Below are 57671 nucleotides of genomic sequence, written 5' to 3'. Positions count from 1 at the left end.
GCGCAGGGCCAGCGCCGCCTTGATCGTCCCCGCGACTCCGGCGGCGGTGGCGAGATGCCCGATGTTGGTTTTCACCGAGCCCAGGGCGCAATAGCCCTCGCGCGTGGTGAAGCGGCCGAACGCGGCGCGCAACGCCTCCACTTCGATCGGATCGCCCAGCTTGGTGCCGGTGCCGTGGGCTTCGATCAGCCCGATGTCCTCCGGATCGATGCCGAAACGTTCGTAGACGCGGGCTTCCAGGCGCGCCTGGGAATCCTGGTTCGGCGCGGTGATCCCGTTGGTCCGGCCGTCCTGGTTGACGCCCCAGCCCCGGATCACCGCGTAGATGTCGTCGCGGTCCCGCTCGGCCTCGTCCAGCCGCTTCAGCAGCAGCACGCCGACGCCCTCGCCGGGCACGAATCCATTGGCCCGCTGGTCGAAGGTGTAGCAGCGGCCGTCCGGCGACAGCATGCCGGCCTTGCTCATCTTCACGTGCATCTCGGGCCCGTTGAGCACATAGACGCCGCCGGCCAGCGCCAGATCGCTGTTGCCCAGCGCAAGGCTGTCGCACGCGTTGGCGATGGCCACCAGGGACGCCGAGCAGGCGGTGTCGATGGCGAGACACGGCCCCTGGAGGTTCAGGAAATAGGCGATGCGCGCCGGCAGGATCGCCACCGACTCACCGATCAGCCCATGCGCGGTGGGAGGCTGGCCCACCAGCAATTGGCCGTAATCGCTGGCCGCGCAGCCGACGAACACGCCGCACAGGCTGCCCGACAGGGTGGCGGGATCATAGCCGGCGTCTTCGATGCAGCGCCAACTGTTCTGCAGGAACAGGCGCTGCTGCGGGTCCATCAACTCGGCCTCGGACGGCGAGATGTTGAAGAACAGCGGGTCGAACAGGTCAAGGTCGTCGAGCGCCCCCATCCGCCGGCACACCGTCTTGCCGGGCGCGTCGCGGTCGGCGGCGTAGAAGGCGTCGATCGGCCAGCGCGCGGCCGGAATCTCCGTCACGCAGTCCCGGCCGCCCAGGATGTTGCGCCAGAAGGTTCCGACGTCCGGGGCCTTGGGGAACTGGCCGGCCATGCCGATGATCGCGATCGCCGGCCGCACCGGTGCCGCGACCGGCGCGGGAGCGGCGATGGCGGGAGCGGCGGGTGCCGGTGCGGTCTCCGCCAGACGGACCCGGTGCACATCCTTCGGAACGGTGGGCGCCGCTTCGGCGGACGGCGCCGTCCGCACGGGTTCCGCCGCGAGCGGGACCGCGACGGCCGACGCCGGCAGAAGGTCGAGGAGATGGCGATGGAACGCCGCCAGGGTCGGGTGCGCGTAGACCGTGGTGGCGCCGACCGACAGGCCGAAACGCTTGTTGAGCGCCCGGATCCAGGTCACCGCGGTGATGGAATCCAGCCCCAGGTCGATGAACGTGGCGTCCTCGTCCAGCTCTTCCGGCGCGATCAGCAGCTCGCGCGCCAGACTGTCGCGCAGCCAGTCCCGCACCGCGACGCCGTCCTTGTCGGAAGCATCGGGGTCGGAAGCATCGGCGTCGGAAGCATCGGCGGGGGCCGCGGCCACCTTCTCACCGGCCGGGGCACAGGGCGCCCCCATCCGCGACAGGACGAAGGCGGCGAACCGAGACAGTGTGGGGCTGTCGTAGACCTGGGTGGCTCCCAGCGCCAGGCCGTACTGCCGGTTGACCTTCCGCACCCAGGTGACCGCGCTGATCGAGTCCATGCCCAGGTCGATGAAGGCCACGTCGTCGTCCAACTCGTCCGGTTGCTGGCTCAATTCCTCGGCCAGACTGCCGCGGAGCCAGCCCAGCATCGCGTCCGGCGCCGGTCCCGCAGGCGCCGCGGGGGACGGCGACGACGGTGGTGGCGGCGCGACGGCATCAGCCACCGCGTTGAAATATCGGGAAATTCTCTCGGTGACGTCGGCGTTGCCGACAAACGTCGTGTCATGCATCGCCAGTTCCTGGGCGAACACCTCCGGCAGGCGTCGCCGCAGGACCGCGGTGCGCGCCGCCTTTTCCCGCACCAGACGGTCGCGGGGCTGGCGGGCCAGATGGCCGGCGATCGCCAGCGCCCGGCGGAACACGTCGGCGCGCGGCAGAACCTCGTCGACGAGGCCGCGCGCCCTCAGGTCGCGCCCGCGATGCTCGCGCGCGGTCAACAGCACCTCCCGCCCCAGGGCGGGGCCGAGGCGGGCCGGAAAGATCAGCGTCGATCCGGCCCCCGGCGTGAAGCCGTACAGCATGTAAGGGCTCTGGTAGACGCTTTCCTCGGCATAGACCGCCCGGTCGCAGTACAGGCCCATGGCCCAGCCGGCGCCGATGCCGTGCCCCTGCATCGCCGCGATCACCGGGATGTCGCAAAGCAGCGGCAGGCTGTAGCTCTGCTCGTCGGTGAAGCGGGCGGTGCCGCCCTGGATCGCCAGCAGCCCCTTGCGGGTGCCGCCGCAGGCGAAATAGCCGTCATAGCCGGTCAGCACCACCGCCTTGTATTCCGGCGTCCCGGCGATGTGCGCGAACGCCTCGGTGACCCCCTCCACGAAGGCGGGGGAGGAGGTGTTCCTGCTGTCCCGGTCGTGCAGCGCCACCACCGCAACGCCGTTGTCGTGCACCGTCAGGCTGACCACGCGCGACCGCAGGGCGACGGGACGCGGCGCCCCCGCCGGCACTGGGGCGTCCGCGGGCACCGGCGCCATGCCGGCCCCCGAGCCGCGAACGGCGTGCTTCTGTTCCGCGCAATAGGCGGCGGTGACGCGCAGTTGCCGTTTCAACGCGCCCAACGCCACGGCGGAGGCTCGGGCGATCTCGTGCGCCTGCTCGAACGCATCGGCCTCACCGATGGCCACGTCGCAGGCGGTCGCCACGCGCACGGCATCGCCCCCGCCGGAGCCCCCGCGCTCGCCGGGCATCACCGCGACCACCGGCACCGCGCAATCCGCGATGGCCGCTTCCGCCCGCTCGACGCCCTCGGGCGGTGCGCCCGCCCCCAGCATCCGGTCGATGCCATGGACGAGCAGGACCTTCGCGGGATCGCCGGCCGACGCCGCCAGCGCGTTCACCCGCTCCAGACAATCCACCAGGGCGGCGCCGGCCCCCGGTGCGGCTCCACCGCGGCCGTCCAGCCGCAACGACAGCACCCCGCCGCCATGATCCTCCAAAACCAGTTCTATGGGGACCGGATCGACGGCGGGCTCCCCGGTCCGCACCGGGTTCTCCCGGCGGGCCGGCGTTTCCGGCATCCGCAGAGGCGCCAGCGCCACCACCGGCTTGGCCGGCACCGCCCATGCTCGAACCGCCAAGCCCGCCGGATCGCAAAGCGCGATGCCGGTGGGTTTGGCGAGCGTCCGCTCCGGCAAAGCCGCCGGAACGGCAGGGACATCCGGCATGGCGGGCTCCTGCGGCTGCGTGGGGATGGGCTTTGTGAGGATGGGCGGTGCGACGGGACTCGCCTTGACCTCCGGCAGCCAAAAGCGCGTGGTGGCGAACGGATAGGTCGGCAGGCCGACGCGCCGGGGCATCGCGTCGGCGGGCGTCCGGCCGCGGTGCAGCCGCTCCCAGTCGATCTTCAGCCCCTTGGTCCACAGCGCCAGCAGCTCGTCGAAGCGCTCTTGCCCGAACAGCTCCGCGACGCGGTCCGGCCAGGCCGGGTCGGCGGTGATGGCGGCGACCTCCGCCTTGTGCTGGCGGATGTTGGCGGCGTGCAGCGCCGCCCCGCGGGTCCCGGCGGTCGGGTAAGCCGCCAACGCCTCCCGAACCTCGGTCAGCGAGCGCGCCACGAAGGCCAGCCGTTCGGGCATCGCCTCGCGACCGACCTGCAAGGTGTAGGCGATGTCGGCCAGGGTCGGCGCGTCGCCCGCCTCGTCCCGCTCCATGATGAAGCCGTCCAGTCTGGCGGCGTAGGCCTTCAGCCGGTCGGCGTTGGCCGCCGACAGCAGGAACAGGCCGGCGGCGCCGGCGGCCGGCGGCGCGCGGTCGGCGGGGCGATGCTCCTCCAGCACCACATGGACGTTGGTGCCGCCGGCTCCGAAGGAGGACACGCCGGCGATGCGGGGCTGCTCCCGCGCGTCCCCGTTGACGTCCGGCAGGACCGGGCGCGTCCAGTCCGCCAAAACCCGCTGAAGGTGGAAGGGCGTGGCGGCGAAGTCGATGTTCGGGTTCGGCTCCTCGGCGTGCAGGCTGGGGGCGATCCGGCCGTGCCGCATCTGAAGAACGACCTTGATCAGCCCGGCGATGCCCGCCGAGGCTTCCAGATGGCCGATGTTGGATTTGGCCGAGCCCAGCGCGCAGAAGCCGGTGTCCGCCGTGAAATGCCGGAACGCCTCGGTCAGGCCGGCGATCTCGATCGGGTCGCCCAGTTCGGTGCCGGTGCCGTGCGCCTCGATGTAGCTGACCGCGCGGGCGTCCACCCCGCCCCTGCGCAGGGCATCGCGGATCACCTCCGCCTGGGCCGCCGGGTTCGGCACGGTGTAGCCGTTGGTCCGGCCGCCGTGGTTGATCTTCGTCGCCCGGATCACCGCGTGGATGTGGTCGTTGTCGGCCACGGCCCGGGACAGCGGCTTCAGCAGCAGCGCGGCCACACCCTCGCCCGGAACGAACCCGTCGCCGCCCTTGCCGAAGCTGCGGCAGGCGCCGCCCTTCGACAGCATCCGCGCGGCGCTGAGGCCGACATAGCCCGACGGGTGCAGGTAGACGTTGACGCCGCCCGCGATGGCGACCCGGCATTCCCCGGCCCGCAGGCTCTCGCAGGCCTGATGCACCGCCGCCAGCGACGACGAGCACATGGTGTCCACCGGCATGCTGGGACCGCGGGCGTTCAGGAAGAAGGACACACGGTTGGCGATGGAGCTGAAGGAGGTGTGCGGATAGACCGTTTCCCCCTGGTTCCACAGCGGCGGGCCGAACAGGTCGAACCCTGTGCGGGTCACCCCGACGAAGACGCCCAGGCGCTGGTCGAAATCCTTCGCCAGCCTTTCGCGGGTGTAGCCCGCATCCTCCAGCGCCTGCCAGGCGGTTTGCAGGAACAGACGCTCCTGGGGGTCGATCGCCGCCGCCTCCTTGGGCGGGATGCTGAAGAACAGGGGGTCGAATTCCGTCACGCCGTCCAGGAACCCGCCCCACTTGCCGTAGCTCTTGAACTGCCGGATCGCCTCCTCCGGGTCGGGGTGGTGGAACCCCTCCAGCGGCCAGCGGTCGGCCGGCACCTCGCGGATGCAGTCGCCCCCCTCCGCCAGAACCCGCCAGAAGGCGTCCGGCGAGTCCGCCTGGGGGAAGCGGCAGCTCAGCCCGATGATGGCGATGCGGTCGTCCACCGCCGGCGCGCCGACCGCGCACTCCGCCATGGTGGTCGGCTGGGTGATGGGCGGTTCGCCGTCCTCGGTCCGGCCGGTGGCGCGCACCACCGCGTCGCGATCCGTGCGGATCAGATGGTCGGCCACCGCCTCGATGGTCTGGGCTTCGAACAGCAGGGTTCCGGCGACCCGGGGGAAACGGTCGCGCAACGCCTCCGTGATCTGCACCACCAGGATGGAATCCAGGCCGTAGGCGCCCAGCCGCTCCTGCGCGTCGATGTCCTCCGGGCTCATGCGCAGCACCTTCGCGACCACCCCCGTCAGGAAGCCCGCGCAGGCCGATCGGAGATCCCCGTCCGCCTGGGCGCGAGGGGCGGCAGGGGCGGGGCGAAGGGCGGCGGCCGGTTCGCGGATCGCGGGCTGGCACACCGCGCCATCGCTTTCCGCCACGATGATCTGCTGCCCCAGCCCATGGGCCTCGGGCGCCGGAAAGGCCACGGTCGGGAATCCCGCCTGCCGCAGCACCGCCCGCCAGTTCTCCGGCGTCAGGCCGGGGGAATCGGGCAGGCGCAGGCCGGCGTCCTCCGGCAGCCACCAGCCCTCCAGCAGGCCGAAGGTGACGTGGGCGAACAGCGAGCGCGTGCTGATCTCGTTCAGCAGCAGCAGCCCGTTGCCGCGCAGCACGGCCTTGGCGTTGTCCAGCGTGTCGCGAATGTTGCGCGTGGCGTGCAGGACGTTCGTGGCGATGACCAGATCATAGGCCTGCGTGTCGATCCCTTGGGCGGCCGGCGGCTTCTCGACATCGAACAGCATGGGCCGGACGAACGGATGCGCCCCGACGAACCGGCTTTCGGCGTGGAACAGGAAGGCCTTGGACAGGTCGGTGTAGGCGTATTCGGCGATGCGGTCCCGATGAACGTCCAGATAGGGCAGCACCATGGAGGTGGTGCCGCCGGTGCCGGCGCCGATCTCCAGGATGCGCAGGCGCGCATCCGGGTCCAGCTCCAGGCGACGCGCCACCGCCCCGGCCACGGCTTCCGCCAGGATGTGGTTGAAGTGGTCGGCGACGGCGTTGTCGCGGTACACGGCTTCCACCCGGCGCATCGACGCACCGGGGAACAGGATGTCGGTGGAACGGACCGCCCCCGACAGAACGTCCGGCAGGGCGCGCAGGCAGGCCTCGGCCAGTTCCACCGCGCCTTGCAGGTCGGGGTCGGCCAGATCCGCCCGCCGGGCGGCGTCCCAGCGCCGCCAGCAGTCCTCAAGACCACCGACCGGCGCACCGGCGGAGGAATGTTCGGCCAGTAGCACCCGGCCGGCCTCCAGCCAGCGCCGGTAGAAGGCCGGGCCGGCCGGCACCGCCGCCGGATCGTCCAGCCCCGCCGAGCGCAACAGCCCGGCGAACAGCGGCCGCAGATGGGCTTCCAGGATCGGGTTGTTGAACAGGCTGACCGGACCGAGCGTGCCGGAGGCCGCGCGCAGCGCGTCCGGCAGGGCGGGCAGCCGGTCGATGCAGCGCGGAGCCGGCCGTGCGTCCAGGCTCAGCCGCCGCCCGGCCTCGACCATCGGCAGGGCGTCGGGCCGGCTGGTCCTGACCACGGCCACCTGCGGGATCGGTCCGCCCAGCGTGGCCTGAAGCAGCGCCCACGCCGCGTCCGCCTGCACCGGCAAATGCCCGCCCTTCCGGCGGCGGACCCTGGTCGCTTCGGCGATGGTGGCGCCGGTGCCGATGTCCCAATGCGCCCAGTTGACCACCCGGACGCAGCGCCCCTCCCGGCGGGCGAGCCGCAGCGCGAAGGCGTCCGCGAAGGCGCCGCCGGCCGCATAGCCGCTGAGGCCTCCGTTCTTTTCCAGCGCGACGATCGACGAGAAGAACAGCAGGAAATCCAGCGGATCGTCCTTCACGATCTCGGCCAGATGCACGCCGGCGTCGATCTTGACCGACAGGATGTCCTGGAACCGGTCCTCGTCCATGTCGGCGATGCCGCGGTCGAAGGCGCCGACCGCCGACAGGATGACGCCATGGATCGCCGGATGGCCTTGCCGGATCGCGGCGAAGGCCGACCGCAACGCATCCGGGTCGGTCGCGTCGGCGCTGACATAGGCCGGGGCCGGCCCGACCGCCGCGATGGCCCGGATCCGCTCCCGGATGGCGTCGTCCAGGGCGCGCCGGCCGATCCAGACCACCGAGGCCCCGTACCGCTCCGCCACATGGCGCGTCCAGGCGGCGCCCAGGCCGCCGGCCCCGCCGATCACCACATAGACGCCGCCCTGGCGGTAGGCCGGCGTGGCCTCCGGCAGTTCCACGGGGACGAACACGCGCCGCAGCCATTGCCCGGCGCGGCGGGCCAGCGGATCGCCTTCCGGATCGGCCGGCGGCAGCGCCAGCAGGGCGACGGCCACATCGCCATCGTCCTCCAGATCGAGCGACCGCACCGTCCAGCGCGGGAACTCCTTCGCCAGCGCCCCGGTCAGCCCATGGACGCCGGCGTGCGCCGGCTCGGCCGGGTCGTCGCCGCACACCGCCTGGGTCCGCACCGTGATGGCCGTCAGCCCGAGCGCCCGCCAGCCCTGCCCCGACGCCAGCAGGGCCTTGACCAGCTTGAACAGATGGCGCAGCCCCGAGCGCTGCGCGTCGATGAGCGGCCCGCCGCCGGGGGGCGCCACCCAGACGACATGGTCCAGGGACCCGGCGTCGGCCAGCCGCCGGGTCAAGGCCTCGACCGTGTCGGCGGGGTCGATCTCCAGCGCGTGCACGGCGCCGCCGCCCGCGCGGAGGACCTCCAGGCACGCCGCATCGGCACCGACGACCAGCAGGCGACCGGACGGGGGGCGACCGGCCGCCACCGCGTCATCGGCCGCGACCGGGCGCCAGTGCGGAGCCAGAGGCATCGTCCGAAGCTCGGCCGCCGCCGGCTCCACCATCACCACCGGTTGGGCTGCCGCCGCTTGGCTCGCCGTGGCGTTCGGCAGCCAGTAGCGATGCTTGGCAAAAGGATAGGTCGGCGCCGCGACGCGCCGCAACGGCCGGTCGGCGCCGCTCAGCAGGGTCCAGTCCACCGTCACGCCGAGACGCCACAGCGCCGCGATGCGTTCCAGATCCCCCTGCTCCGCCAGCGAGCGCAGAAACAGACGGCCCGGCTCGCCGTCCGTCAGCGCCGCCACGTCGGGCGTCACCGCCTTGGCGCCGGCCGGGGCTGCCGCCGCGGCGCCCCGGGCCTCGTCCCGCCAGCGCGCCAACCCGTCGGTCAGCTCCCGCCGGCTCGAGACGACCAGGGCGAGTCGCTCCTCCATGGCCGGGCGGCCCATCCGCATCTGCCGCGCGAGGTCGGCCAGCGGCACCGACCGGCCCTCGGCGGTGTCCAGCCACGCCACGAACCGGTCGGCGTAGTCGGCAAGCTGCGGCCGGGTCCGGGCGGAGAGCACGAACAGCACCGGCCCCGGCTCCTCCTCCGCCGGCTCCTCTGCCGCCGGCTCCGGCCTGTCCGCCGGACCGCCGGCGACCACCGCGTGGGCGTTGGCCCCGCCGGATCCGAAGCTGCTGACACCGGCCAGAAGCGGCCCGCCCTCCTCCGCCGGCTGCCAGGTCTGGAGCCGGTCGACCACATACAGCCCCGTGTCGTCGAGCCGGATCTGCGGATTCAGGCGCCGGAAATGCAGCGACGCCGGCAACCGGCGGTGCCGCAGGCACAGCACCACCTTCAGCAGGCCCGTGATGCCCGCCGCCGCCTCCAGATGGCCGAGGTTCGTCTTGACGGAGCCCAGCCCGCAACGACGGAACCGGCCGGCCCCCTCCCCCGGCAGCGCCCCGGCGATGGCCAGCGACATGCCGCGGACCTCGATCGGGTCACCCAGCGGGGTGCCGGTGCCGTGCGCTTCCAGATAGCTCAGCGCCGACGGGTCGATCCCGGCGTCGGTCCAGGCCATGCGCAGCAGGCGCGCCTGCTGCTCCGGGTTCGGAACGGTCAGGCCGCCCGCCTGCCCGCCATGGTTGCTGGACGTGCCCTTGATCACCCCATGGACCCGGTCGCCCGCCGCCAGCGCGGCGGCCAGCGGCTTCAGCAGCAGGACCACCGCCCCCTCGCTGCGGACATAACCGTTGGCGTCCGCGTCGAAGCTTCGGCACAGGCCGTCCTTCGACAGCATCCCCGCCTTGTGGAAGGCGATGCTGGTCGCCGGGTGCAGCATCAGATTGATGCCGCCGACCAGCGCCTGGGCGGATTCCCCGCTGCGGATCGACCGCACGGCCTCGTGCACCGCCACCAGCGAGCTGGAACAGGCGGTGTCCACCAGCAGGCTCGGCCCCTGCAAGTCGAAGAGATAGGAAATCCGGTTGGCCAGAACGGCCATGGACCCGCCGACGCCGCAATGCGCCTCCACCGGGCTGCCGACCTGCTCCATCAGGCGGACATAGTCCGATCCGCTGGCCCCGACGAACACGCCGGTCTGGCTGCCGGCCAGTTCCGCCGGCGCATAGCCCGCGTACTCGATCGCCTGCCAGGACAGTTCAAGCAGCATCCGCTGCTGCGGATCCATGGTTTCCGCTTCCGCCGGGCTGATCCGGAAGAAGGGCGCGTCGAAGCCGGCCACGTCGTCCAGGAAACCGCCGCGGGCGATGCCCCGGTGACGCCCGTCCGGGTCGATGGCGTCCGGCCACCGCCAGCGGGCCGCCGGCAGGTCGCCGATGACGCAGGCTCCCGTTTCCAGGCTGCGCCACAGCGCCTCCGGCGTGTCGATGCCGCCCGGAAGACGGCAGGCCATGCCCACGATGGCGATGTCGCCTGGGGCACTATCGCCCGGTGCGCCATCGCCTGAGGGGATGTCGCTTCTTCCCGCACGGCTTCCTCCCACACTCGGACCGGCCGGCTCGACCCGTCGCGGCGGGGAGGATGTCCGGGCGGGGCCGGAGGGGGTCGGAATCAGGCGGTCGGCCAGATCGGCGACGATCTTCGCGGCCGTGTTGCGTTCGAAGAAGAAGGTCGGCGCCAAGGGCAGGCGCCAACGCTGCGACAGGCTTTCGCTCAACCCCAGCAGATCGGCCGAATCCAGCCCCATGTCCATCAGCGGCCGGTCGACGGCGAACGCCGTTTCCCCCCGCGGCCCCAGGCAGGCCAGGATGGCACGGCGGATCTCCGCGGCCAGCGCGTCCCGACCGACCGGGGGCGCCGCGGCTCCGGCCGGTGCGGACTCCGCCGTCAGGTCGGTTCGCCGACGGTTGCGGATGTCGTAGGTGACCAGCACGCCGCAGCCGTCGTTGTCGGCGTCCGCCGGCCGGTAACCCGGCACGACCCGCTCGATGGTCGCCCCATGCAACTCGTGGAAGCGCAGGACCGGGTCCGCGAGCACCCCGTGCCCGTTGCGCGCCCGGATATGATTGGCGAGGGGCACGCCGTCCGCCGGCCTGAAGCTCTTGCACCGCGTGACCGCGACCACGCCGCGCACATGGTCCTGGAGGCTGCGGAAGATCAGCATGAACTCCAGGAGCTGGTCGCCCAGGTGCGAATGCTGCCTTTCCGGCAGCACATTGATCGCCAGCAGTTGCACGGTGCCCGCATCGGCCCGGTGCAACGCGTCCACCGTGGCCGCCGTCGCCCCGTCCAGCGCCTCCGCCCCGTCGATGAGTTGCGAATAGATGACGCCGACGAGGTCCTGATCCTGGCGGACCACCAGTTGGCCTTCGGGATAGCGCAGGATCCGCCGGGCCAGCACCGCCTCGCCGGTTCGGAGTTCCGGCGCCCAACAGCGCGTTTCCAGCGTCACCAGGGCCGGAAGATCCTCGCTCCGCGCGATGCCGATGCTGTAGGGACGACGCACGAGGTGCCGGACCAGGAAGGCGGTCCGCGCTGCCTCGTCCGTCAGGTCGGACGGCGGCTGGCGATCGGGCGTCAGGCCATGGGCGGCGGCGGCGAGCAGCGCATCCGCCGCCGGAATGCCGCCCTGGCGTGCGAGCCGTTCCAGCTCGCCAAGGCAGGCGGCATCGCCTCCGGCGGGTCGCGGGTCCAGCCCATCCGCCGCCCCGGCGGCGTCGGGGTTCACCTCTTGCGCGCAAAAACTCCCAAGCAACGTCTCGAAAGCCTGCATCATTGGCGCCACAGACACGTATTGGGTTAGTTATACGACAGGATAACACCTTTTTTCCCAGACCACGGTGCCAAGATCAAGCTTGATGACGCGATCGGCCACATGCCAGAATCGTTCGTCGTGCGAAACGACCAGCACCGTCTTGCCGCGCGCCTTCAGGCCGGGCAGCACCGTCAGGTAAAAGAAGTCCCGGAACCGGACGTCCTGCTCCGCCGACCACTCGTCGAACACATAGATCGGCCGGTCCTCCAGCAGCGCCGCGATCAGCGCCAGCCGCTTGCGCTGCCCGGTGGACAGGCGCAGGTCCGTGAACGTCCCGTCCCGGTAATCGACCTTGGCGGCCAGCCCCATCTCGTCGATCAGCGCCCGCACCCGCTCCGGATCGACCGATTCCAGCCCGTACAGCTCGTCGAACAGATGGAACTTCGCGAAGATGGCGCAGAACTGCTCGCGCAGGCCGGGCAGCTCCGACTCCGGGACGCGCCGGCCGTCCACCTCGATCCAGCCGCCGCCGGGCCGGTAGAGCCCGGTGATCAGGCGCATGGTGGTGGACTTGCCGCTGCCGTTGCCGCCGACGATGAAAACCAGTTCCCCCCGCGACAGCCGCAGGTTCAGCGGCCCGACGGTGAAGCCGGGGGCGCCGCCATCGTCGGGATAGGTGAAGGTCACCCCGGCGTAGGTGATGGCGCGGAAGTCCCTGAACCGGGCCGCCAGGGCCCGCGCCCGCGCCGGTTCGACCGGATCGGGAACCTTGAGCTGGTCCTTGATTGTCATGATCAGCGTCAGGCTGACGCCCGCCTGAATGAACATCGGCAACTGCCCGCCGATCTTCAGCAGCGTGTTCATGCAGAACAGCAGGATCGGCACGAGCTGGAAGACGACCGCGCCGAACCCGTTGATGAACTGCGGAAAGACGAACACGATGATGCCCAGCGTGTCGTAAACCACCAGGCTGCCCAGCACGATCATCGACGCGGCCAGATCGCCCGACTTGGTCAGATGCGCCTTGGACGATTCGGAAATGTCCCGGAACGCCGCGAACACGGACGCGCTGCGCGCGCTGTTCAGCCGCATCTCCTTGCCGCCGCGGATGATGTGCCCGATGAAGTCCAGCATCTCCGCGTGGTGGACGGCCGCCTGCTCCAGCGCGGCGCGGTAGCTGCGGTTGATCTTCCGGTAGCCCAGCAGCGCCGCCGCCACGGCGACCACGAACAGAAGCAGGGCGGGCGGCGACAGGACGCTGAGATAGAGCAGCGTCACCATCAGCAGCACGACCTGCTGGAAGCATTCCACCAGCAGCGGGCAGGTCACCGAGAGATGGTTCGTCTCCTGCGAGATCACGGTGTACAGGCGGCCCTGCCCGACCTTTTCGACGGCGAGCAGCTCCGATCGGCGCAACCGCTCGATGACCTCCAGCCGCAAGTCCTTCAGCAGCTGCTCGATGACGCTGTTGGCGCGCAGGATCGCCGCGCGGTTGCACAGGAAATACAGCGCGAAGGCCCCGACGAAGGTCGCCGCCACCCACAGCGACGGGCGCTGGCCCTGGGCGACCATGCCGGAGACGCGGATGATGAGCATCAGCAGCAGCGCGTTGGCCAGCCCGGCGGCGGCGGTCATGGCCGCGATGAAGCCCAGGTCGCGGCGCCTCGCGCGCTTGATGAAGTCCAGGATCGCCATCAGGTCACAGCCGCCCCGGCGTCGCCACGATCGCGCCGAACTCCAGCGTGATGACGCGGTCCGCCAAATCCCAGTAAAGGTCGTCGTGGGTGACGACGATGACGGATTTGCCCTGGCGCCGCAGGTCCGGAAGGATTTCGGTGTAGAAGCGCTCCCGGAAATGGGCGTCCTGGTCCGCCGCCCACTCGTCGAAGATGTGGACGGGCCGGTCCTCCAGCAGGGCGACGATCATCGCCAGCCGCTTGCGCTGGCCGGTCGACAGATCCTGCGTCGTGAACCGCCCGCCGGCAAAGCCCACCTTCGCCGTCAGTTGCATCCGCTCGATCAGCGCCCGCACCCGCTCCGGATCGGCCGTCTCCAGCCCGTGCAGGCGGTCGAACAGATGGAAGTCCGCGAAGATCGCGGAGAAGATCTCGCGGTAGCGCTGCAGGTTTCCGTCATCCACCGCCACGCCGTCGACCCGGATCACCCCCGCGCTCGGACGGTACAGCCCGCAGAGCAGCTTGAGGGTGGTGGACTTGCCGACGCCGTTGCCGCCCCGCAGCATGAGCAGTTCGCCGCGCCGGATCGTCAGATCCCACGGCCCGGTGCGGAACGACACCGCTCCCTGGGCGTCCTCGTACTGGAATTCGACGCCGTCCAGGGCGATCTCGCGGAAATCGGCGAACGCCCCCGGTTCGACGGCGGACGCCCCCATGTCGGTGGCGCCCTTCGCCAAACGCTCCTGCAGCCAGTAGACATGGCCGAGGCCGATCTCGGCGCGGGAGTGGATGTGGGCCACCGCGAACACGCCGAGCACCGGTCCGATGCAGAAGATCGCCGCCGCGGTGATCTTGTAGATGGTGTCGGAATAGCCATCCAGGAACGCGGGCAGCACGAACACCACGATGCCCAGCATCGCGTACAGGAACGCGTTGCTGAACAGGATCAGGACCACCCAGTCCTTGCCGATCCGGACGACCTCCGTTTCCAGATCGCCCACGATCCGGGCGAACCGGCGAAACAGGGCGTCGTTCCTGTCGGCGTTCAGCCGGAGCTCCGGAAAGCCTTCGGAAAAATGCGACAGGGACTGGAGCATGGCCGCCTCCCTCTCGTGGACGGAGGCGAGATCCCGGGTCAGCCGGAGGCGGCGGATCCAGAAGAACAGCACGCCCACGGCGGAGAAGAAACTGATTATGACGAAGGAGTCCTGGGACAGGATGGCGATGTAGACCAGGCAGAACACCACCAGGAAAAGACCCTGGGCCGCGGCGACCAGCAGCGGAAAGACCTGCGACAGGTAATTGGTTTCCTGGGCCAGGATCGTGTAGATTTCGCCGCGGCCCATCTCCTCCAGCGTGCGCAGCGGCGACCGGCGTATCCCGTCGGCGATTTCCAGCTTCAGGTCCGCCAGCCGTTGTTGCAGCAGCGCGTTGGCGCCGCTGAGCGACGCCCGGTTGGTGAGGAAATAGATGCCCACCGCGACCAGGAACATCAGCACCGGCCGCACGCCCACAGGCTGGCCGGCGGCGGCGAGGCCGGATGCCATGTTGATCAGGCTGAGCAGCACGACGTTGGCCAGACCGGCCAGACCGGTGACGCCGAGGACCTCCCGGATCGCCCCCCGATCGCTTGCGGAAAACAAACGGAAAATGTTCACCGACCGTCCCTGCCATCCGGCGGCTGCCCGCCCCGCTTTACACCCAGGTCCCCGCGTCGGACGGGGTCGGAACGGTCCCTGACGACGACGACCGAACCGGTGTGGTCGCAATGGGATACACCGGCGACACATTCCAGTCGAGAAAAGATAAAATCAATCACGCATGAGATGCATGAAAGGCGTAATGTTATCTCTTTAGGACATAACCACAACACACAACCGTCTTCAGGGACACGCGGCTGCGCGGGCTCCCACAATGTTCCGCGAGGGCGCGCAAGGCTGAACAATTCGGGAGCATACATTGATGCTCTCCACCACCGGCGTTACTCCCGGTGGAATTTCATGATGATCTGTGCAACGGTCAAGCCATGCCCGCCACTGCCGATCGACAGGATGATGAGAACCGCCGGGATCGAAGCCATCAACGTCTACGGGGGGTGCGCCTATGTGGACGTCATGGAACTGGCCAACTGGCGCAGCCGCGACACCGCCCGCTTTGAAAATCTGCTGATCAGGCAGAAGTCCGTCGCGCTGCCCTATGAAGACCCGGTCAGCTACGCCATCAACGCCGCCAAGCCCATCATCGACGCCCTGTCGGCCGATGAGAGGGAACGGATCGAGTTGGTGATCACCTGTTCCGAATCGGGCATCGACTTCGGCAAGTCGATGAGCACCTACATCCACCAGTATCTCGGCCTCAACCGCAACTGCCGCCTGTTCGAGCTGAAACAGGCCTGCTATTCGGGGACGGCCGGCTTGCAGATGGCGGTGAACTTCATCCTGTCCGGGGTCTCTCCCGGCGCCAAGGCGCTGGTCGTCGCCACCGATCTGGCGCGCTTCATGGTGACCGAGGACGACTCGTCGCTGACCATGGACTGGGCCTTCTTCGAACCCAGCGGCGGCGCCGGCGCCGTCGCCCTGCTGGTCAGCGACCGGCCGGAGGTCTTCGCGCTCGATATCGGGGCCAACGGCTGTTACAGCTTCGAGGTGATGGACACCTGCCGTCCCATTCCCGACAGCGAAGCGGGCAACGCCGATCTGTCGCTGCTGTCCTATCTCGACTGCTGCGACCAGAGTTTCGTCGAATACCGCAAGCGCGTGCCGGAGGCGGATTACGCCACCACCTTCCGCTATCTGTGCTTCCACACGCCGTTCGGCGGCATGGTCAAGGGCGCTCACCGCAACATGATGCGCAAACACACCAAGCTGCGCCGGGACGACATCGAGCGCGACTTCGAAAGCCGCGTCCAGCCGGGGCTCACCTATTGCCAGCGGGTGGGCAACATCATGGGCGGCACCGTACTCCTGTCCCTGGCCGGCGCCATCGACAGCGGCACCTTCGAAACGCCCCAGCGCATCGGCTGCTTCTCCTACGGCTCGGGCTGCTCGTCGGAAACCTACAGCGGCGTGGCGACGGAACCGGGGCAGCGCAAGGTGCGCGCCATGGGCATCGGCGCCGGTCTCGACTCCCGGCACCGGCTGACCATGGACGAGTACGAGGCGCTGCTGTCCGCGCAGGCCGTCGTTCGATTCGGCACGCGCAACGTCGTGTCCGACACCGCCCAATTCCCCGGAATCTGGAAATCCATCGGGGAGGCCGTCGCCGCGTCCGGCCGGCCCAGGATTTTCCTGAAGGAGATCAAGGACTTTCACCGCAGCTATGACTGGGTGGAGTGACGCCGGGCCGCCGGAGGGCGGCGCCACGGCGGATCGGGCCGCGCGGTGGGCCGGGTCACAGCTTCGAGGCTGGTTTCCCGACCCGGCCTTCGTCGGCGCGGCACCGATCGCCGACCATCCCCTTCATCCCGACGAGGCCGCCGCCGTCGCCCGCGCCGTTCCACGCCGCCGCATGGAGTTCGCCACGGGCCGCTGGCTGTCGCGCCGCGGGTTGCGCGAGCTGGGGCTGCCGGACACCGCCATCGCCGTGGGGCCGCTGCACAATCCCGTCTGGCCCGCCGCGGTGACGGGAACCATCACCCACGATGGGGAGGTCTGCGCCGTCGCGCTCGCCCGGCGCCCGGCGACGGCCATCGCCGGCATCGGGATCGATCTGGTGCATCTGCCGCGATGCGAGCGGCAGATGCGGGACCTGCTGCCCGTCTTCTCCACCGGACCGGGGGAACTGGAAGCGGCGGCGGCCTTCGGCCTGCCCGTCACCCCGGAGGTCGTCCTGTTCAGCCTGAAGGAGTCGGTCATCAAGGCCATCTCGGCGCGAATCGGCGACTTCATCGACCCGCGCGCCATCGACATCCGCTGGCGGCAGGGAATCGTCTGCCGTCACGCCGGCGGCCGGCTGAATGTCCGGATGCACGCCGCCGCGGGTCTCGGCTATGCGGTGACGGCCGCCCTGATCGCCTGAGATGTCTTAAGAGGTTCGCCCGATCGGGTCAGAGCGCCGGAGCGGCCCCGCCCGTCATGGCGGACGAAGCCTTCTGCACGCCCTTGCCGAACTCGGCCTGGAAACACTCGCGGACCTTTTCGGGGTCGAAATCGCGCAGGGTGCCGCCCTGTTCGAAATGCGTGGTGAATATCCTGCCAACGGCGTAGGTGATTCCCGCCGCGAACAGCGAAATCGACCCCGCGGCGATCGGAACCCCGATCACCGGGATGGCGCGGGCCACGCCGTAGCCGGCGATCTTGCCGAGCGCGACGCTTCCCAAGCCGCCGATCAGAGACGCCACAATGGGCTTTGCCAGACCATCTCGGAACGGCACGCCATAGAGATCGGCCAGTTCCCGGATCAGCTTCAATTGGATCGCCGTGATCGCGGCCGTTTCGACGAGCGGCAGCGGCAGCAGCCCGACGCCGGCCGACCACCACATGTTGCGCCGGACGATGGCCTGGGCCAGAACCGGCTTCGCCTCCGCCCGCCCGTCTCCGTCCTGCCGGCACCGCCGTGCATCGGCGCTTTCCGTGGCCATGCCGCCAATCCCCCCCGGATGCGGAAATCGCAATCTTGCAGCGATCACTGTATCCGCATCGACAATCGCCGGCAAGAAACCTCCCGGCATTGCCTGCCGATTCTTCTCTGCTTGGACAATCCAACACAGCCCGTTCAGGGAATTGTCACAAAAACAGGCGATTTTTCCGCAATCTTATGAATCCTCATACAACCATATGTGAATGATTTGCGCTCGCAAGCCCTCATGAATTGAGTTATCCATCAAAAAGACTGCTCCAACGTGTAGGTAAGCGCGATGTCCGAGAACGTTGCCACGCTGTACAACTCGCCGGAAGGCCAACTGGGTCCGTCGCTTTTCGGCGACCATCTGCACTGGGGATATTGGGACGCCGAAACCGCCGACGCCGATTTCGCCGCCGCCTCCGACCGGCTGGCCCAGATCATGATCGGCAAGACGGTCATCGGTCCCGACCAGCGTTTCATCGACATCGGCTGCGGAATCGGCCAGCCCGCCATCATGCTGGCGAAGGCCAAGGGCTGCCGGGTGGACGGCATCACCATCAGTTCCTACCAGCAGCAGACCGCCACCGCGAAGGCCAAGGCCGCGGGGCTGGAAGACCGGCTGCACTTCATTCTCGGCGACGCGCTGGACATCCCCCGCGAGGACCAGACCTACGACGGCGGGTGGTTCTTCGAGTCGATCTTCCACATGGGCCACGCCGCGGCGCTGCGCGAGGCCAGCCGGGTCCTGAAGCCCGGCGCCACGCTGGTGATCGCCGACCTGCAGAGCCGGCCGACCATCACCACCGAGTTTCGCGAATTCGTGAACAAGCACATCCACTCGACCTTTGTCGCCATGGAAGATTATCCGCAGCTGATGGCCGATGCCGGGTTCGAACTGATCGGCATCGACGACATCACTGACAACGTCATGCCCTATCTGGTGCCGAAACTCAAGGAAACCCTGACAAAATACGACATGGTCATCAAGGATACGATCAAGGAAGACAGCGACAAGATGCTGGATAATTGGATCTATATGTTCGAGTACATGAGGGACAACCTGGGATACATGCTGGCGACCGCCCGAAAAATCTGATTTGCGCGTGCAGGGGAACACCGCCGGGAGAACCGTCGGCCGGAAACGTCGGGCGGTCCGACGCCGTCCTCTTCCCCAATGGTCCAAGGTTCGTCGGGTGCCGCCATGGATACCGAGAAGAAACTCAGGGAAATCGAAGACGCGTTCCGGCGGGCGCAGGCTGCCCGGCCACCGCTGCCGCCGCCGGCTCCGAACGGTGGAGCGGGGGCGGCGGCACCGGCGGACCATGGGTTGGAGCCGGTGGCGATCGTCGGCCTGTCGGGCTTCCTGCCCCGGAGCGCGTCGATCGACGCGTTCTGGGCGCATCTGGACAACGACACGCCGCTGATCGAGGCCATTCCCGCCTCCCGGTTCAGCCTGCATGGCATCGACGGGCTGGCCGGCACCGCCGGGCCGTTCGCCGCCTGGGGCGGGCTGATCCCGGACATCGCGGCTTTCGATCCGGAGTTTTTCAGGATTCCACCGGGCGACGCCGCGGCTATGGACCCGCGGCTCCGCCTTCTGCTGATGTCGGCCCACCAGACCCTGGCCGACGCGGGTTACGCGCCGCAGGCGCTGAAGCGCAGCCGGACCGGCGTCTTCATCGCGGCCCAGGACAACGAACACCTCACGATCCTGCGGGAGGCCGGCTTCGACACCGCCGATGCGTACGCGCAGGCCTGCATGCTGGCCAACCGCATCTCCTACGCCTTCGATTTCCGGGGCGCCAGCGAGGTGGTGGACGCCCAGTGCCCGGGGGCGGCCGTCGCCATCCACCGCGCCGTCTCCGCCCTGCGCGCGGGCGAGATCGACCTGGCGCTGGTGGGGGCCGCCAGCCTGCTGCTCCGCCCGGAACCCTTCGCGCTGCTGTCGGAGTCCGGCCAGTTGAGCCGGACCGGCTCGGTCGCGTCGTTCGGCCCGGACGCCGCCGGACACCTGCGCGCCGAAGGTGTCGCCAGCCTTCTGCTCAAGCCCCTGCGCCGGGCGCTGGCCGACCGCGACATCGTCCACGCGCTGATTCGCAACAGCGCGGTCAACTACAACGGCCAGGGCGGGGCATCCATCGCGGCCCCCAACCTGGAAAGCCACATCGACCTGATCAAGACCTGCTACCGGCGCGCCGGCGTCGACCCGCGACGGATCGGCTATATCGAAGCCCAGGGCATGGGCAACGTGCTGGCCGACCTGACCGAGTGGCAGGCCTTCAACCGCGCGCTGTCCGATCTGGCGCGGGAACGGGGGATCGCGCTGCCGCCGGGCGTCTGCCGGGTCAGCACGGTCAAGCCCTTCATGGGGCACATGGAGTCGGCCTCGGCGCTGGGCGCGCTGTTCAAGGTCGTGCGCAGCCTGCAAACCGGCCTGATCCACAAGGTCGTCGGCTTCACCGAACCTCACCCGGACATGGACCGGGACGGCCCCTGCGCCGTCGCCGCCGAAACGGCGCCCTGGCCGCGCGGCGACGGCCCGCGGCTGGCCGGCGTGCACTGCTACGCCATGGGCGGCACCAACGCCCATCTGCTGATCGAGGAATTCGACGCCCCGGACGCCGCCACGGCCCATTCCGAGCCCAGTGCCGAGCCCAGTGCCGAGCCCAGTGCCGGCCCGGAACTGATCGTCCTGTCCGCCCGCACCGAAGCCAGCCTGCGCACCATGGCGCACCAGCTTCATGAGCGGCTCGACCCCGCCCGCGGCCCCGCGGCCCTGGCGGACATCGCCTGCACGCTCCAGATCGGCCGGGACGAGTTCGAACACCGTCTGGCCTGCGTGGCGTCCACGGTCGCAGAACTGCGCGCGGCGCTCGCCGAGCATATCGGCCTGCCGGCCGCCGGGCCGGGTACGGCGGCCCTCCCCCCCATCCTCACCGGCCGGGCGGAGCCATCGGCCGGACAGCCGGTGACGATGGCGGACGGCGGCCCCGACGCCCTCGCGGCGCACTGGGTGCGGGGCGGCGCCGTCGACTGGGCGGCGGTCCGGACCGGCCGGCCTGGGCGCCGGGTCCGGCTGCCGGCCTACCCCTTCGACACCCGCCCCTACTGGGTCACCCGAACCGGCGGAGACAGGCCGGCTCCATCCCCGGCCGCAGCGGCCACCGATGCCGGCGAACTGACGATCCGCGCCGCCCTCGCCGACCGGATCGCCGCGGCGCTGGACCGGCCGGCCGACCAGATCGACCTCGACCAGCCGCTGTATGATTTCGGCGTCGATTCGGTGCTGGGCCTGCGCCTGCTGCGCACCCTCGCCCGCCGGTTCAACCTCGCCGTCCAGGCGCGGGACGTCATCGCGCACCCCACCATCCGCGCCCTGGCGCGCCATCTCGCCGGCAAGCGGATCGACGCGCCGGCGCCGGCGGCTCCCGTCACCGTGCTTCCGGCCAGCCGGCGATTCCCGCTGTCCGAAGGCCAGCAAGGGCTATGGGCGCTCCACTCCCTAGCGCCGGACATGCATGCCTACAACCTTCCCCTGTGCTTCCGCATCGCCGATGCGGTGGACACCGGGGCGTTGCAGGCGGCGTTCGCGCACCTGCTGGCCAGCCACCCGCTGCTCGGCAGCCGGTTCGTGGTGATCGACGGCACGGTCCAGCGCGAAACCGGCGCCGTGGCCACCCCGGCCCTGGAGCGGCGCGACACCGCCGGCCTGACGCCGGACGGCGTCCTGGCGGAGATCCGCGAAGCCGCCCGGCGCCCCTTCGATCTGGAGAACGGGCCGCTGGTCCGCCTGACCCTGTTCAGCAACGGGCCGCGCGACCACCATCTGCTGTTCACGGTCCACCACATCCTGTTCGACGGCGGCTCCTTCCTGCCGGCCTTCAGCACCCTGTTCCGCGCCTACCGGTCCATCCGCCAGGGGGCCGCCCCGGATCCGACCCGGCCGGACGACGCCTACGCCGCCTTCGTGGCCTGGGAACGGCGCATGCTGGACGGCGACGCGGGGGCCGCGCACCGGGCCTATTGGGCGGCGCAACTGTCGGGCCCCCTCCCCGTGCTCGGGCTGCACAGCGACCTGCCGACGTCCGGGATCGTCCGCTTCGAAGGCCGGTCGCACCGGCTGACGCTCGACACCGCCCTCTCCGCGCGGGTCAGGGCCTTCGCCCAACGCGAGCGGATGAACCTGTCCACGGTGTTCCTCGCCCTCTACATGGTGCTGCTGCACCGGTACACCGGGCAGGACGACATCATCGTGGGAATGCCGGAGAAGGGTCGGTCGGAGGACGCCTTCGAAACGGCGGTCGGCTATTTCATCAACATGCTGCCGATCCGCAGCCGCGCCCTGTCCGCTCGCCCCTTCGCCGAGCTGGTGCGCGAGCTGCAACTGACCCTGGCCGACGCGCTCGACCACGCCGCCTACCCGTTCCCGGCGATGGTCCGCGACCTCCGGATCGCGCCGTCGGACGAGCGCGCGCCGGTGTTCCAGGCTGCGTTCGAATACCAGCACGTCTTCTCGAGCACCGACCTGCAAGCCTTCAACCGGGAATTCGGCGAGGCGCTGTCCATCCGCTTCGTCGACGAGATCGGGCAGGAGGGCGAATACGAGCTGGTGCTGGAGGTGCGGGAGCGCGACGACGATTTCCTGTTGGTCCTGAAGTTCAATCCCACCGTCTTCCGGCCCGCCGCCATCGCCCGGCTGGGCGAGCATCTGTTGCGGCTGGCCGATCAGGCGACCGGCGCCCCCGACCGCCGGCCCGCCGACCTCGACCTGCTGACGGAGGCGGAAAGCCGGGCGCTCGCCGGGATCCTGAATGACACCGCCACCGACTTCGGCACGCGGGACTGCGTGCACCACCTGTTCATCCGGCAGGCGCGGGCGACCCCGGAGGCCGTCGCCGTGGAATGCGGGGACACCCGCCTGACCTACGCCGACCTCGACCATCGCAGCCGCCGGCTGGCCAAGCGCCTGCAAGGGTTGGGCGTGCGGCCCGACCAGCCCGTCGGCGTCTGCCTGGAGCGGTCGGCCGATCTCGTCGTCGCCCTGCTCGGCGTCGCGAGGTCCGGCGCGGCGTGGTTGCCGCTCGACCCACGCTTCCCCGGCGACCGGCTGGCCCATCTGCTCCAGGACAGCGCGACCGCCCTGGTGCTCACACAGGCGGATCTGGAATCGCGGATGCGCGCCATCGCCGGGCAGGCGGGGCGCGGCGACGTGACCTTCCTGGCGCTCGACACCGGTTGGCCCGCGATCGAACGCGCGGCGGGGGATGGGGCGCCGGCGGAGGCGGGCGGGCCGGACGCCCTCGCCTACGTCATCTACACCTCGGGCAGCACCGGCCGGCCCAAGGGCGTGATGGTCGAACACCGGGCGCTGACGAACTTCCTGCTCTCCATGGCGCGCCGTCCGGGCATGTCGGCGGAGGACCGGCTGCTGGCGGTCACCACCCCGTCCTTCGACATCGCGGCGCTGGAGCTGCTCCTACCGCTGGTCTGCGGCGGACGCTGCATCGTCTGCCCGGCGGACGCCGTCGGCGACGCCACCCTGCTGCGCCGGGAAATCGCCCGCGTCCGCCCGACGGTGATGCAGGCCACGCCATCCACCTGGACGATGCTGTTCCACGACGGCTGGCGCAACGAGGAGGGGCTGCGCATCCTGTGCGGCGGCGAAGGGCTGCCGGAGGAGCTGCGGCAGCGCATCGCGGCGACCGGCGCGCCGGCCTGGAACCTGTACGGCCCGACCGAGACGACGATCTGGTCCACCCTGGCGCCCATCGGCGCGGAGGCGACCATCGGCACCCCGATCGCCAACACGCAGGTGCACATCCTCGACGCCTGCGGCCGTCAGGCGCCCATCGGGCTGCCCGGCGAACTGTGCATCGGCGGGGCCGGTCTGGCGCGCGGCTACTGGAACCGGCCGGACCTCACCGCCGAGCGCTTCATCGACAACCCGTTCCGGCCGGGCGAGCGGCTGTACCGAACCGGTGACCTCGCGCGCTGGCGCGACGACGGCGTGCTGGAGCATCTCGGCCGGCTCGACCATCAGGTCAAGATCCGCGGGCACCGCATCGAACCGGGCGAGATCGAAAGCCGGCTGGACCAGCATCCGGCCATCCGGCAGAGCGTCGTCGTCGCCCGCGAACAGAGCGGCGGCGCGCAGCTGGTCGCCTATTGCGTCCTGAAGGAGCCCGGCCGTTCCCCGGCGCCGACCCACGCGGAGCTTGCCCGCCATCTGGCGGACTGGCTGCCGGACTACATGGTGCCGGCGCTGTCCGAGGTGCTCGACGCGTTGCCGCTGACCGCCAACGGCAAGATCGACCGCAAGACGCTCAGCCAGCGCGTCCCGAACGTCCGGCGCGAGGAACGGCGCGCACCGGCGACCGACATCGAGCGCACCGTGCAGGGGCTGTGGCGGGAGCTGCTGAGGCTCGACACGGTCGGCACCACCGACGGCTTCTTCGAGGTCGGCGGCGATTCCGTGTCCGCCGTGATGCTCGCCCGGCGCATCGCCGGAACGTTCGGCGTGGACTTCCGCGCCGCCGATCTGTTCCGGCACGCGACCATCCGCGGCATCGGCCGGTTCCTGGCTGAAAAGGGTCTGGCTGAAAAGGGTTTGGCCGAAAGCGCGCCGCCGACGCAAGCTCCCATCCCGGCGGCGTCCACCGCGGCGGCAAGGCCCGCCCCCCAGCGTGGCGATGCCGACGACAGCCTCGCCATCGTCGGCATCGCCTGCGGCCTGCCGGGGGCGAAAACGCCCGCGGAGTTCTGGCGCAATCTGCGGGCCGGCCGGAACTGCGCGACGCGGTTGTCGCGCGAGGCGCTGCGCGAGGCCGGCGTCCCCGACCACGTCGTCGATGATCCGAACTTCGTCCCGGTGCAGTATTGCATGGAGGGGCGCGACCGCTTCGACGCCGGCTTCTTCAACATCTCCGCCAAGAACGCCCTGTTCATGGATCCGCAGTTCCGGGTCCTGCTGCAGCACGCGTGGCAGGCCATCGAGGACGCCGGATACGTTCCGGAGGACATCCCGGACACCGCGGTGTTCATGTCCGCCAGCAACGGCTTCTACAAGACGCTGCTGCACAGTTCGGGCGCGGTCGAGCCCGGCGACGCCTACGCGTCCTGGATCGCCGGTCAGGGCGGCACGATTCCGACCATGGTGTCCTACCAGCTGGGCCTGACCGGGCCGAGTCTGGCCGTCCACACCAACTGTTCCTCGTCACTCGTCGGTCTTTATCTGGCGGCCCAGGCGCTGAAGTCCGGGGAGGCGCGGTGCGCCCTGGTCGGGGCGGCGACACTGTTCCCGATTCCGGGCGCGGGGCACCTGCACCTGCCCGGCATGAACCTGTCCAGCGACGGCCTCTGCCGGGCCTTCGACGCCGACGCGGACGGGCTTGCCGGCGGCGAGGGCGCGGCGGTGGTGATGGTCAAGCGCGCGCGCGACGCCATCGCCGACGGCGACCACATCTACGCCCTGGTGCGCAGCGTCGCCGTCAACAACGACGGGGCGGACAAGGCGGGCTTCTACGCCCCCAGCGTCCGCGGTCAGGCCGAGGTCATCCAGAAGGCGCTGGACGCCGCCGGCGTGGATCCCGCGACCATCGGCTATGTGGAGGCCCACGGCACCGGCACCCGTCTGGGCGACCCGGTCGAGGTCATGGCGCTGGCCGAGGTCTACCGCCGCCACACCGACCGCCGTCAGTTCTGCGGCATCGGCTCGGTCAAGCCCAACATCGGCCACCTCGATTCCGCGGCGGGGCTGGCCGGGCTGGTCAAGGTCGCGCTCTGCCTGAAGCACGGCGAGATTCCGCCGTCCATCAACTTCACCCGGCCCAACCCGGAGATCGCGTTCGAGACGTCCGCCTTCCGCGTCGTCGACCGGCTGACCCCCTGGCCGGCGGCGGACGGCCCCCGACGCGCCGGCCTCAGCTCCTTCGGCATCGGCGGCACCAACGCGCACGCGATCCTGGAGGAGCACCGGCCGGCCGCTCCACCGACCCCGCCGACCGCGCAGGGTCCGGCCGACCAGCTCATTGTCCTCTCGGCCCGGACGGCGGACCGGTTGAAGGCCGGCGCCGCCCGCCTGCTGGCCTTCCTGGCGACCGAGCCCGAGGCCGCCGCCATCGATCTGCGCGATCTGGCCTTCACGCTCCAGCGCGGGCGCCGGGCCTTTGCCCACCGGCTTGCGCTGCGCGCCGCCTCCGTCGCGGAACTGGCGAGCAAGCTGGAACGCTACGCCGCCGGGGCGACCACCTTCGACGGCTGCTGGGAGGGTGTCGCCGGCACCGGCGGCCTCGGCGCGCTGATCGCCGACGAACGGGAGGACGCCGACGCGCTGGTGGGACAATGGCTGGCGCGCGGCCGGCTGGACCGGGTGGCGCGCGCCTGGGTCGACGGCATGGCGGTCGATTGGGCGCGGCTGCACGCCGGAACCAGCCCGCGCCGCGTCAGCCTGCCGACCTATCCGTTCGCCGAGGAGCGGCACTGGATCGACGGAATGCCGGGCGCCGCCGCGGCGCCGGCCGTCATGACCGGCGGCGCGCCCGCGCCGGCGGACGCGGTCTGGCTCGCCCACCCGGTGTGGCGGCCGCAGCCGGCCGATCGGACCGCCCCGGCCCCCGCCTACGACCGGCGCGTGGTCGTGCTGTGCGGGCTGCCGTCCGGCGTGGGCGACGGTCTGGCCGGGCGCCTGCCCGGCTGCGCCGTGACCCTGCTGCAGCCGCCCGGCGCCGAGGTGCCCGACCGCTTCCTGGCCGCCTGCGTGGGGCTGCTGGACATCGTCCGCCCGCTGGTCGCCGACACCGGGCGGCGCACGCTGCTCCAGCTCGTCCATGTCGACCAGTGCATGCACAGGCTCTACGCCGGCCTGTCCGGCTGGCTGAAGTCGGCGCAACGGGAAAACCCGCGGCTGACCGCGCAGCTCATCGCCGTCGGCCCGGACGAAACCACCCTGTCCCTGGCGGAGAAGATCGAGGAGAACCGCGGCGCCGCCGGCCTTCTCGACATAAACTACCGCACCGGGAGCCGGACGGTCGCCGACTGGGCGCCCCTGCCCCCGCAGGCGGGCCTTGCGGCGCCGCCCTGGAAGGAGCGTGGCGTCTATCTGATCACCGGCGGCACCGGCGGGCTCGGCCTGATCTTCGCCAGGGACATCGTCCGGCGGGTCACGGCGCCGACGCTGATCCTGGTCGGCCGTTCCCTTCCGACCCCGGCGCGGCAGGCCGACATCGCGGCGTTGCGCGCGGCCGGCGCCACGGTGGATGTCCGGCAGCTCGACATCGGCCGAAGGGCCGACGTCGACGCCCAGGTCGCCGACATGGTGCGGCGGTGGGGCCGGATCGACGGCGTCCTCCACGCCGCGGGCGTCACCCGCGACAATTTCCTGCTGAAAAAGACGGCCGGCGACGTCCGGGAGGTGCTTGGCGCCAAGGTCGGCGGGCTGATCAACCTGGATCACGCCACCCGCGACCTCGACCTCGACTTCATGGTGCTGTTCTCGTCGGCCGCGGCGGTCCTGGGCAGCGCGGGGCAGGCCGACTACAGCGCCGCCAACGGCTTTCTCGACGTGTTCGCCCGCTATCGCAACGAGCAGGTGTCGCTGAGGCGCCGCCACGGCCACACCCTGGCCATCGATTGGCCGCTGTGGAGCGACGGCGGCATGCGCCCGGACGCCGCCGCCGAACAGGCGATGCGCGATCTGGGGCTGGCGCCCCTGGCGACCGCGGACGGGCTGACGGCCTTCTCCCGCGCGCTCGCCGCCGGTCACAACCAGACCCTGGTGCTGGCGGGCGCGCCCGGCGCCATCGCGCGCCTGATGGCGCCGGGCTCCGCGCCGGCGGCGACCGCAGCCGCCCCGGATGGCACCCCGGATGGAGATGCCCCGGACGCCGGCACCCTGCGGCGGCACACCGCGGACCGGCTCAAGCGCCTGCTCGCCGAAACCGTCCGGCTGCCGGAAGACCGCATCCAGTCCAGCGAGCCGCTTGAAGGCTACGGGGTGGACTCCATCGCGGTGACCCAGATGAACCGCAAGCTGGGCGACGTCTTTGGCCCCATTTCCCGCACCCTGCTGTTCCAGTACCCGACGCTGGACGCTCTGGCCGGCCACCTCGCCGTCAACCACGCCGCCGCCTGCCGCCGCTGGACCGGGCAGGAGGCCGTTGCGGCGCCACCACCAACCCCACTGCCAACCCCGCTGCCGACGCCGGCCCGCGACACGCGCGACCCCATCGCCGTCATCGGCCTCAGCGGCCGCTACCCGCAGGCCGACACGCTGGAGGCCTTCTGGGCCAACCTGCGCGACGGCAGGGACTGCGTCGGGGAGATCCCGGCCGACCGCTGGCCCCTGGACGGCTTTTTCGAACCCGACGCGGCCAAGGCGGTCGCGGAGGGCAAGTCCTACGCCAAGTGGGGCGCGTTCCTGGACGGTTTCGCCGACTTCGATCCGCTGTTCTTCAACATCGCCCCGCGCGAAGCCCGCGCCATCGACCCGCAGGAGCGTCTGTTCCTGCAATGCGCGTGGGAAGCGCTGGAGAGCGCCGGCTACACCCGCGACGCCCTGCGCGACGGGGCCGGGCGCCGCGTCGGCGTCTTCGCCGGCGTCACCAAGACCGGGTTCGACCTGTACGGGCCGGAGCTTCGGCGGCGGGGGCAGGTGGTGTTCCCGCACACCTCCTTCAGCTCCATCGCCAACCGGGTGTCCTATTGCCTGAACCTGGGCGGCCCGAGCATGCCGGTGGACACGATGTGCTCCGCATCGCTCACCGCGATCCATGAGGCGTGCCAGCACATCCGCCACGGCGATTGCGACATGGCGCTGGCCGGCGGGGTCAACCTGTACCTGCACCCGTCGGGCTATGTCGGGCTGTGTTCGGCCTACATGCTGTCGCGCGACGGGCGCTGCCGCAGCTTCGGGCGCGGCGCCAACGGGTTCGTGCCCGGCGAAGGCGTCGGCGTCGTCCTGCTGAAGCGGCTGTCGCAGGCGGTCCGCGACGGCGACCCGATCCACGGCGTCATCCTGGGCACCGCCGTGAATCACGGCGGCAAGACCAACGGCTACACCGTGCCCAACCCGGCGGCCCAGGCCGAGGTGATCCGCGATTGCCTGCGGCGCGCCGGCGTCGACGCCCGCACCGTCGGCTATGTCGAGGCGCACGGCACCGGCACCGAACTGGGCGACCCGATCGAGGTGACGGGCCTGACGGAAGCCTTCCGGCACGACACGGCGGAGGCCGGCTTCTGCGTTCTGGGTTCGGTGAAGTCGAACATCGGCCATCTGGAGGCCGCCGCGGGCATCGCCGGCCTGACCAAGATCCTGCTTCAGATGCGGCACGGCCAGATCGCGCCCAGCCTGCACGCGCGGGAGACCAACCCGAACATCGACTTCGCCGCCACGCCCTTCGCCGTGCCCCAGACGCTGTCCCCTTGGACGCGCCAGCGCCATGCCGTCGACGGTCAGCTGCGGGACATCCCCCGCCGCGCCGGCCTGTCGTCCTTCGGCGCCGGCGGCTCCAACGCCCATGCGCTGATCGAGGAGTACATCCCGCCGGACGCCCCGGCGGCGCCCCGCCGGTCCGCCGGGGACGCCGGCCCCGCCGTCATCCTGCTGTCCGCCCGGACGGAGGAGCGGCTGCGGCAGGTCATCGTGAACCTGCACGCCTTCCTCGCCGCCACGCACGCGGACGGCGCACCGTCGCTGCACGACATCGCCCACACCCTTCAGGTCGGCCGCGAGGCGTTCGAGGAGCGGCTGGGCTTCGTCGTGTCGTCGCTGGAGGAGCTGCGGGCCACGCTCGCCCGTCTGCTCGATCCCGCCGCCCCGCGCGACGGCCTGCACCGGGGCCGCATCCGGCGCAACCGCGACGAGCTGCTCGCCCGCGCCGCCGACCCGGCGTTCCGCGCGCAGGCCGACGCCTGGATGGCCGGCCACCGCTACGAGGCGCTGCTGGAGGAGTGGACGAAGGGCGTGCCGGTGGACTGGAGCCGGCTGTACCCCGGTGAAAAGCCGCGACGCGTGCCGCTGCCGACCTACCCGTTCGCCCGGCAGCGGATCTGGTGGGACACCGCCGACACCGCCACCGCGCCGGCCGCCGCGCCGGCCGTTGCGGAGGCGCCCGCCGCGTCGCGCGGCGAACTCGCCGAGACCATCCTGATGCGGCCGGTCTGGGATGCCGTCGCACCGGCCGAACGGCCGTTCCTGCCGAGCGGCGCCCGCGTCGCCATCATCGGCGGGTCCTGCGCGCAGAAGGCCGCCCTGCGCGACGGCCTTGCCGCCGTGGACATCGACCTCGCGGCGGGGGCGGAGGTCGCGGACATCGCGCACCGCCTGCGCGCGGCCGGTCCCCTCGACCACATCGTCTGGTTCGCCCCCGCGGTGCCGGTCCGGGACGCGGCCGGCGAGGCCGTCCTCGCCGCCCAGGACGGCGGCGTCGTGCAGGTGTTCCGCCTCATCAAGGCGCTGCTCGCCGAGGGCTACGGCGACCGGCCCTTCGGCCTGACCGGCATCACCACCCAGACCCTCGCCGTCAGCGACGGCGAACCGGCCGACGCCGTCCACGCCGCCGTGCATGGCCTGCTCGGCAGTCTGGCGCGGGAATATCCGGGCTGGCGGGTCCGGGCGCTGGACGTCGCGGCCGATGCCCGCTGGCCCCTGCCCGGCCTGTGGTCGCTGCCACCGCAGCCGCAGGGCGAAAGCTGCGCGTGGCGCGGCCGTGAATGGCTGAAGCAGAGCCTCGTGGCGCTGGACCTGTCGCGCGACGCCGGAACGGACGCGGCGATGGGACGCCGGAGCGGCGTCTATGTCGTGATCGGCGGCGCCGGCGGGCTGGGCGCGATCTGGTCGCACGCCGCCCTCCGCGACCATGGCGCCCGTGTGGTCTGGCTCGGCCGCTCGCCGCTCGACGCCGCCGTGCAGGCGAAACTGGACGCCGCGGCCCGGCACGGCGCGGCGCCGCTCTACATCCAGGCCGACGCCCGCGACGACCGGGCCATGGCCGACGCGGCGGAGCGCATCCGGCGGACCGTCGGCGCGGTCAACGGCATCGTCGTCTCCACGCTCGGCGATTACGACAAGAGCCTCGCCCGGATGCCGGAAGCGCTGTTCCGCGACATCCTGTCCACCAAGCTCGACGTCGCGGTGCGTACGGCCCGCCACTTCCGGAACGACCCGCTGGATTTCGTGCTGTTCTTCTCCTCCATGGCGGCGTTCGCCCGGCCCGGCGGCATGGCGGCCTACGCGGCGGCCAGCACCGCCTGCGACGCGCTGGCGCGCCGCTTCGCCCGCGACGGGATCGTGCCCGCCCGCGTCATCAACTGGGGCTATTGGGACGTCGGCGGCGGCGCCAGGGTGACCGGCGCCGTCAAGGGGCTGGTCGGGTCCCGCGGCGTGGAGCCCCTGGACCCGGCCGGCGGCCTGGATGCCATCGGCCGGCTGCTCGCCATGCCGCTGGCGCAGCTTGCGGTGACGCGCACCCGGCAGCCGGAATGGATCGAGACCTACGCCCCCGGCGACCGGACGCGCTGCCTGCCGGCGACCGGCGCCTCCTTCGCGACGGCGCTGGCCGCCTGGCGCCCCGAACAGGCCGCCCCGGCGCCCAACCCCAGCACCCGCCGGCTGGAGGACTGGATCGCCCGCCTGCTGCTGGTGGAGATGCGGCAGCTTGGCCTGCTGGCCGCCGACGGGCCGTTCGACGCCGACGCGCTGCGCCGCCGATCCGGCATCCTGCCGAAGTTCGAACGCTGGTGGCGGGAGGCGCTCAACATCCTTTTCGACCGCGGCTTGCTGGATCGGCCCGGCGAAACGCCGGCCATCGGTCCGGCCGGCGCCGCGCTCGGCCGCGACGCCGTGTGGCGGCAATGGCGGGAGGAGAAGCCGCGCTTCCTGGAGGAACCGGAAACCCGCACGCTGGCGGTGCTGATCGACGATTGCCTGACGCAACTGCCCGACGTCCTGCACGGCCGGACGCTCGTCACCGACATCCTGTTCCCCAACGGGGCCATGGACAAGATCGCCGGCCTGTACCGCAACAACCGCGTCTGCGACCATTTCAACGACGTCGTGGCCGGCGTCGCCGTGACCTACATCCGGAACCGCCTGCGCGAGGATCCCGCGGCCCGCATCCGCATCCTGGAGATCGGCGCCGGCACCGGCGGCACCTCCACCACGGTCCTGGCCGCGCTGGAGCCCTGGCGGCACGCGGTGGCGGAGTACTGCTACACCGACCTGTCGCAGTCCTTCCTCCGCCACGCGCGGGTGCGCTACGGCGACCGCTACCCCTTCCTGACCTACCGCATCGTGAACGCCGAGGAGCCTCTGGAGCCCCAGGGCATCGCGATCGGCGGCCACGACATCGTCATCGCCACGAACGTGCTGCACGCCACGCGCAACATGCGCAGCACCACGCGCACCGTGAAGACCGCCCTGCGCGCCCACGGCATCGCGGTGCTGAACGAGATCAGCGACAAGACCGTCTTCGCCTCCGCCCTGTTCGGCCTGATCGACGGCTGGTCGCTGGCCGAGGACGAGCACTGGCGCATTCCCGGCAGCCCCGGCCTGTACCCCGACGCGTGGCGCGACCTGCTGCTTCAGGAAGGCTTCCGCAGCGTGCTCCACCCGGCGGCGGCCGATCACGGGCTGGGCCAGCAGATCATCGTCGCGGAAAGCGACGGGGTGATCCGCCAGAGCGCCGCCGCCATCCGCCCCGCCGCCCCGGCTGCCGTCCCTCCACCCGTATCGCCGGCACCGGTTCCCGCGATCCCGGAACCTCTGGTCCCCACGATGAACGTTCCCGACGCCGACCCCACCGAGCTTGTCCAGACCGCGATCCTCGACAGCCTTGCCGACGCGCTGGGAATCGGCCGCGACGCGATCGAGCTGGACGTTCCCTTCTCCGACTACGGCGTGGATTCCATTCTGGGGGTCGGCTTCATACAGCAGGTGAACAGCGCGCTGGGGGTGAAGCTCAACACCACGATCCTGTTCGATCACACCACCGCCGCCCGGCTGACCGCCCACATCGTCGAGGCTCATCCGCAGGCGGCGCGCGCCCTTCTGCCTCAGCCACCGTCGCCTAAAGCGATGGCCGCCGCCATCCACAGCGCCGACCGGATTTCCGAACCTCCGCCAGCGGCCGCCGGCCGGTCCGGGACCCGGGGCATCGCCATCATCGGCATGTCCGGGCAGTTCCCCGGCGCCGCCGACGTGGACGGCTTCTGGCGCAACATCATCGACGGCGTCGATCCCATCGTGGATCTGCCGGCCCACTATCTGGACCCGCAGAACATCAGCACCGACAAGCAGCCGGGCAAGAGCTATTGCCGGCGCGGCGGCGTGCTGGAAACCCGCGATTGCTTCGATCCGCTGTTCTTCAGCCTTTCGCCGCGCGAAGCGGTGTCGATGAATCCGCACCAGCGGCTGATCCTGCTGGAAGCGTGGCGGGCGCTTGAGGACGCCGGCTGCAACCCCCGTTCCCTGGCGGAAAGCCGGACCGGCATCTATGTCGGCTGCGAGCCGAGCGCCTACGTGCATGAAAGCTTCACCGGCGCGTCCGACGCCATCGTGGCGTCCCGCCTGTCCTATTTCCTGAACCTCAAGGGACCGGCCCTCGCCGTCAACACCGGATGCTCCTCCTCGGCGGTGGCGCTGCATCTCGCCTGCGAGAGCCTGCGCAACGGCGAAACCGATCTGGTGCTGTCCGGCGGCGCCTTCGCCGTGATGGGCGATACCATCCTGGTCGGCCTGTCGCAGACCGACATGCTCAGCCACGACGGCCGCTGCCGCGCGTTCGACGCCGACGCCGACGGCATGGTGATGTCGGAAGGTGTGGGGATGGTCGCCATGAAGCGGCTGGAAGACGCGCTGGCCGACGGAGATTCCATCTACGGCGTGATCCGCGCCTCCGGCTTCAACCAGGACGGCGCCAGCAACGGCATCACGGCCCCCAGCGGCATCGCCCAGCGGCAACTGATCGTCGATGTCTACGAACGGTTCGGCATCGACCCGGAACGCATCACCTATGTCGAGGCCCACGGCACCGGCACCAAGCTGGGAGACCCGGTGGAGGCCAACGCGCTGATCCAGGCGTTCCGCCATTTCACGCCCAAGACCGGCTTTTGCGCCATCGGCAGCGCCAAGACCCACATCGGCCACACCGCCGGCGCGTCCGGGGTGGCCGGGCTGATCCATGTCCTGCTGTGCCTGAAGCACGGGCAGGTGGCGCCGATGCGCAACTTCCGGCGCATCAACCCGCTGATCGACTTCGACAATTCAGCCTTCCGCCCCAACACCGGCCTGCCGGACTGGCCGCGCCGGGACGGCAGGCCGCGCATGGCGGCGCTCAGTTCCTTCGGCCACAGCGGCACCAACGTGCACATGGTGGTCGAGGAATTCGTCGGCGACGATTCCGCCCTCCGCCCCGCGGCGGACGAGCCGGAGCTGATCGTCCTGTCGGCCAAGGACGAGGAGCGCCTGGACGAGGTGGCGGCGAGGCTCCACGCCTTCGTCGGGCGCCTGCTCGACTCGCCGGCACCGGTCACACCGGTCACGCTGGCCGACATCGCCTGGACGTTGCAGACCGGCCGGGCCGCCCTGGAACAGCGCCTGGCCTTCGTCGCCCGTGACCTGCCGGATCTGGCGCGCACGCTCGACGCGCTCCGGCGGGCGGGCGGGACGCTTCCGCGCGTCGCCGCCGGCCGGGTGGAACCACGGAGGAACGGGCGCCCCCGGCCGGCCGCGGGCGACGCCGGGCTGTCCGCCCAGGTCCCGCAATGGCTGGCGAACCGCGACCTGGACGCGCTGGCCGACGGCTGGACCAGGGGGGCGGAAATCGACTGGAACCGGCTGCCCCGCGCCGCCCGCCCGCGCCGATGCCATCTGCCGGTCTATCCGTTCGCCCGCGAACGCTACTGGAAACCGGCCGCTCCGCTGCCGCGGTTCGGGTCGGCGGCTCTGCATCCGCTGGTCCACCGCAACGACTCGACCCTGGCGCGGGTGGAATTCCGGACCACCCTGACCGGCGCCGAGTTCTTCCTGGCCGACCATGTCGTACAGGGCCGCCGGCTGCTGCCCGGCGTGGCGTGTCTGGAAATGGCGCAGGCGGCGGTCCGCTTCGCCATGGGCGACGCGGCACCCCGGCACCCGCGCCGGCTGTCCAACATCGTCTGGACGGCCCCGGTCGGGGTGGCCGACGCCCCGGTGGAGCTGACCATTGCCATCGACCGCGCGTCCGGCGACGGTCTGGCCTACCGCGTCACCAGCCGTTCCTCGGATGGTGAAACGCGGCTCCATCACCAGGGCGTGGCCAGCGGGGCGCCCGTCTCCGCGGAGGGGTGGATCGACCTTGCCGCGCTGCGCGCCGAGCTGGCCGGCGCCGCGCTGCCCGCCGAGGCCTGCTACGCCGCGCTCCAGGCGGCCGGCGTCGTCCATGGCCCGACCCTGCGGGTGATCGGCAGCCTCCACGCGACCGGGGAGCGGGTGCTGGCGGAGCTGACCCTGCCGCCGTCCCTCGCGGACACCGCCGACGCCTACGATCTGCACCCTGCCCTGCTGGACGGCGCCTTGCAGGCGTCCGTCGCGCTCGGCCTTGCCGGCGGCGGGGACGGAGGTGGTGCGCGGCCGGCCCTGGTGCCGTTCACCCTGGACGCGCTGGACATCCTCGGCCCCTGTCAGGCCACCATGTGGGCGGCGATCCGCATGGCCTCCGGCCCGTCCGCGGCGGGCGTCCAAAAGCTGGACATCGACCTGTGCACCGGAGCCGGCGAGGTCCGCGTCCGGCTGCGCGGATTCGCGTCCCGCGCCGCCGCGCCGAAGCCGTCGGCCGCGCCGTCCGAGGCGCCGGTGGAGGTCGTGACCGAATACAGCGGAGCCGAGCCTTTCCTTCGCGACCACAGCGCCATGATGCCGGCCACGGTCTATCTGGACCTCGCACGGGCGGCGGCGGCGCGGGCGGGCATCCGGATCGCCGGGCTGTCCAACGTCGTCTGGCCCCACCCGTTCTTCGTGCGCACCGCCGGGGACGCGCTGGTGACCCGGATGGAGCCCGCCGGGGACGCCCCGACCTTCGCCATCGCCGCGCGCGCTCCGGCGGATGGCGGCGACCGTCCTGCCGTCCATTGTCAGGGCCGCGTGATCGTCGGCCCGGCCGGCGGAGACGCCCACGACGCCGACCCGCATGCCGACCTGGACTCCATCCGGGACCGCTGCACGGCCTGGCTGACGCGGGAGGACTGCGACCGGATCATGCGCGGCACGCACGGCCCATCGCTGCTGTGCATCACCCGTCTCGACCACAACGACCGGGAGGCGCTGGCCCAGGTCGCGCTGCCGGTCGGGCTGCACCTCGACGGGTCGGACGACGCGCTGCACCCCAGCCTGCTCAACGGCGCCATCCTGACCGCGGTGATCTGGTGCCTGACCCGCCGGCCGGGCGCCGATCTGCCGATGCCGTTCAGCCTCGACCGGCTGCGCCTCCATCGCCCGCTGCCCACCAGCCTGCACGTCCATGTCCGCTCCGCCGATCCGGCCGGCGGCACCCCGCAAGGCCTGGAAACCCTGGACATCACCCTGCACGACGACGGCGGCCGGCCCGTCGCCTCGCTGGAGCGGTTCACCCTGCGCTTCGCTGCGCCGCCGGCGCGGCTGGTGCTGGCCGCACCGGACTGGACGGAACGCCCCGTACCGGCCGCGCCCGTGCCGGTTGCCGGGGCGAGCCCGGCCTTCGTCCTGGCGCCCGGACAGACGGCGGTGCATACGGCGCTGCGGTCGCGCTGGCCGGACAGCGACATTCTCGTGCTCGACGATGACGACGGCGCCGCCGGGATCGAGCGGTCCTTTCACCGGACGTTGGAGCTGTGCCGGCGCCTGCTGAAGCGGCCGGGCGGCGGTGGGCAGCCGCTGATCCTGCTGGTCCCCGACGACGACCGGGCGTGGCGCCACGCGGGCCTCGCCGGGCTCATCAAGACGGCCCGTCTGGAGCAGCCCAGGCTCCTCGCCCTGGCGGTCCGGCACGCCGCGACCGACGCCCCCGGCGCCGCCCGTCTGGTGGAGTGCATGGCCGCGGAGATCGCCGCGGACACCGGCGATGTCGAGATCCGCTACGACGCCTCCGGCCGGCGCCACGTAAGGACTCTGGCCGAGGTGCCGCCGTCGGAGACCGGCACCGGCGCCTTCCGGCGCGGCGATGTGGTCTGGATCACCGGCGGTCTGGGCGGCATCGGGAAGGCCGCCGCCCGCCATCTGGCCGTGACGCGCGGCGCCCGCGTCGTGCTGACCGGACGCAGCGCGCTCGACGCGGCCGGGCAGGCGTTCATCGACGACCTGCGGCGCCAGGGCGGCGACATCGTCCATCTGGCGGCCGACATCGCCGACCCCGCCGCTGCCGCGGAGGCCGTGCGCCGGATCCGAGAGACCCATGGCCGGCTGGACGGCGTCCTGCACGGCGCCGGCGTCATCCGGGACGACTACATCGTCAACAAGTCGGCCGAACAGGCCGCGGATGTCTTGCACCCGAAGGTGGCCGGCGCGCTGGCGCTGGACGCGGCGACGGCCGGGCTGCCGCTTCGCCATTTCGTGCTGTTCTCGTCGATCGCCGGGGCGCTTGGCAACCCCGGACAGGCCGACTATGCCGCCGCCAACGCCTTCCTCGACGCCTTCGCCGGGCACCGCGACGAGCGGGTGCGCCGGGGCGAGCGGTCCGGCCGGACCGTCTCCATCAACTGGCCGCTCTGGCGCGACGGGGGCATGAGGATGGGGGCGGCGAACGAGGCGCTGATGGCCCAGGCCACCGGCATGGTCGCCATGGACTCCGCCGACGGCCTGCGCGCCCTGGAGCAGGCGTTGGCTGAGGAGCGGACCCGGCTTCTGGTCGCGTTCGGCGACGCCGACCGCATCCGCGGCGGCCTTCTGGCCTTCCGCTACCCCGCCGCCCGGACGGAACCCGGCAACGACCGGAACGGAGACGGGGCCGGAGACGGGCGGGCGTCGCCGGACAGGCTGCGCCAGGCCGTCGCGGCGGAGCTGGTGCGGATCGTGTCGGAGGTGCAGCGCATCCCGGCGACGAAGATCGCCCTTCACCGGGACCTGTCCGACTACGGGTTCGATTCCATCACCTTCACCGAACTGGCCAACGCGCTGAACACGGCCTATGGGCTGATGCTGATGCCGACCCTGTTCTTCGAGATCCCCGATCTCGCGGCGCTGGCCGACCATCTGATCGCCCACCATCGCCCGGCCCTGCTGAAACGCCACCGCGCCGCCATCGACCCGCCGCCGGTCCAGACCATGGCCGAGGCGATGAGCGCCCCGGCGGTGACGGCCCCCGTGGCGCGACCCGCCGTGCCGGACGGTCCGGCGGCACGCGAATCCGCACCGGCCGCAGAGGACGAAGCGGACGAAACGGACGACGCCGCCGTCGCCATCATCGGCGTCGGCGCCAAGCTGCCCGGCGCCGCCGATCTGACGGAGTTCTGGGACCATCTGGAAAACAACCGCGACCTGATCACCGAAGTGCCGGCGGATCGCTGGGACTGGCGCGCGGTCTACGGCGATCCGCACCGGGAGCCGGGCAAGACGCGGGTCAAGTGGGGCGGCTTCCTGGCCGACGCCGACCGGTTCGACGCCCGGTTCTTCAACATCGCCCCGGCCGAGGCGGAGGTGATGGACCCCCAGTTCCGGCTGTTCCTGGAAACCGTCTGGGCCGCCATCGAGGACGCGGGTTACCCCGCCGGCCGTCTGGCCGGCAGCCGCACCGGCGTGTTCGCCGGGGTCGCCACGGCGGACTACAAGGATCTTCTGGCCGAAGCCCGCCGCCAGGGCGCCGTCCGGTCGGCGGCCGAGCCCTTCCCGTTCATGGTCGCCAACCGTGTGTCCTTCTGGTTCGACCTCAACGGCCCCAGCGAGGTCATCGACACCGCCTGCTCCAGCTCGCTGATCGCCATCCACCGCGCGGTCGAAAGCCTGCGCCAGGGCGGTTGCACCATGGCGCTGGCCGGCGGCGTCAACGTGATCGCCGGGCCGCGCCTGACCATCGCGTCCAGCCAGGCCGGACTGCTCAGCGAGGACGGCCGCTGCATGACCTTCGACCAGCGGGCCAACGGCTATGTCCGCAGCGAAGGGGTCGCCGTGCTGCTGCTGAAGCCGCTGGCGCGCGCCATCGCCGACGGCGACCGGATCCAGGGCGTGATCCGCGCCAGCGGTGAAAACCACGGCGGCCGGTCGGCGTCCCCGACGGCGCCCAACGGCGCCGCCCAGCGCAAGCTGCTGGTCGACGTGCATGGCCGGGCCGGGATCGACCCGCGCAGCGTGACGTACATCGAGGCGCACGGCACGGGCACCGCCCTGGGCGACCCGGTGGAGGTCAACGCCCTGAAGGGCGCCTTTGCCGACCTCTACCAACGGGCGGGGCTGGATGCGCCGGCGAAGCCGCATTGCGGCCTCGCGTCGGTGAAGGCGAACATCGGCCATCTGGAGGCCGCCGCCGGCGCCGCCGGGATCGTCAAGGTGCTGCTGATGCTGAAGCACCGCAAGATCCCCGGCAACCCGCAGCTCCGGACACCCAACCCGTACCTGACCCTGGACGGCACGCCGCTCTATCTGGTCGGTGGCACCCGCCCCTGGGACCCGGCGGTCGGCCCGGACGGCACGCCCTTGCCGTTGCGGGCGGGCGTCAGCAGCTTCGGAGTCGGCGGCTCCAACGCGCATGTGATCATCGAGGAGCACCGGCCCGCCGCGGCCGCTGGGGGCGACGCGTCGCCGTCCGGGCCGGCCCTGATCGTCCTGTCGGCCCGCGACGAGGACCGCCTGCGCGACGCCGCCGCCCGGCTGCGGGCCTTCCTGTCGGCCGACGGCGGCGCCCTGCGCCTGCACGACGTCGCCCACACGCTGCAAAGCGGCCGGGAAGCGATGGCGCACCGTCTGGCCTTCGCCGCCGCCACGGTCGCGGAGGTCGTGGACCGGCTGGGCGCCTTCCTCGACGGCGTGGCGCCGCTGCCGGGCCTGCACTTCGGGCAGGTTCCGGAGCAGAACGGCGGCCTCGTCCCCTTTGCCGACGACGACGACATGGCGGCGACCATCGACGCCTGGATCGCCAAGGGCAAGCACGACCGCCTGCTGTCCGCCTGGGTCAACGGCCTCGCGGTGGACTGGTCCCGGCTCTATGGGGACCAGCGGCCGTGCCGTGTCGGCCTGCCCACCTACCCCTTCGCCCGCGACCGCTTCTGGGTGTCGGCCGTCACCACTCCGGCGGCAGTGGCGGAACCGGCGGCCGACGCCGTCCTGGCGTTCGAGGAGTCCTGGGCCGAAACGCCGTTGGACGCGACGCCCGGCCACGCCCTGCGCACGCTGGTCTGCCTCCTGTCCGATCCCGCTCACCAGCGGGTCGCCCGCGAGGCGTTCGCCGCGCGCGACCCGGCGTTGCGGGTCGCCTTCGTGGACCGGGAAACGGCGGTGGACCGGGACGCCTGCGCCAAGGCCCTGTCGGCCATCAAGGCGGAGGCCGGGGGCATCGACGCCGTGCTCTACCTCTGGCCGCTGGAGGACCGCCGCCTGATCGCCGACAGCACGCCCATCCTGTTCCTGATCCAGGCCATGGCGGCCGCCGGGGTGGAGCCGGCGCGGCTGGTCCTGTCCGGCGCCCACACCAACGACGTGGAGCGCTGCCACCTGGATTCCTGGGTCGCGTTCGACCGGTCGCTGCGCATGGCCCTGCCCCGGACGCGGGTGGCGGTGGTCTTCCGCGACGGCGCGGCAGCAGGCGCTCCGGAGCCGCTGCGCCCCTGGCTGGGCCGGCTGTGGGACGAACTCCGCGCGCCGCGGCTCCAGAGCGCCTGGTACCGCGCCGGGATCCGCCACACCCCCGCCGTCCGGCCGGCGGATCTGGCCGAAGGGGGCGAAAGCCTGCTGCGCCAGCGCGGCACCTACCTGATCACCGGAGGCTGCGGCGGTCTGGGCCTGATCTTCGCCGAACATCTGGCCGGCCGCTACGGCGCCAACCTGCTGCTGACCGGCCGCGCGCCCCTGGACAGCGGACGGCGGTCGGCCCTTCGGACGCTCCTGGAGCTTGGCGGGCAGGCGCTCTACCTCCAGGCCGACGCCACCGACGCCACGGCCATGGCGGACGCGGTCCGGCAGGCGCGCGCGCGGTGGGGCCGGATCGACGGCGTGCTGCACGTCGCCGGGATCAGCGGCGCCGCCCCGCTGCTGCAAGCCGATCCCGCGGGCTTCGCCCGTGTGCTCGGGCCGAAGGTGGCCGGCACCCTGGCGCTCCACGGCCTGTTCGGCGACGCCCCTCCCGACTTCATCGCGCATGTCTCCTCGTCGTCGGCCGTTCTCGGCGATTTCGGTTCGTGCGACTACGCGCTGGCCAACCGGTTCCAAACCGCCTTCGCCGCCGGGCAGTCCGCTGGAGAGTGCCGGACCTTCGCCGTCAACTGGCCGCTCTGGCAGGACGGCGGAGGGCGGATCGGCGACGACGACCAGACCCGCTTCTACCTGCGCTCCACCGGCCAGCGGCCGCTCCGGTCGGCGGAGGCCCTGGCCCTGTTCGAACGCGCGCTGGCGTCCGGCAAACCGCAGCTTCTGCTCCTGGCCGGCGATCCCGCCCGGCTCGGCACGCTGGCCGCCGCCGCGGTCGCCGCACCGGAACCGGCCCCCGCAAGACGCGACGGCGACGCCCTGGACCAGTCGGTTCTGCGGGACGTCAAGGCGCAGATCTGCGATCTGCTGAAGGCCCGGCCGCAGGATGTCGGAAGTCACAAAAATCTGGCCGACTTCGGCTTCGATTCCATCAGCCTGATGGAATTCGCCCGCGTGCTGAACCGGCTTTACGGGCTGGAGCTCAGCCCGTCGGTGTTCTTCAGCCACGCCACCCCGCAGCGTCTGGCGGCCTATCTGATCCGCGACCACCGCGCGGCGATGGAGGCATTCTACGCCGACGCCAGCACCGACCGGGAACCGGAACCGCCGGCCCCCGCCGCCGCGGAACCGCCCCCGATTCCGGCCACGGTCACCGCCCGGACGGATGGCCCCGAGCCGGCGCCCGAGCCGATCGCCATCATCGGAATGAGCGGCCGGTTCCCCAAGGCGCGCAACGTGGACGAGCTGTGGTCGATCCTGGACCAGGGCATCGACGCGGTGGAGGAGATCCCGCCCGACCGCTTCGACTGGCGCCGGTTCTACGCCGGCCGGAACGCCGGTCCCGGCGCGTCGAACAGCAAATGGTGCGGCTGCGTCCCCGGCATCGCCGAATTCGACTCGCTGTTCTTCGAGATCTCGCCCCTGGAGGCGGAGCGGATGGACCCCCGCCAGCGTCACCTGCTCCAGGAATCCTGGCTGGCGCTGGAGGATGCCGGCTACGGCCCGGCGCAGATCGGACGGCAGCGCATCGGCATGTTCGTCGGCGTCGAGGAAGGTTGCGACTACCAGCGCCGCCTGACCCAGGTGAGCCTGACCGCCTCGCACACCGGCATCCTGGCCGCCCGGCTGGCCTATTTCCTGAACCTGAAGGGGCCGGTGCTGGCGGTCAACACCGCCTGCTCCTCCGCCCTGGTGGCGGCGCATCTGGCCTGCCGCAACCTTCTGGACGGGGAATGCGACACGGCGATCGCGGCCGGCGTCAACCTTCTGGTGTCGCCGGAAGCCTATGTCGGCATGACCCAGGCGGGCATGCTGTCGCCCGACGGCAAGTGCCGCGCCTTCGATCACCGCGCCAACGGGCTGGTTCCCGGCGAGGCGGTGGCGGTCGTCGTGCTGAAGCGGCTGTCGCGCGCGCTGGCCGACGGCGACCCGATCCACGCCGTGATCCGGGGTAGCGGCGTCAACTACGACGGCCGCACCAACGGCATCACCGCCCCGAGCGGCGAGGCCCAGACCGAGTTGGTGCGCGACGTCGTCCGGCGGTCCGGCGTGGCCATCGACGACATCGACTGCATCGTCGCCCACGGCACCGCCACCCAGCTCGGCGATCCGGTGGAGGTGAACGCGCTCAACGACGCCTTCAGGGGGGCCACGGACCGCCGGGCCTTCTGCGCCCTGACCTCGACCAAAAGCAACCTCGGCCACACCTTCGCCGCCTCGGGCCTGGTCAGCCTGATCGGCCTCGTGCAGGCCATACGGAACCGCGTCATCCCGCCGACGCTCCATTGCGAGAAGGAGAACGCGTTCGGCGCCTGGCGCGACAGCCCCTTCTTCGTGAACAAGGCGCGGCGACCCTGGGAAAAGCCGGCGGGCCGGGAGCGCGTCGGCGCGGTCAGCGCCTTCGGCATGAGCGGGACGAACGCCCACATGCTGGTCGCCGAACACACATTCCCCGCCGCCGCCCCACCGGCCGCCCCACCGGCCGCATCGCCGTTCCATGTCCTGACGCTGTCGGCCAAGACCAAGGACGCTCTAAAGGAGCAGAGGGAGCGGATGGCCGCCCACCTGCGCACGACCGGCGACGGCATCGACGCCATCGCCTACACCCTGTTGCAAGGGCGCCATCATTTCGAACACCGCACGGCGATCGTCGTCGCCGACCTCCGCGAGGCTGCCGAGGCCTGGAGCGGCACGGCTGCGCCCGCCCGCCATTCGGATGGATTCGCACCGCACGACGTCACCGGCGACGGCGAGACCCGCGACACCATCGCCCGGCTGGTCCGTCGGGCGGTGGAACAGCGCGGCCGTCCGGCGGAATACCGCGAGACGCTGGCGGCCCTGGCCCGCTTCCACTGCGAGGGGCACGACGTCCCCTGGGGCGACCTGTACAGCCCGGCGCCACGGCGTGTCGGCCTTCCCGGCTATCCCTTCGCCCGCGAACGCCACTGGATCGACGAGCCGGCCCGGACGGAGCCCGCGCCGCCGAAGACGACCCGTGCGGCCGAGCCCGCCGCGCTGGCCCTGACGGTGCCGGATCGTGTCCACGACGCGGCACGACGGCAAACGGGCGGGCCGGTGACGGCGCTGCGCAACCTCGTCTGGGGAAAGCCCGCGGGGGGTGAAGTGGCCGGGGAGGGCGATGTCGCCGTGACCTTCCACCGACAGGCCGGCGCCCTGCTGTTCTCCGCCGCTGCAACTTTCGGCGATGCAACGGCCGGCGCTGCAACGGCCGGCGACGTCGTCGCGTGCGGCGAGGCCGTCCAGGGCGAAGCCGGCGGCCCGCTGCCCCCCAACGTCGCCGTGGCGCGCCTGCGCGCCGGCCTGAAGCCGCTCGCACATGGAGCGGACACGCGGATCACCGCCGTCTACGGCAACGCCACGCAGCGCTTGGCGACCGTCGCGCTGCCGGGCGGCGAAGCCGGGAACCGCCCGTTCCATCCCCTTCTGCTGGAAGCCGTCCGCCGCCTGATCGGAACCTTTGACCAGGGGGCCGACCAGGAGGTTGGGCGGGTCTGGCTGCCGTCCTCCCTGCGCCGCATCGTCTCCGCGGGACCGCTGCCGCAGGAGGTCGCCCTGCATCTGGTGCGCACGGCCGTGCGCGACGGGGTCTGGATCTTCGACGCCACCGCCTACCACGCCGCCGGGCAGGCTGCCGGGCGGGCGTGCCTGCACCTCCAGGACTTCGCGAGCACCGCCGATCCCCGCCTGCTGGAAGGCCGCTTCCGGCACGAACCCGGCGGGGACGATCGCACCACTGTCGAAAGCCGCAGCAAGGAACTGTGTCATGCATGAATCGGTGAAGGTTTGCATCATCGGCGGTGGTCCGTTGGGCATCGGACTGGGCCGCGAACTGGGTGAAGGCGGCATCGACTACGACCTGTACGAGGCGGAGTCCGACCTCGGCGGCGTGTGGAACGGCGACGCGGAGTGCGGTCGGACCTACCCGTCGCTGCACCTGATCTCGCCGAAATTCAACACCCAGGTGCCCGACTTCCCCATGCCGGATTCCTATCCGGTCTATCCGAACCACCGTCAGATGCTGGATTACATGCGCGATTACGCGCGCAAGTCCGGCGTCTACGATCACGCCGTCTTCAACACCGCCGTGTCCTGGCTGACGCCGGCCGGTGAAGGCTGGGACGTCGAACTGTCGACCGGGGAGCGCAAGCACTACAGCATCGTGGCCGTCTGCAACGGCGCGCAGCGGCAGCCGCGCTATCCCGACCCGCCCCTCCCCGGCCGGTTCACGGGGGAGGTGATGCATTCGATGCACTACAAGCACCCCGACCAGATCCGGGACAAGCGCGTGCTGGTGATCGGGGCCGGCAATTCCGGCTGCGACATCGCGGTGGACGCGGTGCACCACAGCCGCGCCGTGCACCACAGCACGCGGCGCGGCTATCACTATTACCCCAAGTTCATCGGCGGCAAGGCGACGCCGCAGTGGATGCTCCAGCTCGGCAACAAGTTCGAGACCAAGGAGCAGACCATGGCCTACATCCGCCAGGTCTTCAAACTGGCGGGATACGACGGCGAGGATTACGGCCTGCCGAAGCCGGACCACCCCATCGACGCCGCCCATCCGATCATGAATTCGCAGATCCTCTACCACATCGGCCACGGCGACATCGTGCCGAAGCCGGACGTCCGCCGCTTCGACGGAAGGACCGTGCACTTCGCGGACGGCACGTCGGTCGAGGTGGACGTGGTCGTCTACGCCACCGGCTACGACCGCGATTTCCCGTTCATCGATCCGGCCCTGCTGGAGTGGAAGAACGGCATTCCGGATCTGTTCATCCACATCGTCCCGCGCAATCTCGACAACCTCTTCTTCTTCGGCTTCGTCAACGCCGCGGCGGGCCTGGGCGACGGCCTGCGCCTGCAGGGCCAGTTCGTGCGCAGCTACATCAGCGCCTACGCCGGCAAGACCTCCGGTTACCACCGCTTCATCGAAGCCAAGAAGAGCCAGAACCCGGATCTCGGCCAGGACTACTACCTGGATTCGCACCGGCATCTCTGGGAAGTCGATTTCTGGAAGTTCATCAAGATCGCACGGGCCTTCCGCGACATGCTGGACGAGCGGTGACCGGCCAGCCGGCAACAGAACTGAACGACACTGGTGGCGGGGCATTGCGGGCGATGAACAAGATCCTGATCGACCGTCACGGCGATATGGACGTCGAGATGAGCCGGCTGCTGGAGGACGAGCTGGCGGTGGCCGCCGGTTCCACCACCGGCGCGCCGGCCCGGATGGAAACCCGGTTGGACGCCTCGCCACCGGCATCGACGCCTGCACCCGTTCCGCCGGCGACGGCCAGGGACGGCGGCGACGTGGCGCAACGCTTCCTGGCGAACGTCGCCGGCATCGCCTCGCGGGTGCTGAAGATACCGCCCGAGCGCCTGAACATCCGGGAGAACATGGCCCGTTACGGGGTCGATTCGATCATCGTGACGGAGATCATGCGCTGCATCTCCGACCAGCTCGACCTGCCGATCGCCCCGACCGTCTTCTTCGAAGCCCGGACTCTGGAGGAACTGGCCACCATCCTGCACCAGCGCTACCGCAAGGCGGTGGAACGGTCCATCGCCGCACCGCCCCCGGAACCGCCGCCTGCCAAGACGCTGGCCAAGACGCTGGCCAAGACGCCGGCCGGCCCTTCGGCGGACAGCGGGGAAGCGGACGCCGAGGTCGCCGGCTGGATCGACCGTTACCGCAGCCTGATGGGCGGCGCTCCGGCCGCGCCGGACGCAACGGCGGGCGAAGCCCCGCCCGCGGTCCCAGCCGGCGCGTCCGCCCCCGCCGACGAGCCGGTCGCCATCATCGCCATGGACGGCCTGTTCCCGCAGAGCCCGGACCTGAAGGCCTTCGAAAACGCGCTCCGCGACGGGCGCGACTGCATCACCGAAGTGCCGCCGGAACGCTGGGACTGGCGGGAGGTGTTCGGCGACCCGAAGCTGGGTGAGTTCACGAAGGTCCGATACGGCGGCTTCGCGCCAGACATCGACAAGTTCGACCCGCTGTTCTTCGGCATTTCCCCGCGCGAAGCGGAGATGATGGACCCCCAGCACCGCCTGTTCATCCAATGCGTCTGGCGGCTCATCGAATCCGCGGGCTACGCGCCGCGATCCCTGTCCGGCCGCAAGGTCGGCCTGTTCATCGGCATCAACCTTCAGGACTACGCGCTGCTGATCGACCGGGCCGGCGCGATCGAGGCGCTGCACCTGACCAGCCTGGGGCACATGTTCTGCCCCAACCGGCTGTCCTTCCTGCTTGACCTGCACGGACCCAGCCAGGTGATCGACACCGCCTGCTCCAGCTCGCTGGTGGCGCTGCACCGGGCGGTGCTGGCGGTGCGCCACGAAGGGTGCGAGATGGCGATCGCGGGCGGCGCCAACCTGCAGATCACGCCCGACATGCACATCATGTACAGCAAGACCGGCATGATCTGCGAGGACGGGCGGTGCAAGACCTTCTCGCCGCAGGCCAACGGCTATGCCCGCGCCGACGGCGTCGGGGCGGTCCTGCTGAAGCCGCTCAGCCGGGCCGAACGGGACGGCGACCCCATCCTGGCGGTCATCCGCGGCTCGGCGGAAAACCACGGCGGCACCGCCACCTCGCTGACCGCGCCCAACCCCAAGGCCCAGGCCGCCCTGATCGTCGAAGCCCACGGCAGGGCCGGCATCGATCCGCGCAGCGTCGGCTTCGTCGAATGCCACGGCACCGGCACCGCGTTGGGCGACCCGATCGAGATCAACGGCCTGAAACTCGCCTTCGAGACCCTCTACGACGCCGCCGGGCTGCCCCGGCCGCCGGCGCCGCATTGCGGGCTGGGCTCGGTCAAATCGAACATCGGCCACGCGGAAACGGCGGCCGGCATCGCCGGCGTGATCAAGGCCGTGCTGTCCATCCGCAACCGGCGGCTCTACCCGACCTTGCATTGCGCGGAGGTCAACCCGCTGATCGACCTCGCGGATTCCCCCTTCTTCATCCTTCGCGAGGGGCGGCCCTGGCAGCGCGCGGTCATCGACGGGCGGGAACAGCCGTTGCGCGCGGGCGTCAGCTCGTTCGGCGCCGGCGGTTCCAACGCCCATGTGGTGATCGAGGAATACCGGGGCAGCCCGGCGCCGGCCGCCGCCGCCCCGGACCGGACCGCGCTGGTCGTTCTGTCGGCCCGCACCGCCGAGCAGCTCGACCGGCAGGTGGACGACCTGCGCCGGTTCCTCGACGAAACGCCGACGTCGGACCTGCCGCCGCTCGCCGACATCGCCTACACCCTGCACATCGGACGCGACGCCTTCGCCGAGCGCCTCGCGGTGGTGGCGGACAGCGTGGCGGACCTCCGCGCCACGCTCGAGCGGTTCCGGCGCGACGGCGCGGCGCCCGGCTGCCGGCGCGGCAGCCTGTCCCGCAAGGACGCCTCCCGCCTGCCGGGCGACGATCCCGCGATCCAGGACACGCTTCTCCAGGCGTGGCGATCCGGCGACCTCGCGCAGGTCGCCGCCCTGTGGGCGTCCGGCGCGCCGGTCGATTGGCCGGGCCTGCACGCCGCCGCTCCCCAGCCGGGACGGCGGCCCCGCCGCGTCCCGCTGCCGACCTACCCTTTCGCCAAGCAACGGTGCTGGCTGACGACGGCGGGCAGCAGCCCCGGCGGCCGGCGCGGGGCCGGAACCGCGGCGACGCTGCACCCGCTGCTGCACGCGAACAGCTCGACCCTGGCGGAGCCGCGCTTCACCGCCCGGTTCAGCGGCCGGGAGTTCTTCCTCGCCGATCACGTCGTGATGGGCGCCAAGCTGCTGCCCGGAGCGGCCTATCTGGAAATGGCGCGGGCGGCGCTCGACCTCGCCGCGCCGCCGGGCGACGGTGACGCCCCCCTGCCGCTGCGGATCCGGAACGCGGTCTGGGCGCGCCCTTACGTGGCGGGAGACCGGCCGGCGTCGCTGCACATCGGCCTGCGCCCCGACCCGTCGGGTCAGATTCCCTACCAGATTTACAGCGAGGATCCGGCGGGCCAGCGCGTCCCGCACGCCCAGGGCATCGTGGCGCGCGCAGGCGCCGGTCCCGCGACCGCTCCCGCCCCGCTCGACGTGGCATCCCTGCGCGCGGCGATCACGGCGGGTCGGCCGGAGGAGCGGCAGCGCATGGACGGGCCGGCCTGCTACGCCGCCTTCCGCGCCATGGGCATTGATTACGGCCCCGCCCATCGGGGGCTGCAAAGCGTCGTCTTCTCGCCGCCGGGATCGCCGCCGCAGGTTCTGGCGCGGATCGCGCTGCCGGACAGCCTCGCCGCGGGCGCCGACGCCTACGGGCTGCACCCGGCGCTGATGGACGCGGCGCTTCAGGCCTGCATCGGGCTGGTCGCGGCCTCCGGCACCCTCGGCACCGCCGCGCCGAAGGCGTCGCTGCCCTTCGCGCTGGACGAGCTGGTGGTTCTGGCGCCGCTGCCGCGCGCCCTGTGGGTGTGGATCCGCCCGTCCGCGGGCGGCGCGCCGGGCAAGGCGCTGACCAAGATCGACATCGACCTCGCCGACGATCAGGGCCGGATCTGCGCCGTCCTGCGCGGCTTCACCGCCCGCTCGCCCGACGCCGAGACGAAGGCCACCAAGGCTGACGGGGGCGGCGACCTGCTGCTGTGCCGCCCGGTCTGGACGGACCAGCCGGCCCCGGCCGCCGGGAGCCCCCAGGGCTGGTCCCGCCACCGCGTCATCGTCTGCGGCCGCGACGATCGATTCCCGGCGTCGCTCGATCAGGACGTTGCGCGGCACATGCCCGGTGCGTCCATCATCCGCCCGGATGCCGCGGGACCGATGGCCGACGCCTTCCGCACCGCCGCCCTGGCGGTGTTCCAGGCGGTCCGGCAGGCCGGCGGCGCCAAGGATGGTGGACGGACGCTGGTCCAGGTCGTCGTTCCCGCCGACGGCGATGGCGCCCTGTTCGCCGGCCTGTCGGGCCTGCTGCTGGCCGCGCACCGGGAGATGCCCGGCGTCTTCGGGCAGCTCATCGCCGTGGACCGGGCCGCTGCCCAGGCCGGTCTGGCCGCCCGGCTGGCCGCCGACGCCGTCCAGCCGTCCGAGACACGGATTCGCCACCAGGACGGCGTGCGCCGGGTCCTGCTCTGGAAGGAACAGGTCTGGAAGGAAGGGGCGGACCCGGCGCCGGCGGCCGGGGGACCGCCCTGGAAGGACGACGGCGTCTATCTCATCACCGGTGGGGCCGGCGGCCTCGGCCTGCTGTTCGCCCGCCGGATCGCGCGCGCAACCCGCAACGCTCAGGTGGTGCTGTGCGGCCGGTCGGCCGCCGGGACCGCGCAGGACGCGGCTCTGGACGCGCTGCGCGCGGAGGGGCTGCGCGTCACCTACCGGCAGGTGGACGTCACCCGCCCCGAGCAGGTCGATGCGGCGGTCGCTGACATCCTGGCGACGGCTGGCCGGATCGACGGCATCCTGCATTGCGCCGGCCTGCTGCGCGACGGCCTGATCCATCGCAAGACGGTTGCGGATTTCGACGCCGTGCTGGCGCCGAAGGTCGCGGGCGCCCTGAACCTGGACCGCGCCACCGCCGCGCTCGACCTCGACGTCTTCATCCTGTTCTCCTCGGCGGCGGCGGTGCTGGGAAGCGCCGGGCAGGCGGATTACGCGGCGGCCAACGCCTTCCTCGACGCCTTCGCCCACCATCGCAACGGTCTGGCGGCGCGCGGCGAGCGGCGCGGCCACACCCTGTCGATCGATTGGCCGCTCTGGGCCGACGGCGGCATGCGGATGGAGCCCGCGGCCCTCGCGCTGATGGTGCAGACCACCGGCACCGCCGTCCTGCCGGAAGACCGCGGCGTCGAGGCGTTCGAACGCATCCTGGCGTCGGGCGACGCCCAGGGCATGGTTCTGTTCGGCGATGCCGCCCGTTTGCGCCCGCTGCTGGCCGCCCGTCCGAAGGTGGTCGCCGCCGCCGGCACCGGCGACGACATCGACCACCTTCAGGCGGACGGCGATCTGCGCGCCGGAATCGGGCAGGCGCTGGTTCGCATGGTCGCCGACCTGATGAAGTTCGACCTGACCGACGTCGATGCCGACGGGGAATGGGGCGACTACGGCTTCGATTCGATCACGCTGACCGACTTCGCCAACCGGCTGAACCAGCGCTTCTCGCTGGAGCTGACACCGACGGTGTTCTTCGAGCATGGCACCATCGCCGCCTTCGCGGCGTGGCTCGCCCGCGAGCACGCCCGGCCGGTCGCCGGGGCGCTGGGGCTGAACCGGCCGGCGACGCGCGCTCCACAGGCGCCGGAGGCGCCCCCGGCGACGTTGCCATCGCCGCCGGCCGCGCCGGACCTCGTGCCGGACCCTGTGCCGGACCCTGTGCCAATGCCCCGCCCAGCCCCCACCGATGCCAATGCCAATGCCGGCGGCGCCGACACCATCGCCATCGTCGGCATCAGCGGCCGCTTTCCGATGGCCCGCGATCTCGACGAATTCTGGGAGAACCTGCTGTCCGGCCGGGACTGCGTCACCGAAATCCCGCCCGACCGCTGGGACTGGCGCGCGTTCGTCGACGATTCCGCCGCCGGCCCCCTGGGCGGCGGCGCCCGGTGGGGCGCCTTCATGGACGGCGTCGATGAATTCGACGCGCGCTTCTTCGGCGTCTCGCCGCGCGAAGCCCTGATGATGGACCCGGCGCAGCGCCTGATGCTGCACCACATCTGGAAGGCGATCGAGGACGCCGGCCATTCTGCAGCCAGTCTGTCCGGAAGCCGCACGGCGATCTTCGCCGCCACCGCCCCCACCGGCTACTGCGAGCGCGTCGCCCGCGACGGCGCGGGCATCGAAAGCCACAGCTCTACCGGCGCCGTCGGCTCCATCGGGCCGAACCGGGCCAGCTATGTCCTGAACCTGCACGGGCCGAGCGAGCCGATCGAGACCGCCTGCTCCAGCGCGCTGGTCGCCATTCACCGCGGCATCGTCGCGATGACGACCGGCGACTGCGATCAGGCCATCGTCGGCGGCGTCAACCTGATCATCAGCCCGGAAACCCAGGTCAGCTTCGACAAGGCCGGCATGCTCAGCCCCGACGGCCGGTGCAAGACCTTCTCCAAGGACGCCAACGGCTACGCCCGGGGCGAGGGCGTCGGGTTCCTGCTCCTGAAATGGCGGCGCGCGGCGGAGCGCGACGGCGACCACATCTACGCCATCGTGCGCGGCAGTGCGGAAAACCACGGCGGCCGCGCCAAGTCCCTGACCGCGCCGAACCCGAAGGCGCAGGCCGACCTGCTGCGCGCCGCCTTCCGGCGCGCCGGGGTCGATCCGCGGACCCTCGGCTACATCGAGGCGCACGGCACCGGCACCGCGCTGGGCGATCCGATCGAAATCAGCGCCCTGAAGGCGGCGTACAAGGATGCTGTCCCCGCGCCGGACCGGGAGGACCGCCCCGAGCCCCCTTGCGAGCCGCATTGCGCCATCGGTTCGGTGAAGACCAACATCGGGCATCTGGAGCTGGCGGCGGGCGTGGCCGGGGTGATGAAGGTGCTGCTGCAGCTGAAGCACCGCACGCTGGTCCGCAGCCTGCATTGCGACGAGGTGAACCCCTTCCTTCAGCTCGATGGCAGCCCGTTCCACCTGTTGCCGGAGAACCGGCCGTGGACCCGCCTGCGCGACGCGCGGGGCCGGGAACTCCCCCGGCGGGCCGGCGTCAGCTCCTTCGGCTTCGGTGGCGTCAACGCCCACATCATCCTGGAGGAGTATGTCCCACCGCCGGCCCCGGCCGCACCCCCCGCGGACGGCGGCCCGGCCCACCTGTCCACTGCTGGCCTTTCCACTCTGGTGGTGCTGTCGGCCAGGACACCCGACCGCCTGAAAGCCTCCGCGCAATCCCTGCTCGCCTTCCTCGCTGCCGGTGGGGAGGGTGCCGCAGACGACGAAACGCTCGACGAAACGCTCGCGCGCCCCGGCCTGATCGACCGGATCCGCGACCTTATCGGCGACATCCTGATGGTCCCCGCGGCGGAGATCGACACCGCTTTGCCGCTGGACGAATACGGCGTCGACCCCGTTCACCGCACCCTGCTGCAAAGCCGGTTGCAGGAGGCGCTGGACCTGGAGTTCGCCGCCCGTCCCTTCCTCGTCAACCACACGGTCGAAGCGATCGCCGACGCCCTGCTGGACGCCCATCCCGCCCTGCGCGACCGGTCGGCGCCCAACGCCGCAGGGAATGCCGCAGGAACGGCAACAGGACACACCCGGCGCCGCCTCTCCCTGCCCGATCTCGCCTTCACGCTCCAGGTCGGGCGGGACACCATGGATGAGCGGCTGGCCATCATCGCTCCCTCGCTGGACGAGCTGGCCGGCAAGCTGCGCGCCTTCGTGGACGGCGGCGGCGACCTCGTGCCCGACCTGTTCACCGGCAGCGTCAAACAGAACAAGGGCCTGATCACCGCCTTCAGCGCCGACGAGGAGCTGCGGGAGGCGGTGGGGAAATGGATCCGGCGCGGCAAGTTCGCGCGGCTGCTGGACCTCTGGGTCAAGGGGCTGGAAATCGACTGGGCGGCGCTCTACGGCGATGCCGGGCCGCACCGGATCACGCCGCGGCGGATCAGCGTGCCCGGCTATCCCTTCACCCCCCAGCGTTTCTGGTTCCAGGGGGCACCGGCGGCGACCGGCGCGCTTCCTCCGGGTCGGGCCGCCGCCCGCGCCCTGCACCCGCTGGTTCACGACAACCGCTCGACCTTCGACCGCACGGGGTTCGGCACCACCCTCGCCGGCACGGAGTTCTTCCTGACCGACCATCGGGTGTCGGGCCGCCCCGTCCTGCCGGGCGTGGCCTATCTCGAGATGGCGCGCGCCGCCGCGATGATGGCGCTGGGCCGCGACGCGCGGGCGGCCCACGGCGTGCGCCTGACCGACGTGACCTGGGTCCGGCCCCTGTTCGTCGAGGCGCCGGTCCAGCTCGCCATCGACCTCGACCGCTCGGCCGGCGGGACGGTCCGGTACCGCGTCTCCAGCCTGTCCGGCGCCGACCGGACGGTGCATGGCGAGGGCGCCGTGTCCCTGCCGGCCGCCACGGTCCAGCCCCGCCAGGACATCGACGCGATCCGGGCGCGGCCGAACCTGCGGACGATCCCCGGCAGCGCATGCTATGAGCGGTTCCGGCAGGCCGGGCTGGGCTATGGCCCGGCCCATCAGGGCATCCGGGACCTGCTGGCCGGCGACGGCGTCGTCCTGGCGCGGCTGGCGCTGCCCGCAACGGTGGCCGACACGCTCGGCGACTATGTGCTGCATCCCAGCCTGATGGATTCGGCGCTGCAAGCCTGCGTCGGACTGGCGCTCGCCCCCGTCGGCGCCGAGGACGGCGCGCCGAAGCTGGCCCTGCCCTTCGCCATCGCCGAGGTCGAGGTGTTCGGGGCCTGCACGCCGTCGATGTGGGCCTTCGTCCGCCGGCAGGACGGCGCGGTCGGCCGCGTGCAGACGCTCGACATCGACCTGATCGACGACCAGGGGCTGGTCCGCGTCCGCATCGCCGGATTCTCGGCCCGCCTGCGCGACGGCGCTCCGCCGCCGCAGCGGGAGACGGCCGAGGAACCCGGAACGGAACCCGGAACGGAACCCGGAACGGCCGGGGCGCCGGCCGCTCCGATGGACACGGGCACGCTCAGGGACCGCACCATCGCCCGGCTCCGCAAGATAGTCGCGGCGGCGCTCCGTCGGCCGGAGGAGGAGGTCGACGCCACGGACGGCTTCGACAGCCACGGCATCGATTCGATGCTGGCGATGGAGTTGACGAAGGAGCTGGAAGCGCTGTTTGGCCCGCTGTCGAAGACCCTGTTCTTCGAACACCGGACCCTGGAGGAGCTGGCCGGCCATTTCCTGCACGCACACCGGGAGACGCTGGAGCGGCTGTTCCCCCCGCCGCCGGCGGTGGCGCAGCCGGCCCGCAAGGCCCCGGCGCCGACCGTGACCGAAGCGCCGGCCATCATGCTGCAACCCGCCTCCGCCCCGGCCCGGCCGGGCGGCGGCGGCGCCGGGCCGCTCGACATCGCGATCATCGGCCTGTCCGGCCGCTACCCCATGGCGCGCGACGTGGAGGAGTTCTGGCGCAATCTCCGCGACGGCCGCGACTGCGTCACCGAAGTCCCGCCCGACCGCTGGGATTGGCGCGACCATTCCCGCGAGGGGCGCGGAGGATCGGGCCGGCATGCCGGCAAGTGGGGCGGCTTCGTTCCCGATGCGGACAAGTTCGATGCGCTGTTCTTCAACATCCCGCCCAGCACCGCCGAGTATCTCGACCCGCAGGAGCGGCTGTTCCTGGAGCATGCCTGGGCGGCGCTGGAGGATTCCGGCTACCGGCGGGAGGGTCTGCGCCGTCCGGCCGACGGGCCGTCCGGCGACGGCGACCTGCCGGATCAGGTCGGCGTCTATGCCGGCGTCATGTACGGCGAATACCAGCTGCTCGCCCGCGACGCCGTTCGGGACGGCCAGGGGCACCCCTTCGCCAATTTCTACGCCAGCATCGCCAACCGCGTGTCCTACGCGCTGAACCTGCACGGCCCCAGCCTTGCGGTGGACACCATGTGCTCCGGCTCGCTGACGGCGATTCACCTCGCCTGTCAGGATCTGGCGCTGGGACGCACGGACATGGCGCTGGCCGGCGGCGTCAACCTGAACCTGCACCCGAACAAATACGCCGTTCTCAGCAACGGCCAATTCCTCTCCAGCCGGGGCCGTTGCGAAAGCTTCGGGGCCGGCGGCGACGGCTATGTGCCCAGCGAGGGTGTCGGCGTCCTGGTGCTGAAGCGGCTGGCCGACGCCGAGCGCGACGGCGACCACATCCACGGCGTGATCAAGGGCAGCGCGCTCAATCACGGCGGCCGGACGAACGGCTTCAGCGTCCCCAACCCGCGCGCTCAGCAGGCCGCCGTCAGCCGCGCCCTGCGGGAGTCCGGCGTCGATCCGCGGGCCATCGGCTACATCGAGGCGCACGGCACCGGGACCAGGCTGGGCGACCCCATCGAGATCACCGGGCTCGCCCGCGCGCTCGCCCCTTCCGGCGCGCCGGGCCAGAGCTGGTGGATCGGGTCGGCCAAGTCCAACATCGGCCACGCCGAGGCGGCCGCGGGCGTCGCGGCGGTCACCAAGGTGCTGCTGCAGCTGCGCGAAGGCCAGATCGCCCCGTCGCTGCACGCCGAGACGCTCAACCCCAACATCGACTTCGACGCCCTGCCCTTCCGCGTGAACCGCGAGCTGCGCCCCTGGCCGCGTCCGGTCGTCGACGGCCGCGTGGCGCGCCGTGTCGCCGGCGTGTCGTCCTTCGGGGCCGGCGGCTCCAACGCCCATCTGCTGATCGAGGAATACGTCCCGGCCGGCCGCGGAACGGCGTCCGTCACGGTCGCCGGGGCGACGCGCGTCCTCGTCCTGTCGGCCCGCACCGAGGAGCAATTGCGGCAGGCCGCCGAAAACCTGTCGCGCCATGCCGCCGAACGCGCGGGGGCGGAGCCGGACCAGGGCGCGTGGCTGCGCAACCTCGCCTTCACGCTCCAGGTCGGGCGCGAGGCGATGCAGCACCGGCTGGCCTTCACCGTCGTCACGGCGGATGACCTGATCGGTGCGCTGACCCGGTTCGTGGCGGGCGAGACCGCCGGCCTCCATGTCGGCCGGGTCGGCCGGCACCGCGGCGGCACCGCCCAGGGCGCGGCCGGCGGCGAGACCGACGCGATCGCCGCCGCCTGGGTCGGCGGCGCGGCGGTGGATTGGCACGCTCTTTACCGGCACGACGACGCGCCGCCCGCGCGCATCAGCCTGCCGACCTATCCCTTCGCCCGCGAACGGCATTGGCTCGGCTGGCGGGACCCCGCCCGCGACGCCGCGCCGGCGGCGCACGCGGCGCCAGCCGCCGACCTGCTGATGCTGAGCCCGCGGTGGGACGACCGGCCGATTCGGCCGGACCAGACGCCGACGGCCTACGCCGACCATCTGGTCTTCAGCGCCGACCCGCTCCCCGAGATGCCCGGCATGACGGTGGTGCCTCTGATGTCGGGGGAAACCGCGTTCGACCGCCGCTTCACCGACCACGCGGCCACTTTGCTGGACCGGATCCGGGAGGTTCTGAGCCGCCGGCTCACCGGGCCCACGCTGGTGCAGGTGGTGGCGGGCCTCGGGCACGAGCCGTTGCCCCCCGGCCTGACCCAGGCGCTGGCCACCATGCTGAAAACGGCGCGGCAGGAGAATCCGCAACTGCACGGCCAAGTCATCGACCTGACCGGTGCGGGCGTGGCGCCCACCGGCGGCGAACTCCCCCGCCTGCTCCCCGACCTGCTGCGGAGCAACGGCCGGTCTGCGGCCGAGGTGCAGATCCGCTACCGTGACGGCCGCCGTCAGGTCCTGGCCTGGGCCGATGCGCCGGACGGCAGCCCGAACGGCGGCGCGCCGGCTTGGCGGCATCGGGGCGTCTACCTCATCACCGGCGGCGCCGGGGGGCTCGGTCTGGCCTTCGCGGAGGACATCGCGCGTCGGGCCGGAGACCCCACGCTGATCCTGACCGGCCGCTCCCCGCTCGACGAACGGCGCCGCGCCGCGCTGGACCGGCTGCGCTCGCTCGGCGCGGAGGTCGCGTACCACGCGGTCGACGTCGCCGATGCCGACGCCGTCCGCGGCCTCGTCGCGGCGGTCGAACGGAGTGCGGGGCGGCATGGGCGCGGCCCGCTGAACGGGGTCATCCACAGCGCGGGGATCCTCCGCGACTCCTTCATCCTGCGCAAGAGCGCCGCGGACCTGCGCGACGTGTTCGCGGCGAAGGTCACGGGGCTGGTCAACCTCGATCACGCGACCCGGCCGTTCGACCTGGATTTCCTCGCGCTGTTCGCGTCGCTGGCCGGCGTCGCCGGCAATCCGGGGCAGGCCGACTACGCCACCGCCAACGCCTTCATGGACGCCTACGCCGCGCATCGCAACGATCTGGCGGCGGGTGCGGCGCCGCTTCCCCCCGGCGACATCCGCCCGCGCGGCCGGACCCTGTCGATCGACTGGCCGCTGTGGCGCGACGGCGGCATGACCCTGCCGGCGCAAACGCGGGAGATGATGACGCAAGCCACCGGCCTGGAGGCGCTGGACACCGCCGCCGGCATCGCGGCGTTCCATCGGGCGCTGGCCGGGGCCGAGGATCAGGTGATGGTGCTGCAAGGCGACGTCCGCCGCCTGCGCGGCCTGTTTCCCGCGCCGTCGGCGACCCCGGCCAGCGCCCGATGGAACGCCGCGATGCCGGCGGCGGTGTCCAG

10 protein-coding genes (1 of these 10 running past the window's edge) are annotated in these 57671 nt (G+C 71.6%); 6 read left to right on the top strand and 4 right to left on the bottom strand.

Annotated features, from left to right (window positions below; genetic code table 11):
- The 3 genes from DXK32_RS19285 to DXK32_RS19275 form a co-directional block, all read right to left on the bottom strand.
- Positions 1-11313: the 5' portion of an SDR family NAD(P)-dependent oxidoreductase gene (locus tag DXK32_RS19285; protein WP_162801255.1), read on the bottom strand. 3441 nt of this gene lie to the left of the window's left edge; only the first 11313 of its 14754 coding nucleotides appear in the window; the start codon lies at positions 11311-11313; the stop codon falls past the left edge of the window.
- Positions 11314-11388: 75 nt separating this feature from the next.
- Complete coding sequence (locus DXK32_RS19280; RefSeq protein ID WP_114859983.1) at positions 11389-13035, bottom strand: cyclic peptide export ABC transporter; 1647 nt, start codon at positions 13033-13035, stop codon at positions 11389-11391.
- Positions 13036-13039: 4 nt separating this feature from the next.
- Complete coding sequence (locus DXK32_RS19275) at positions 13040-14674, bottom strand: cyclic peptide export ABC transporter (RefSeq protein ID WP_162801254.1); 1635 nt, start codon at positions 14672-14674, stop codon at positions 13040-13042.
- Between the two features lie 393 nt (positions 14675-15067).
- On the opposite strand from DXK32_RS19275, the gene DXK32_RS19270 reads away from it, so the two are divergent.
- Both DXK32_RS19270 and DXK32_RS19265 read left to right on the top strand, forming a co-directional pair.
- Positions 15068-16351: a hydroxymethylglutaryl-CoA synthase family protein gene (locus tag DXK32_RS19270; RefSeq protein WP_205215768.1), complete on the top strand. Its 1284-nt coding sequence runs from the start codon at positions 15068-15070 to the stop codon at positions 16349-16351.
- A complete protein-coding gene (locus DXK32_RS19265) occupies positions 16335-17033 on the top strand; it encodes a 4'-phosphopantetheinyl transferase family protein (RefSeq protein ID WP_114859981.1) in 699 nt (232 codons plus the stop codon). Before DXK32_RS19270 ends, DXK32_RS19265 begins: the two co-directional genes overlap by 17 nt.
- 28 nt (positions 17034-17061) lie before the next feature.
- On the opposite strand, the gene DXK32_RS19260 is transcribed toward DXK32_RS19265, so the two are convergent.
- Positions 17062-17670: a YcjF family protein gene (locus DXK32_RS19260; RefSeq protein ID WP_162801253.1), complete on the bottom strand. Its 609-nt coding sequence runs from the start codon at positions 17668-17670 to the stop codon at positions 17062-17064.
- Positions 17671-17871: 201 nt separating this feature from the next.
- Here DXK32_RS19260 and DXK32_RS19255 point away from each other — a divergent pair, with 201 nt between their 5' ends.
- From DXK32_RS19255 to DXK32_RS19130, 4 genes are all read left to right on the top strand, one after another.
- Positions 17872-18675: a methyltransferase domain-containing protein gene (locus DXK32_RS19255; protein WP_114859979.1), complete on the top strand. Its 804-nt coding sequence runs from the start codon at positions 17872-17874 to the stop codon at positions 18673-18675.
- A gap of 105 nt (positions 18676-18780) precedes the next feature.
- On the top strand, positions 18781-44211 hold the full coding sequence (locus DXK32_RS32250; RefSeq protein WP_162801252.1) for a non-ribosomal peptide synthetase: 25431 nt from the start codon (positions 18781-18783) through the stop codon (positions 44209-44211).
- Positions 44204-45505, top strand: a complete 1302-nt coding sequence (locus DXK32_RS19135) for a flavin-containing monooxygenase (protein WP_114859978.1) — start codon at positions 44204-44206, stop codon at positions 45503-45505. Before DXK32_RS32250 ends, DXK32_RS19135 begins: the two co-directional genes overlap by 8 nt.
- 53 nt (positions 45506-45558) lie before the next feature.
- On the top strand, positions 45559-57671 hold a 12113-nt coding region (locus tag DXK32_RS19130), incomplete at its 3' end, for an SDR family NAD(P)-dependent oxidoreductase (protein ID WP_114859977.1).

The organism is Azospirillum brasilense (genome assembly GCF_003349955.1).
GTDB lineage: Bacteria > Pseudomonadota > Alphaproteobacteria > Azospirillales > Azospirillaceae > Azospirillum > Azospirillum brasilense_B.
Note: the sequence above shows the minus strand (reverse complement) of the source record. Positions and strands in the feature narration are given on the sequence as shown.

Bases quoted from the DNA above. Each gene is read 5' to 3' on its own strand.
- DXK32_RS19270 (WP_205215768.1), top strand. From the start codon at position 15,068: ATGATGAGAACCGCCGGGATCGAAGCCATCAACGTCTACGGGGGGTGC.
- DXK32_RS19135 (WP_114859978.1), top strand. From the start codon at position 44,204: ATGCATGAATCGGTGAAGGTTTGCATCATCGGCGGTGGTCCGTTGGGC.
- DXK32_RS19280 (WP_114859983.1), bottom strand. From the start codon at position 13,035: ATGGCGATCCTGGACTTCATCAAGCGCGCGAGGCGCCGCGACCTGGGC.
- DXK32_RS19265 (WP_114859981.1), top strand. From the start codon at position 16,335: ATGACTGGGTGGAGTGACGCCGGGCCGCCGGAGGGCGGCGCCACGGCG.
- DXK32_RS32250 (WP_162801252.1), top strand. From the start codon at position 18,781: ATGGATACCGAGAAGAAACTCAGGGAAATCGAAGACGCGTTCCGGCGG.
- DXK32_RS19255 (WP_114859979.1), top strand. From the start codon at position 17,872: ATGTCCGAGAACGTTGCCACGCTGTACAACTCGCCGGAAGGCCAACTG.